The 53,939-nt window shown below is 60.7% G+C and carries 57 protein-coding genes (1 of these 57 running past the window's edge); 29 read left to right on the top strand and 28 right to left on the bottom strand.

Annotation, left to right across the window (positions count from 1 at the left end; genetic code table 11):
• Positions 1–417: 417 nt before the first annotated feature.
• The 3 genes from pgeF to lgt are packed head-to-tail and all read right to left on the bottom strand — an operon-like array spanning position 418 to position 3,124.
• Positions 418–1,176, bottom strand: coding sequence for a peptidoglycan editing factor PgeF (gene pgeF, locus ACR0NB_RS09165; RefSeq protein WP_170357144.1), 759 nt, complete (start codon positions 1,174–1,176; stop codon positions 418–420).
• Entirely contained in the window at positions 1,173–2,240 is a 1,068-nt protein-coding gene (locus ACR0NB_RS09160) for a class I SAM-dependent methyltransferase (protein ID WP_170581744.1), read from the bottom strand. Before ACR0NB_RS09160 ends, pgeF begins: the two co-directional genes overlap by 4 nt.
• Positions 2,237–3,124, bottom strand: a complete 888-nt coding sequence (gene lgt / locus ACR0NB_RS09155) for a prolipoprotein diacylglyceryl transferase (RefSeq protein WP_170581742.1) — start codon at positions 3,122–3,124, stop codon at positions 2,237–2,239. The genes ACR0NB_RS09160 and lgt overlap by 4 nt, the downstream gene beginning before the upstream one ends.
• A 97-nt stretch (positions 3,125–3,221) precedes the next feature.
• On the opposite strand from lgt, the gene ACR0NB_RS09150 reads away from it, so the two are divergent.
• From ACR0NB_RS09150 to ACR0NB_RS09130, 5 genes are all read left to right on the top strand, one after another.
• Complete coding sequence (locus ACR0NB_RS09150; RefSeq protein ID WP_170357147.1) at positions 3,222–3,470, top strand: accessory factor UbiK family protein; 249 nt, start codon at positions 3,222–3,224, stop codon at positions 3,468–3,470.
• A 322-nt stretch (positions 3,471–3,792) separates the two neighbouring features.
• Positions 3,793–4,293, top strand: coding sequence for a type III secretion system chaperone family protein (locus tag ACR0NB_RS09145; RefSeq protein ID WP_093964674.1), 501 nt, complete (start codon positions 3,793–3,795; stop codon positions 4,291–4,293).
• 39 nt (positions 4,294–4,332) lie between these two features.
• Positions 4,333–5,148, top strand: a complete 816-nt coding sequence (gene proC / locus ACR0NB_RS09140; protein WP_480775465.1) for a pyrroline-5-carboxylate reductase — start codon at positions 4,333–4,335, stop codon at positions 5,146–5,148.
• Positions 5,141–5,479: a tRNA-binding protein gene (locus ACR0NB_RS09135; RefSeq protein WP_170357149.1), complete on the top strand. Its 339-nt coding sequence runs from the start codon at positions 5,141–5,143 to the stop codon at positions 5,477–5,479. The genes proC and ACR0NB_RS09135 overlap by 8 nt, the downstream gene beginning before the upstream one ends.
• Entirely contained in the window at positions 5,479–6,429 is a 951-nt protein-coding gene (locus ACR0NB_RS09130; RefSeq protein ID WP_480775464.1) for a 2-hydroxyacid dehydrogenase, read from the top strand. Before ACR0NB_RS09135 ends, ACR0NB_RS09130 begins: the two co-directional genes overlap by 1 nt.
• On the opposite strand, the gene ACR0NB_RS09125 is transcribed toward ACR0NB_RS09130, so the two are convergent.
• Entirely contained in the window at positions 6,426–7,004 is a 579-nt protein-coding gene (locus ACR0NB_RS09125) for a thymidine kinase (protein WP_170357151.1), read from the bottom strand. The two genes, ACR0NB_RS09130 and ACR0NB_RS09125, sit on opposite strands and share 4 nt — an antisense overlap.
• Before the next feature lie 356 nt (positions 7,005–7,360).
• Here ACR0NB_RS09125 and ACR0NB_RS09120 point away from each other — a divergent pair, with 356 nt between their 5' ends.
• Complete coding sequence (locus ACR0NB_RS09120) at positions 7,361–7,822, top strand: hypothetical protein (protein WP_170340605.1); 462 nt, start codon at positions 7,361–7,363, stop codon at positions 7,820–7,822.
• A 91-nt stretch (positions 7,823–7,913) separates the two neighbouring features.
• On the opposite strand, the gene ACR0NB_RS09115 is transcribed toward ACR0NB_RS09120, so the two are convergent.
• Both ACR0NB_RS09115 and ACR0NB_RS09110 read right to left on the bottom strand, forming a co-directional pair.
• Complete coding sequence (locus tag ACR0NB_RS09115) at positions 7,914–8,642, bottom strand: hypothetical protein (protein WP_170441670.1); 729 nt, start codon at positions 8,640–8,642, stop codon at positions 7,914–7,916.
• Between the two features lie 192 nt (positions 8,643–8,834).
• Positions 8,835–9,959 (bottom strand): beta-ketoacyl-ACP synthase III, encoded by a 1,125-nt coding sequence (locus ACR0NB_RS09110; RefSeq protein WP_480775463.1) that lies wholly within the window; start codon positions 9,957–9,959, stop codon positions 8,835–8,837.
• Between the two features lie 166 nt (positions 9,960–10,125).
• Here ACR0NB_RS09110 and ACR0NB_RS09105 point away from each other — a divergent pair, with 166 nt between their 5' ends.
• From ACR0NB_RS09105 to ACR0NB_RS09095, 3 genes are read left to right on the top strand one after another with little or no spacing between them, the layout of a single operon-like run.
• Entirely contained in the window at positions 10,126–10,593 is a 468-nt protein-coding gene (locus ACR0NB_RS09105) for a MarR family winged helix-turn-helix transcriptional regulator (RefSeq protein WP_093964681.1), read from the top strand.
• Complete coding sequence (locus ACR0NB_RS09100) at positions 10,590–11,627, top strand: efflux RND transporter periplasmic adaptor subunit (protein WP_170404806.1); 1,038 nt, start codon at positions 10,590–10,592, stop codon at positions 11,625–11,627. Before ACR0NB_RS09105 ends, ACR0NB_RS09100 begins: the two co-directional genes overlap by 4 nt.
• 11 nt (positions 11,628–11,638) lie before the next feature.
• Positions 11,639–14,686, top strand: a complete 3,048-nt coding sequence (locus ACR0NB_RS09095) for an efflux RND transporter permease subunit (protein ID WP_480775462.1) — start codon at positions 11,639–11,641, stop codon at positions 14,684–14,686.
• Positions 14,687–14,742: 56 nt separating this feature from the next.
• On the opposite strand, the gene carB is transcribed toward ACR0NB_RS09095, so the two are convergent.
• Positions 14,743–18,096: a carbamoyl-phosphate synthase large subunit gene (gene carB, locus ACR0NB_RS09090; protein WP_480775461.1), complete on the bottom strand. Its 3,354-nt coding sequence runs from the start codon at positions 18,094–18,096 to the stop codon at positions 14,743–14,745.
• 172 nt (positions 18,097–18,268) lie between these two features.
• Between carB and ACR0NB_RS09085 the strand changes: the two genes are divergently transcribed.
• From ACR0NB_RS09085 to ACR0NB_RS09075, 3 genes are read left to right on the top strand one after another with little or no spacing between them, the layout of a single operon-like run.
• Positions 18,269–19,402: an aminodeoxychorismate synthase component I gene (locus ACR0NB_RS09085; protein WP_480775460.1), complete on the top strand. Its 1,134-nt coding sequence runs from the start codon at positions 18,269–18,271 to the stop codon at positions 19,400–19,402.
• Positions 19,357–20,004, top strand: a complete 648-nt coding sequence (locus ACR0NB_RS09080) for an aminotransferase class IV family protein (protein WP_480775459.1) — start codon at positions 19,357–19,359, stop codon at positions 20,002–20,004. Before ACR0NB_RS09085 ends, ACR0NB_RS09080 begins: the two co-directional genes overlap by 46 nt.
• Positions 20,001–20,672, top strand: coding sequence for a CPBP family intramembrane glutamic endopeptidase (locus ACR0NB_RS09075; RefSeq protein WP_170420286.1), 672 nt, complete (start codon positions 20,001–20,003; stop codon positions 20,670–20,672). The genes ACR0NB_RS09080 and ACR0NB_RS09075 overlap by 4 nt, the downstream gene beginning before the upstream one ends.
• A gap of 5 nt (positions 20,673–20,677) precedes the next feature.
• On the opposite strand, the gene ACR0NB_RS09070 is transcribed toward ACR0NB_RS09075, so the two are convergent.
• Positions 20,678–21,904: a class I SAM-dependent methyltransferase gene (locus ACR0NB_RS09070; RefSeq protein WP_480775458.1), complete on the bottom strand. Its 1,227-nt coding sequence runs from the start codon at positions 21,902–21,904 to the stop codon at positions 20,678–20,680.
• Between the two features lie 205 nt (positions 21,905–22,109).
• Here ACR0NB_RS09070 and aspS point away from each other — a divergent pair, with 205 nt between their 5' ends.
• On the top strand, positions 22,110–23,885 hold the full coding sequence (aspS, locus tag ACR0NB_RS09065) for an aspartate--tRNA ligase (RefSeq protein WP_480775457.1): 1,776 nt from the start codon (positions 22,110–22,112) through the stop codon (positions 23,883–23,885).
• Positions 23,886–24,148: 263 nt separating this feature from the next.
• On the opposite strand, the gene ACR0NB_RS09060 is transcribed toward aspS, so the two are convergent.
• On the bottom strand, positions 24,149–24,868 hold the full coding sequence (locus ACR0NB_RS09060) for a response regulator (protein WP_480636560.1): 720 nt from the start codon (positions 24,866–24,868) through the stop codon (positions 24,149–24,151).
• A gap of 134 nt (positions 24,869–25,002) precedes the next feature.
• Here ACR0NB_RS09060 and mce point away from each other — a divergent pair, with 134 nt between their 5' ends.
• Positions 25,003–25,407: a methylmalonyl-CoA epimerase gene (gene mce / locus ACR0NB_RS09055; protein ID WP_093964690.1), complete on the top strand. Its 405-nt coding sequence runs from the start codon at positions 25,003–25,005 to the stop codon at positions 25,405–25,407.
• A gap of 22 nt (positions 25,408–25,429) precedes the next feature.
• Positions 25,430–25,705 (top strand): DUF1467 family protein, encoded by a 276-nt coding sequence (locus tag ACR0NB_RS09050; protein ID WP_093964691.1) that lies wholly within the window; start codon positions 25,430–25,432, stop codon positions 25,703–25,705.
• On the opposite strand, the gene ACR0NB_RS09045 is transcribed toward ACR0NB_RS09050, so the two are convergent.
• Together ACR0NB_RS09045 and ACR0NB_RS09040 are read right to left on the bottom strand one after the other, a co-directional pair.
• Positions 25,706–26,407 (bottom strand): EI24 domain-containing protein, encoded by a 702-nt coding sequence (locus ACR0NB_RS09045; RefSeq protein ID WP_480775456.1) that lies wholly within the window; start codon positions 26,405–26,407, stop codon positions 25,706–25,708.
• A complete protein-coding gene (locus ACR0NB_RS09040) occupies positions 26,404–26,982 on the bottom strand; it encodes a nitroreductase family protein (RefSeq protein ID WP_480775455.1) in 579 nt (192 codons plus the stop codon). Before ACR0NB_RS09040 ends, ACR0NB_RS09045 begins: the two co-directional genes overlap by 4 nt.
• Before the next feature lie 123 nt (positions 26,983–27,105).
• On the opposite strand from ACR0NB_RS09040, the gene ACR0NB_RS09035 reads away from it, so the two are divergent.
• Entirely contained in the window at positions 27,106–27,381 is a 276-nt protein-coding gene (locus tag ACR0NB_RS09035) for a DUF167 domain-containing protein (RefSeq protein ID WP_170364767.1), read from the top strand.
• Here the strand turns inward: ACR0NB_RS09035 and ACR0NB_RS09030 are convergent.
• Positions 27,378–27,617: a hypothetical protein gene (locus ACR0NB_RS09030; protein WP_093964694.1), complete on the bottom strand. Its 240-nt coding sequence runs from the start codon at positions 27,615–27,617 to the stop codon at positions 27,378–27,380. The two genes, ACR0NB_RS09035 and ACR0NB_RS09030, sit on opposite strands and share 4 nt — an antisense overlap.
• Before the next feature lie 118 nt (positions 27,618–27,735).
• Here ACR0NB_RS09030 and ACR0NB_RS09025 point away from each other — a divergent pair, with 118 nt between their 5' ends.
• From ACR0NB_RS09025 to ACR0NB_RS09005, 5 genes are all read left to right on the top strand, one after another.
• A complete protein-coding gene (locus tag ACR0NB_RS09025) occupies positions 27,736–28,434 on the top strand; it encodes a M48 family metallopeptidase (RefSeq protein ID WP_480775454.1) in 699 nt (232 codons plus the stop codon).
• Entirely contained in the window at positions 28,431–28,799 is a 369-nt protein-coding gene (locus tag ACR0NB_RS09020; RefSeq protein WP_170365505.1) for a YigZ family protein, read from the top strand. Before ACR0NB_RS09025 ends, ACR0NB_RS09020 begins: the two co-directional genes overlap by 4 nt.
• Before the next feature lie 69 nt (positions 28,800–28,868).
• The gene (locus ACR0NB_RS09015) at positions 28,869–29,120 is read left to right on the top strand and encodes a DUF6455 family protein (protein WP_170365507.1); all 252 of its coding nucleotides are present in this window, start codon (positions 28,869–28,871) and stop codon (positions 29,118–29,120) included.
• 17 nt (positions 29,121–29,137) lie between these two features.
• Positions 29,138–29,410 (top strand): DUF6455 family protein, encoded by a 273-nt coding sequence (locus ACR0NB_RS09010; protein WP_280525634.1) that lies wholly within the window; start codon positions 29,138–29,140, stop codon positions 29,408–29,410.
• Positions 29,407–29,664, top strand: a complete 258-nt coding sequence (locus ACR0NB_RS09005) for a DUF6455 family protein (RefSeq protein WP_170357169.1) — start codon at positions 29,407–29,409, stop codon at positions 29,662–29,664. Before ACR0NB_RS09010 ends, ACR0NB_RS09005 begins: the two co-directional genes overlap by 4 nt.
• Positions 29,665–29,669: 5 nt before the next feature.
• Here the strand turns inward: ACR0NB_RS09005 and ACR0NB_RS09000 are convergent, their stop codons facing one another.
• Positions 29,670–29,912, bottom strand: a complete 243-nt coding sequence (locus ACR0NB_RS09000; protein WP_170340652.1) for a CDGSH iron-sulfur domain-containing protein — start codon at positions 29,910–29,912, stop codon at positions 29,670–29,672.
• A gap of 229 nt (positions 29,913–30,141) precedes the next feature.
• On the opposite strand from ACR0NB_RS09000, the gene ACR0NB_RS08995 reads away from it, so the two are divergent.
• The gene (locus tag ACR0NB_RS08995; protein ID WP_244952318.1) at positions 30,142–30,330 is read left to right on the top strand and encodes a hypothetical protein; all 189 of its coding nucleotides are present in this window, start codon (positions 30,142–30,144) and stop codon (positions 30,328–30,330) included.
• Between the two features lie 58 nt (positions 30,331–30,388).
• On the opposite strand, the gene rimO is transcribed toward ACR0NB_RS08995, so the two are convergent.
• Positions 30,389–31,780, bottom strand: a complete 1,392-nt coding sequence (rimO, locus tag ACR0NB_RS08990) for a 30S ribosomal protein S12 methylthiotransferase RimO (RefSeq protein ID WP_170365509.1) — start codon at positions 31,778–31,780, stop codon at positions 30,389–30,391.
• A gap of 98 nt (positions 31,781–31,878) precedes the next feature.
• On the opposite strand from rimO, the gene ACR0NB_RS08985 reads away from it, so the two are divergent.
• Positions 31,879–33,858, top strand: coding sequence for an AsmA family protein (locus ACR0NB_RS08985; RefSeq protein WP_480775453.1), 1,980 nt, complete (start codon positions 31,879–31,881; stop codon positions 33,856–33,858).
• A 31-nt stretch (positions 33,859–33,889) separates the two neighbouring features.
• On the opposite strand, the gene ACR0NB_RS08980 is transcribed toward ACR0NB_RS08985, so the two are convergent.
• Genes ACR0NB_RS08980 through ACR0NB_RS08965 form a run of 4 tightly spaced genes read right to left on the bottom strand, consistent with a single transcriptional unit; the run spans position 33,890 to position 38,452 of the window.
• Entirely contained in the window at positions 33,890–35,386 is a 1,497-nt protein-coding gene (locus tag ACR0NB_RS08980) for a phosphomannomutase/phosphoglucomutase (RefSeq protein ID WP_480775452.1), read from the bottom strand.
• 15 nt (positions 35,387–35,401) lie between these two features.
• Positions 35,402–36,235, bottom strand: a complete 834-nt coding sequence (kdsA, locus tag ACR0NB_RS08975) for a 3-deoxy-8-phosphooctulonate synthase (RefSeq protein ID WP_170340066.1) — start codon at positions 36,233–36,235, stop codon at positions 35,402–35,404.
• Between the two features lie 5 nt (positions 36,236–36,240).
• Positions 36,241–37,815 (bottom strand): KpsE/RkpR family capsule polysaccharide export protein, encoded by a 1,575-nt coding sequence (locus tag ACR0NB_RS08970; protein ID WP_480775451.1) that lies wholly within the window; start codon positions 37,813–37,815, stop codon positions 36,241–36,243.
• Complete coding sequence (locus tag ACR0NB_RS08965; protein ID WP_170371660.1) at positions 37,793–38,452, bottom strand: ABC transporter ATP-binding protein; 660 nt, start codon at positions 38,450–38,452, stop codon at positions 37,793–37,795. The genes ACR0NB_RS08970 and ACR0NB_RS08965 overlap by 23 nt, the downstream gene beginning before the upstream one ends.
• 234 nt (positions 38,453–38,686) lie before the next feature.
• Here ACR0NB_RS08965 and ACR0NB_RS08960 point away from each other — a divergent pair, with 234 nt between their 5' ends.
• Positions 38,687–39,274, top strand: a complete 588-nt coding sequence (locus ACR0NB_RS08960; RefSeq protein ID WP_170592972.1) for a uracil-DNA glycosylase family protein — start codon at positions 38,687–38,689, stop codon at positions 39,272–39,274.
• Entirely contained in the window at positions 39,267–40,055 is a 789-nt protein-coding gene (locus ACR0NB_RS08955) for an SseB family protein (RefSeq protein ID WP_480775450.1), read from the top strand. The genes ACR0NB_RS08960 and ACR0NB_RS08955 overlap by 8 nt, the downstream gene beginning before the upstream one ends.
• Before the next feature lie 52 nt (positions 40,056–40,107).
• Here ACR0NB_RS08955 and yghU read toward each other — a convergent pair whose 3' ends face one another.
• The gene (gene yghU, locus ACR0NB_RS08950) at positions 40,108–40,986 is read right to left on the bottom strand and encodes a glutathione-dependent disulfide-bond oxidoreductase (RefSeq protein WP_480775449.1); all 879 of its coding nucleotides are present in this window, start codon (positions 40,984–40,986) and stop codon (positions 40,108–40,110) included.
• Positions 40,987–41,227: 241 nt separating this feature from the next.
• Between yghU and ACR0NB_RS08945 the strand changes: the two genes are divergently transcribed.
• Entirely contained in the window at positions 41,228–41,746 is a 519-nt protein-coding gene (locus ACR0NB_RS08945) for a YHS domain-containing (seleno)protein (protein WP_093964711.1), read from the top strand.
• Between the two features lie 56 nt (positions 41,747–41,802).
• Here the strand turns inward: ACR0NB_RS08945 and ACR0NB_RS08940 are convergent, their stop codons facing one another.
• Entirely contained in the window at positions 41,803–42,456 is a 654-nt protein-coding gene (locus ACR0NB_RS08940) for a J domain-containing protein (RefSeq protein WP_480775448.1), read from the bottom strand.
• A 181-nt stretch (positions 42,457–42,637) separates the two neighbouring features.
• A complete protein-coding gene (metF, locus tag ACR0NB_RS08935; protein WP_170436534.1) occupies positions 42,638–43,504 on the bottom strand; it encodes a methylenetetrahydrofolate reductase [NAD(P)H] in 867 nt (288 codons plus the stop codon).
• A gap of 94 nt (positions 43,505–43,598) precedes the next feature.
• On the opposite strand from metF, the gene ACR0NB_RS08930 reads away from it, so the two are divergent.
• Positions 43,599–44,504: a LysR family transcriptional regulator gene (locus tag ACR0NB_RS08930; protein WP_480775447.1), complete on the top strand. Its 906-nt coding sequence runs from the start codon at positions 43,599–43,601 to the stop codon at positions 44,502–44,504.
• A 108-nt stretch (positions 44,505–44,612) separates the two neighbouring features.
• A complete protein-coding gene (locus tag ACR0NB_RS08925; protein WP_480775446.1) occupies positions 44,613–45,398 on the top strand; it encodes an inositol monophosphatase family protein in 786 nt (261 codons plus the stop codon).
• Positions 45,399–45,474: 76 nt separating this feature from the next.
• On the opposite strand, the gene bhcD is transcribed toward ACR0NB_RS08925, so the two are convergent.
• From bhcD to bhcA, 4 genes are read right to left on the bottom strand one after another with little or no spacing between them, the layout of a single operon-like run.
• Positions 45,475–46,461 carry an iminosuccinate reductase BhcD gene (gene bhcD, locus ACR0NB_RS08920; protein WP_480775445.1) on the bottom strand — a complete coding sequence of 329 codons (987 nt, stop codon included), beginning with the start codon at positions 46,459–46,461 and terminating at the stop codon, positions 45,475–45,477.
• 14 nt (positions 46,462–46,475) lie between these two features.
• Positions 46,476–47,639 carry a 3-hydroxy-D-aspartate aldolase BhcC gene (gene bhcC / locus ACR0NB_RS08915; RefSeq protein WP_480775444.1) on the bottom strand — a complete coding sequence of 388 codons (1,164 nt, stop codon included), beginning with the start codon at positions 47,637–47,639 and terminating at the stop codon, positions 46,476–46,478.
• Complete coding sequence (gene bhcB / locus ACR0NB_RS08910; protein WP_480775443.1) at positions 47,636–48,622, bottom strand: beta-hydroxyaspartate dehydratase BhcB; 987 nt, start codon at positions 48,620–48,622, stop codon at positions 47,636–47,638. The genes bhcC and bhcB overlap by 4 nt, the downstream gene beginning before the upstream one ends.
• Before the next feature lie 10 nt (positions 48,623–48,632).
• On the bottom strand, positions 48,633–49,823 hold the full coding sequence (gene bhcA, locus ACR0NB_RS08905; RefSeq protein WP_480775442.1) for an L-aspartate--glyoxylate aminotransferase BhcA: 1,191 nt from the start codon (positions 49,821–49,823) through the stop codon (positions 48,633–48,635).
• A 196-nt stretch (positions 49,824–50,019) separates the two neighbouring features.
• On the opposite strand from bhcA, the gene ACR0NB_RS08900 reads away from it, so the two are divergent.
• Positions 50,020–50,859, top strand: coding sequence for an IclR family transcriptional regulator (locus ACR0NB_RS08900; RefSeq protein WP_170357183.1), 840 nt, complete (start codon positions 50,020–50,022; stop codon positions 50,857–50,859).
• Here ACR0NB_RS08900 and ACR0NB_RS08895 read toward each other — a convergent pair.
• The 3 genes in view from ACR0NB_RS08895 to putA are tightly spaced (at most 41 nt apart) and all read right to left on the bottom strand, a layout consistent with a single transcriptional unit that may run on beyond the window.
• On the bottom strand, positions 50,835–51,206 hold the full coding sequence (locus ACR0NB_RS08895) for a GFA family protein (RefSeq protein ID WP_170450867.1): 372 nt from the start codon (positions 51,204–51,206) through the stop codon (positions 50,835–50,837). The genes ACR0NB_RS08900 and ACR0NB_RS08895 overlap by 25 nt on opposite strands.
• Positions 51,203–51,946 (bottom strand): rhomboid family intramembrane serine protease, encoded by a 744-nt coding sequence (locus tag ACR0NB_RS08890; protein ID WP_480775441.1) that lies wholly within the window; start codon positions 51,944–51,946, stop codon positions 51,203–51,205. The genes ACR0NB_RS08895 and ACR0NB_RS08890 overlap by 4 nt, the downstream gene beginning before the upstream one ends.
• 41 nt (positions 51,947–51,987) lie before the next feature.
• Positions 51,988–53,939: the 3' portion of a bifunctional proline dehydrogenase/L-glutamate gamma-semialdehyde dehydrogenase PutA gene (putA, locus tag ACR0NB_RS08885; protein ID WP_480775440.1), read on the bottom strand. It continues 1,447 nt past the right edge of the window; only the last 1,952 of its 3,399 coding nucleotides appear in the window; its start codon lies off the right edge, out of view; its stop codon occupies positions 51,988–51,990.

Here is a 53,939-nt window from a genome sequence, read left to right as displayed (position 1 = left end):
CCAGAGGGATTTCGTATCAGCGTCGCGCGGCCAACCGGCGCACGACCCTTGCAGAGTGACTGGAAACCCGCTTCCAGGGCATTTCCGGTTGTTGGTCCCTGGTGGCCGCGACAACGGCGCGAAGAAAGCGAGATTTCAACTTCATATTCATGTCCTGCTCGAAGTTCGGGCCTAAGCCCTTTTCCCTTTGTAAAGCCAATGTGACGCGTCTTTGCGGCAGCGATGTGGCTGTTCCGGGATCAATTTAGGACAATGATGAAGTCTTGCGGCACCCCCTGAGTTCGGATGCCAGAAATCAGACGTTCGGAGAACGGATAACCATCTGAGCACTGGCAAAAATTAACAACGATTCTGATGACAGATAGACACAATAAATGTGGCGGAAAAGTGGCGCTTTCGCCTTAATTCGGCCGATCTTTACAATCGTATGGCGGAAATCAGGCGGCCGTAATCCGCCTCGCCGGCGTGGGTCGCGCGCCGGTAGGAATAGAACTTGTCGGGATCCGAATAGGTGCAATGCCGCGTCCATTCTGCCTGCCCGACGCCGGCCTGACGCAGCTTGTGAAGGCCAAAGGCCGGCAGGTCGAAATGCATCCGGTCGCCTTGCCCATTTGCAAAGAAACGCGCGTTGTCCTGGCTTTCCAAAAGGAAGTCTTCCAGAAACTCCGGGCCAACCTCGTAGGCGCGCTGCGAGATCGTCGGGCCGATGACTGCGATGATGTTTTTGCGGTGCGCACCCAGCGCCTCCATGGCGTCCAGCGTCGCCTCAAGGACACCGTCCAGAGCACCGCGCCATCCCGCATGTGCCGCCCCGATCACTTTAGCTTGAGGATCCGCAAACAGTACCGGCTGGCAGTCTGCCGTCAGGATCGTCAGCGCGAGGCCCGGCGTTGCGGTAACGATTGCATCGGCCCTTGGCTTCTCGCCTGCAATCGGCTTGTCGACGGTGATCACGTGTGGGGAATGTACCTGATGCACGCCGACCAATGCATCCAGTTTGACGCCCATGGCCTCGGCCACTCTGCTTCGGTTCAGCGCGACCGCCTCGCTCAGGTCGGACGAGCCCGTGCCACAATTCAGCCCGCTGAAGATACCGGACGAGGCGCCGCCCTTGCGACTGAAGAACCCGTGTCGAATCGGTGACAGCAAATCCGAGGTCAGAATTTCCAGAGTCATGTCCCAAGTCCCGATGGTGGCATCGCAGTTTTCGGGTAGAGGCCCAGCACCTTGAACAGGTTTCCCATTTCCTCTGGGTGCGTCAACCGCCGATGTGCCCGAACCAGCGTTTCCAGTTTTGATCCGGTCAACGCGCCGGCCAGAGATTGTGCGCGTTGGGTGATGCCCAGACGCTCAAGAAACACACCCTGAGGCGTCAGCCGCGTATGGGCGCAGCCCGTCGCGCCCGCCGCCAATGCCAGCGTTTCGAAATCCACATGTGCAGTCAGGTCGGCCTGACCCGGTGTGGCGAGCGGGTCGACGTATTCGTGCCCCTTGACGGCCTGCAACGTGTCGCCCAGCGAACGCCAGTCGCCATAGTCGATGACGAGAGCCATACCACCGTGGCTACGGATGATGCGGGCCGTTTCGGTCACGATGGGAACCGCCGCCGCGCACAGCTCGACCAGATCACCGTCCCGTGTATCCTCGAGGCGCGTCGCCAAGGCCGCTTGCGTCGCCCTCGGGCCAAGGCCGAATGCCAGCTGATCGCCCTGCAGGCCCACAAGACGTTCGCACCAGCCGTCGCCGTCGCGCAGAAACTGGCGGATGGGCAAAGCGTCGAAAAATTCATTGGCCACAAGAAATAGCGGAAGCTCTGGGAGATCGCCCACCGAAACGATCCAGTTCGGTGCGTGCGCATCCAGGGCCTCGGCCTGAAGTCCGCGCAGAACGGGCGAGGCTTCGAGCAATACCACCTGCGCGGCGTCGTGGAACCCGGGCACGCCCCGGGTCGCCCGTAGAATGTCGGCCATGAGTGTTCCGCGCCCCGGGCCCAGCTCGACCAGCGCAAACCGGCCGGGTCTGCCTTGATCAATCCAGCCCTGCGCGAGGCAAAGACCAATCACTTCGCCGAACATCTGGCTGATTTCCGGAGCGGTGACAAAGTCTCCATGTGTGCCCAATGGGTCGCGGGTGGTGTAGTAGCCGTGGGTTGGATGCAGAAGACATTCGGCCATATAGTCCGCCACGCTCATCGGCCCGTCCTGCCGGATGCGGTCGGTCAGATGGCCAAGCAGGCTCATACCGCCCGCCGTGCCCGTAGGGCAAACCACAAGCCGACTGCGATCATCGGCACAGATAGAATCTGGCCCATCGTCAGGCCGTAGCCGCCCACATGCCACGCAAGTCCCAGCGGGTTTCCGGCCGAGACGAATTGCGCATCGGGTTGACGAAAGAACTCGACGATGAAGCGCGAAGCGCCATAGCCCGCCAGAAATACGCCCATGATGCGACCGGGCCAATGAAATGCGCCGCGCCGATAGACCAGCCACAACAATAGCAGGCCCAACAGCACGCCTTCCAGCGCAGCCTCGTACAACTGCGACGGGTGGCGGGCGCAAAGTCCAGCAGCGACATTGGCGCAGTCCTGAGCTGCTGCTCCGGGAAAGATCACCGCCCAGGGCAGTTCGCTGGGTCGGCCCCACAGCTCGGCATTGACGAAATTGGCCAAACGGCCAAGCAAAAGGCCGGGGGGAACAGTATGGGCGATCAAGTCGGCCAGCGAAAGCAAGGGGGCCGAATGGCGTCGCGCGAAGACCAGCGATGCTATCACCACACCCAGAAGGCCGCCGTGAAAAGACATGCCACCCTGCCAGACCTTCAGGATCTCAAGCGGGTGGGACAGGTAGTATTCGGGCTGATAGAACAGAACAAAGCCCAATCGGCCGCCGATGATGACCCCCAGGATGATCCAGGTGATCAGGTCCTCCAACTGGTCCGGTCTCAGAGGAGGGGATTGATCCGGCCACAAAGCGGGACGGCGCACCGCCATCACCGCCATGCGCCACGCGATCAGGATGCCCGCGATATAGGCCAGCGCATACCACCGCAGCGCGAACTCGATCCCGAAGGCGGAAATCGAGAACAGCTCGGGCGACAGATCGGGGAAATTCAAAACAGCTTGCATGTGCGTCTCATTGCCCGGGGTTGGCTGACCAAGTCAACCTTGAGACTGGGCTCTCTATCCCCCATATAGAAGGCATTCGCGATTCCGGAGTAGACACATGCAAACCCGCAACAAGTTTCTGGACGATATGTCCCAGTTGATGACCAACGCAATGGGCGTGGCGCAGGGTGCGCGAGAAGAGGCTGAAACGGCGATGAAGTCGTTGGTCGACCGCTGGCTAGCGGATCGCGACTTTGTCACGCGAGAAGAGTTCGATGCCGTCCGCGCGATGGCCCAGAAAGCGCGCGAAGAAAACGCGGCGCTGGAAGCGCGGATCGCCGCGCTTGAAACCAAGCTGGACAAATAAGCCCAGCCGTAGATCGGCATTTCAGAATTTTTGGCAAGACCCTACACCGCTCAACCCGCGCTGGGTTTCGCAGTGTGGGGAGTCTCGCCGCATTGTAAAAATAAATCAAGGCAAAGCTGCAGGGGGCGCCAATATTTTGGTGGCCGTTGCCAGCTGTCCACAACTTATTGCTGTTATCCCCAAGAATGGGGGTTGCCAGAGTCCCAGCCACAGCGCACCATATTTAGTACAGGCCTATGGGGGAAGCCCGGCTTGTAGAGCAGGCAACTAGCGCTGGGGCGCTGCCAGCCCCGAAATGCTAGGTATTAAGTGAGGTGGCACCATGGCACTTTCCGAGCAGTATTTCGAAGAAGACATTCATCCGATTGATATTGTCGAACATCTGGCTGAACACCACGATTGGGATTTCGACCGGATCGGAGACGACCAGATCGCCATGGCGGTCGAAGGACAGTGGCGCACCTACTCGATCACGCTGGCCTGGTCCAACTATGACGAGACTCTGCGGATGGTCTGCTCGTTCGAGATGGAGCCGCCCGAGGACCGGGTTTCTGATCTCTATGAACTGCTGAACCGCATGAACGACCAATGCTGGGCCGGCGCCTTCACCTACTGGGGCAATCAGAAGCTGATGGTCTACCGCTACGGCCTGGTGCTCAGCGGCGGGCAATCGGCCAGCCCCGAACAGATCGACACGATGATCACCGCCGCGGTCCTGAGCGCCGAGCGTTACTATCCTGCGATCCAGTTGGTAACCTGGGGCAACCGTACGCCCGAGGATGCGATGCAAGTCGCCATTGCAGAGGCTTACGGCCGCGCGTAAAGCTTTGCCCCAAACCGCAAAAGCAGGGGAGGGGCAATCATGGACATGTCACGCGTTGCGGGTCAGGGGCTGGTGCTTCTGGGATGCGGAAAGATGGGGTCGGCCATGTTGGCCGGCTGGCTGGAACATGGCCTGCCAGCCGCATCAGTATGGGTCATCGACCCCAACCCTTCCGACTGGCTCAGGGCGCAAGGGGTCAATATCAACACCCCACTTCCTGAAAAACCTGCCGTCGTGTTGGTTGCCGTCAAACCTCAGATGATGGGCGAGGCATTGCCGGCAATTCAGGCGTTGGGGGGCGGCGGAACCCTGTTCATCTCGGTCGCCGCCGGAACTTCCATCGCCACGTTCGAGCGTGTTCTGGGTGCTGGTACTCCGATCATTCGGGCCATGCCGAACACGCCTGCGGCGATCCGGCAGGGCATCACCGCGCTGATTGGAAATGCCAGCACGTCGGGCTCTGACATGACCCTGGCCGAAGATCTGCTTTCGGCCATCGGTGATACCGTGCGCCTGCAGGATGAGGCGCAGATGGACGCGGTCACCGGTCTCAGCGGCTCGGGCCCGGCCTATGTCTTTCATTTGATTGAGACGCTGGCCGCCGCCGGTGAGGCGCAAGGCCTTCCGCATGATTTGGCCATGCGCTTGGCCAAGGCGACCGTCGCCGGGGCAGGGGCTCTGGCCATGGCGTCCGAGGAAGATCCTTCGCAATTGCGCATCAATGTCACGTCACCCAACGGCACGACGCAGGCAGCACTGGAAGTCCTGATGCATGAACAGGATGGGTTTCCAAACCTGTTGCACCGTGCCGTAAAGGCGGCAACCGATCGATCCAAGGAGCTGTCCGGTGAGTGAAATTTCCTTCGACGACTTCCTCAAGGTCGACATTCGCGTAGGAGAGGTCATCCGGGCCGAACCCTATCCCGAGGCCCGCAAGCCCGCGATCAAAATGTGGATCGACTTCGGCGACGAGATCGGCGAGCGCAAGACCTCGGCGCAGGTTACCGCGCATTACACGCCCGAATCCCTTGTCGGCAAACATGTGCTGGCCGTGGTCAATTTCCCGCCGCGTCAGATCGGGCGGTTCATGTCCGAGGTTCTTGTTCTGGGTCTGCCGGACGAATCGGGCGAGATTGTTTTGATCGGTCCTGATGGCAAAGTTCCCGTGGGCGGGCGGATGCACTGATGAAGCTGTTGATCACCCGACCGATGACCCCCGCGGTCACGGCCCGCGCGCGGGATGAGTTCGACGTCGATATCCGAGATAGCAACGCACCGCTCAGCATTGATGAGATGGCGCGCGCATTGCGGGACTACGACGTGGTCGTTCCGACTTTGGGTGATGTCTTTTCGGCCGATGTCTTTGAAATGGTCACGGCTCCGCGGTGCAAACTGCTGGCCAATTTTGGGGTGGGTTTCAATCACATTGATGTGGCGGCAGCGCAGGCTGCTGGTGTTCGCGTGACCAACACACCGGGGGCGGTCACGGATGCAACGGCGGACATTGCCATGACTCTGCTGCTGGCAACGGCCCGCCGCGCGGGCGAGGGTGAACGGCTGGTCCGGTCCGGCAATTGGCAGGGCTGGCACCCGACCCAAATGCTGGGACAGCACGTCACCGGAAAATGGGTCGGAATCATCGGAATGGGACGGATCGGGCAAGCCATTGCCCGGCGCTGTCATTTCGGATTCGGGATGCAGGTCAGTTATCAATCCCGCACGCCCAAGGATCTGGATTTCCCTGCCGAGTTCGTTCCCGATTTGGCGGCCCTGGCTGCTGTGGCCGATTTTCTGGTCGTCGCCGTCCCCGGTGGTGTTGACACCTTCCACCTCATAGACGCTTCGGTTCTTTCAGCTATGCGGCCGTCGGCCATTCTGGTCAACATCGCTCGCGGAGAAGTCGTGGACGAAGCTGCACTGATCCATGCGCTGAATAACGGCCAGATCGCCGGGGCCGGGCTGGATGTCTACGAGTTTGAACCCGCCGTGCCGCAGGCGCTGCGCGAGATGGAGAATGTCACCCTGCTGCCGCATCTGGGCACTGCGACCGAGCAAGTGCGCACGGATATGGGGCACATGGCATTGGACAATGTGGCGGCTTTTGTCGCCGGGCAACCGCTGCCAAATCTGGTCTAACTGCCCACGGCCTCGCGCCAGTGTTTCCGGCAGAGTGAAACATAGGTCTCGTTTCCGCCGATCTGCACCTGCGCGCCTTGGGTGATGGTTTTTCCGTTTTCGTCCTGACGGATCACCATCGTGGCCTTTCGCCCGCATCTGCAGATGGTGCGGACCTCGCGCATTTCATCGGCCAGGGCCAGCAGAGCCGCTGATCCTGGGAACAGCTTGCCCTGAAAATCCACCCGCAACCCGTAGGCCAGAACCGGTACTTTCAGGTCATCCACCGCACGAGCCAATTGCCAGACCTGTTCTTCGGTCAGGAACTGCGCCTCGTCCACAAAAACACAGGCCACTTTCCCCTGATCAAGACGATCTTGGATCATCGCGAACACATTGTCGTGGGGATTGAACGTATCGGCCTGTTCCGAGATTCCGATCCGCGATGCGATGCGCCCCTGGCCCGCGCGCCCGTCAATGGCTGCGGTCATCAGATAGGTGTCCATGCCGCGCTCGCGATAGTTGTGCGACGCCTGAAGCAGCACCGTGGACTTGCCTGCGTTCATGGTTGAGTAGTTAAAGTACAGCTTGGCCATGGGCTGGGTCTAATCGGCTCACGCTGCGCGAGCAAGTCGTCAATGTCCTGAAAAAAATCGACGCCGCCATTGCAGTCGCAGAGGCCGAGCAGATGCTCTTGGGGATGGATAACCCCGCTTCCGCAACAGCGACACCGCCGGCCACGAAATGGCCGAAACAGCGCAGGGCCTGAAATACTGCCCCGCAAACACTCTTTACCGGCATTAACTGCCGCCACTCACTCACAAAACCCCCGCATATCTGAGGGATAGCCAACATATGACATTTCAATTATGACTCGAGTATGGGAAATTTCCCCTCCCTTTCCCCGGTGCGGACAGCCGGGCAAGAGGGCGCAGCGAACAAAGGTACAAAAATGGCAGATATCGGGGCCTATCTGAAAAAGCACACCGAAGCTTTGGTCAAGGACGTGGGGATCGAAGCAGCATGCGAGATCACAGGGAAATCCAAGGCCACATTGGGCCGGTATTACTCCGACAATCCCGAGCACAGTGACCGGTTCATGCCGGTGGATGCGGTAGCACGTCTGGAAAACGCGGCCAGCTACCCGCATGTGACTTCGGCCCTGGCGGACCTCAAGAACATCACCTTGTCCTATGATGAGCGCAATTCGACCCGTACGCGCACCGGGGGCGTCAATTCGGACGTGATCGCACTGAGCCAGCGGTTTGCGATGCTGATGACCGAATACCAGGCCGCGATCGAGGATGGCATCATTACCGTCAACGAAGCCAAGCGTCTGCTGAAAGAAACTTCGTTGCTGCAACAGGTTCTGATCGAGATGAAATTGCACCTCGAAGAGGAAAGCGTCAGCTGATCTAGTTTCCGAAAAGCCGCCATGGGGCGGTGAAAAAGGCGATGTGCGCATCGCCTTCCTCAAGCTGAGCTGAAGTAGCTCTTAACCTTAGTCAGTTTTCGTCGTTGTTGGCATTGTTCCCGCGTCCGGGGCTTGAGCCCTCGGGCCCATTTCCGCCCCCGTTGTTGCCTTTGCCGCCGCCATTGTTGCCCTTGCCGCCGCCTTTCCCGTCGCCGTTGTTTCCTTTACCGCCGCCGTGACTGCCACCCTTGCCGGGCTTGCCGTCACCATGGCCGGGCTTGCCGCCGCCCTTGCCGGGCTTGCCACCGCCATCACCAGGCTTGCCGCCGCCGTTGCCGGGATCATCATTCCCGCCGCCGTTGCCCGGATCGTCGGATCCGCCATCACCGGGGTCATCGTTCCCCCCGCCATTGCCGGGGCCGCTGTTTCCGCCGCCCGACCCGGATCCGCCGCCGGCGGATGGGCCGGTGCTCGATGCGGGTTGAAATCCGCTGGGGTCGTTTTCGCGGCCGTCAAAGCTGTTGGCGTTGGAAATCGATCCGGTCGGCAAATCGCTCAGCAGATTGGCCAGCCCCGGACATTGCTGCGAGGTATTGGCAAGAACCGACCCGAAATCTGCCCGTTGTTGCAGATGCGAGAGGAAACTGGGCGTAACCTGCGAACAGCCGCAAAGGGCCGCATAGTCACCATTGTTGGCTGCGATCCGTGCTGTGTTGGCGTTGCAAACCTGGGGCTCGGCCATGGCCGCGCTGGCTGCAGCAACCCCCAAAAACGGGGCGACAACCCAGGCCGCCATTCCTGACTTAGAACTCTTGAACATGGCGCACCTTTCTTAACCTAGCGTCACCTGACATGCGGAATTGCATGGCCTTCCAGATGGAGGCCGCGGGTTAAGTTGCGCTGTATCAATTCTGAAGAAGTTTTCAGGAATACAAAAACAGTCCGCCTGCGCGGGCGAAATATTCGAGGTTATCGCTTGTTGCACCGGACGTGGACCGGCGGCGCCGGCGTGTCAGGCGTGGCGTTTGACGATGACGGACCCCACCGAATATCCTGCACCGAACGAGCAGATCAGGCCGACATCGCCATCCTGAAGATCGTCTGAATATTTGGAAAAGGCGATGATCGACCCGGCTGACGATGTATTGGCATAGTCCTGCAGGATGTTGGGTTGTTCGCCCGGCTCGGGCTCACGCCCCAGAACCTTCTTGCCGATGAAATCATTCATCGTCTTGTTGGCCTGGTGCAGCCACAGCCGCTTGAGATCGCCGCTTTCGATCCCTTCGGAATCCATGTGGTCGCTGATGTGTTTGCTGACCATCGGCAGCACTTCCTTGAATACCTTGCGACCGTTCTGCATGAACTGCATGTCGCGGCGGTCGGTCAAACCATCTGGGCGCGTGCGCCGCAGAAAACCGTTGTTGTTGCGGATGTTGTTCGAAAACTCGGTCGCGCAGCGGGTCGACAGGATTTCGAAATGCGGGCCCTTTGCACCCTCGATCCGCTCGATCAGCGTGGCGGTGGCCACGTCACCGAAGATAAAGTGGCAATCCCGGTCGCGCCATTCCAGGTGTCCCGAGCAGATCTCGGGGTTGACCACCAGCGCCGCCCGTACGGACCCCGACCGGATCATGTCGGCCGCGGCCTGAATGCCGAACGTCGCCGAAGAACAGGCCACGTTCATATCGAACCCAAAACCAGCGATGCCCAACGCGTTCTGGATTTCGACCGCAATGGCGGGATAGGCGCGTTCATGGTTCGACGCGGCACAGATCACCAGATCGACATCCGCCGCCGTCCGACCTGCCTGAGCCAGCGCCTTTTTGCAGGCGTCCAGCGCCATCTCGGTCATAATGCCCGGCTCATCATCGCTGCGCTGGTGCAGCAGGGGATGCATCACGTCCGGGTCCAGCACACCGGTCTTGTCCATGACGTAGCGGTTCTCGATGCCCGAGGCCTTGACGATGAACTCTTCCGAGGAGTGCTGCATCGGCTCCATCTCGCCCGCGGCGATGGCATCGGCGTTGGCAGCATTCATCTTGTCGGCATAGGCGTTGAAGGCTTTGACCAGCTCGGCATTGGTGATGACGTTTTCGGGCGTGAAAACCCCGGTACCGGTGATTGCGGGCGTGTACATGTCGGGTCCTGAATGTTTCGGATTCGCCCAAAATGCAGTCACAGCGCCCTCAGATCAAGAGATGTTGACCCAAGGGAACGGCATAGGTTTGCGCAAATTCAACTTCACATCTTGAATAGTTCGGAATCCGAAGTATATCACCGCTCGACTCGTGCGGAGAGCATCCATGACCAAAGACATCAGTGAACGGCTGGCCCGACTGACCCCTGAGATCCAGGCGATGATGGGCGTCTATGCGCTGTACTGGAAACTGGAAGAGAGTTTCGGCTGCATCGATACCGATCTCAGCCATCAGGAATGCCATATGTTGATCAAGTTGGATCAGCCCAAGCGGATGGGAGTGTTGGCGGCCGACATGCTGACCGTGCCGTCGACCATTACGGCCACCGCCGATGCGCTTGAGGCGGCCGGTTATCTGACCCGTCAGCAGGATCCCGATGATCGCCGTGCGTGGTTGCTGGTGCTGACCGACAAAGGTGCCGAAGCCCGCAACATGCTGGTCACCACCGCCGGAGAGCTGTTTCACCGTGCCTCTGGGTTGGATGACGAGGAAACTGCTCAATTTGCCCGGCTTGCCCGCAAGATCCGGGACAACATTCTGAAAACGGGAATACCCGAGGGATTGACGAAATGAAGCTGCTGACTTCGCTGGGCCTCGCCCTTGCCGTACTGGCCGCACCGCTTGCGGCGCAAGACGACACCAAGCCTGTGAAACTTATGGTGGTGCATGAGACCGCTCCCGGATTCTCACGCCAGTTCTTCGGGCGCGTGGCCGCGCGGCAGACTGTCGATCTGGCGTTTCAGGTCGCCGGACAGATCGTGGAACTGCCCGTCAACGAAGGGTTCCAGGTGCCCAAGGGCAGCCTGATTGCAAAGCTGGACCAAGAGCCGTTCGAACTGGCACTGGAACGTGCGCGTCTTCAGAAGGATCAGGCTGACCGTACCGTGGCCCGCCTGTCGCGCCTGCGGGGGACGACTGCAAGTCAGGTCGCTGTCGATGACGCTGAAACCGCCGCCCAACTGGCCGCGATCGCGGTGCGTGACGCCGAGTACAACCTCGAGCACACGACCCTGACCGCGCCGTTCGATGCGCTGGTATCGCGGCGTGAGGTCGAGAACTTCACCACCGTGGCCGCAGGAACGCCGATCGTCCGGATCCACGATCTGTCCGAATTGAGGATCGAGGTCGATGTGCCCGAAATCCTGTTCCAGAGGACCAGCCAGGAAGATGGCATTTCGATCACGGCAAAATTCCCCGCAAGTGACGAGGTCTTCCCGTTGGAAATCCGCGAATTCGACGCCGAAACTTCGAGCGTCGGCCAGACGTTCCGAATTCAGTTCGGCCTCACGCCGCCGGAAAACTTGCGGGTGCTGCCCGGCTCGTCGGTAACCGTCAATGTTCAGGTCGACGACAAGCGTACTGGCATCATCGTTCCCCCAACCGCGATTGTCGCCGACGCCGAGGGCAATCTGGGCGTCATGGTCTTTTCGCCGGTCGGTGCAGATGTCGGCACCGTACGGCGTGTTCCCGTGACCATCGAACCAACCCAGACAGGTGACGTCCGGGTTCTGACCGGATTGTCGGACGGCGACGAAATCGTGGTGGCCGGCGGGTCCGTTCTGACCGATGGGCAGACCGTGCGCCGCTTTGCCGGCTTTGCGAACTAAAGGGGGCGAATATGAATATCGCACGCGCCTCGATCGACAGGCCGATCTATACGTGGCTGGTGATCCTGATCGCCTTGCTGGGTGGGATCTGGGGATTTTCGTCGCTCGGCCGGCTCGAAGATCCGGCCTTTACCATCAAGAACGCCGTAGTGTTGACCACGTATCCCGGTGCGACGGCTGAACAGGTGGCCGAGGAGGTCTCGGAACCTTTGGAATCTGCGATCCAGCAGATGGGCGAGGTCGATGTCATCACTTCGGTCAACCGTCCCGGTCAATCGCTGATCGAAGTCGAGATCAAGTCCACCTACGATGGCAGCGAATTGCCGGATATCTGGACCCGACTGCGCGCCAAGGTCCGGGATGCGGCCCGTGGATTGCCGTCCGGTGTCAGCCAGCCCTATGTGAATGACGGGTTCGGTGACGTGTTCGGTCTTTTCTATGCGGTCACCGCGGAAGGGTTCAGCGACGCCGAAAAGCACGAATTGTCGACCTTCTTGCGGCGCGAGTTGCTGACCGTTGAGGGCGTTGCGGACGTTGAAGTGCAGGGCTTGCCAGACGAAGCCATTTTCATCGAGCCGGACCTGGCCATTTCGGTCAACCAGAATGTGCCGTTGCAGTCGATCAATGAAGCGATTGCCAACGCCAATTCGGTCCAGTCCTCAGGGACGCTTCGGTCAGACGACGATCGCACCACGATCCTGACGGCGGACGGGTCGGACAGCGTGTCCGAGATCGCCGGGCTGTCGGTTGGCTCTCAGGGGCAAGTGATCAACCTCTTTGACATGGCCGATGTCTACCGGGCCCGCCAGACCGATCCTGACATCATAATCCGGTTCAACGGCGTCGAAGCTTTCACCCTGGGTATTGCCGGCCTGTCGACGGAAAACATCGTGGAAGTCGGAAAGCGCGTAGACGCCAAGCTGGCCGAGCTGGATGTGGAGATTCCCGCAGGCGTCGATGTATTGCCGATCTACCAGCAGCACGTCGTGGTCGAGCAGGCTTCGAACGATTTTCTAGTGAACCTGGCCATGTCGGTTGCCATCGTGGTGGCGGTGCTTGGAATATTCATGGGTTGGCGCGCGGCGGTCGTTGTGGGCTCGACCCTTTTGTTGACCGTTGTCGGGACCCTGCTGTTCATGGCGCTGTTTTCCATCGAGATGGAGCGCATTTCGCTGGGCGCGCTGATCATTGCGATGGGGATGCTGGTCGATAATGCCATCGTGGTGGCCGAGGGGATGCAGATCTCCATGCTCAAGGGAAAAAGCTCGCGCGATGCTGCCGACGAGGCCGCGTCCAAGACCCAGATCCCCCTTCTGGGGGCCACGGTCATCGGAATCATGGCCTTTGCTGGGATTGGGCTCAGCCCGGATGCGACGGGCGAATTCCTGTTCTCATTGTTTGCGGTGATCGCGATCTCGTTGCTGCTGAGCTGGGTGCTGGCCATCACAGCAACACCGTTGTTGGGGCATTATTTCTTCAAACAGGGCAAGGACGTGGATGTCGACGCTTATAGCGGCATCCTGTTCCGAACCTACGGGGCGATCCTGCGCTGGGCATTGCGGTTCCGTTGGCTGGTGGTGGCCGGTTTGGTTGGGGTTACCGTGATCTGCTATGCCGGCTTCGCGATGGTGAAACAGCAGTTTTTTCCGGACTCCAACACGCCGCTGTTCTTCGTCCATTACAAGCTGCCGCAGGGGACTCCGATCGCGCGGACGAGTACCGATATGCAAGTCTTCGAGGACTGGCTGGCCCAGCGGGATGATGTCGTCTCGGTCACCACCTTCGTGGGGCAGGGCGCGACGCGGTTCATGTTGACCTATTCGGCCGAGAAGCCCAACCCAAGCTATGGGCACATGATCATCCGGACCGAAACGCTCGAGGACATTCCCGTCTTGCGTGCTGATCTGGAGGCCTTTGGTGAAACCCAATTCCCTGAAGGCGAATTCCGGACCAAGCGTCTGGTCTTCGGCCCCGGCGGCGGTACCCCGATCGAGGCGCGGTTCTCGGGCAGCGATCCGGTCGTCCTGCGGCAACTGGCCGACGAGGCGGTGCGGCGCATGTCGGCGGCCTCGCCCAACGCGCTGGACGTGCATCACGACTGGCGTGAAATGGAATTGGCGGTCCAGCCGATCTATGCCACCGAGCGTGCGCAGACGGCCGGTGTAACCCGCGAAGACATCGCCGCCACCCTGCAGTTTTCGACGGACGGCATCACCGGCGGCGTGTTCCGCGAGAGGGACCGCCTGATCCCGATCATCCTGCGTCGACCGGCGGACGGGGAATACTCGATCGTGGATCAAGTGGTGTATTCGGACCAGTCACAGAAGTTCGTGCCGATCGAGCAGATGGTGGACGGGTTCCAGTACAAAGCGCTCAATACGCTGGTGCATCGACGAGATCGCGTTCTGACCGTCACGGTGGGCGCAGACATCCCGGCCGGCCTGACCGCGGCACAGGTTCATTCCGAGATTCGCGATGCGATCGAGGACATGGAACTGCCGCTGGGCTACAAGCTGGAATGGGGCGGCGAGTTCGAGGATTCCGGCAAAGCGCAAGCCAGCCTTGGCAAACAGTTGCCGCTGAGCCTTTTGATCATGGTTCTGATCTCGGTGCTGCTGTTCAACGCGATCCGGCAACCGGTCATCATCTGGCTGCTGGTGCCGATGTCGGTGAACGGCGTGGTGATCGGGCTGTTGGGCACGGGCCTGCCCTTTACCTTCACCGCGCTTCTCGGGCTTCTCAGCCTGTCGGGGATGCTGATCAAGAACGGTATTGTACTGGTCGAAGAGATCGACCTTGTCCGCGCCACGGGCAAGCCCCTGCGCGACGCGATCATCGAAGCCTCGGTCTCGCGTCTGCGCCCGGTCATGCTGGCGGCGATCACCACGATCCTGGGGATGGCGCCGCTGCTGACCGACGCGTTCTTCGTGTCGATGGCAGTGACGATCATGGGTGGTCTGGCTTTCGCGACGATCCTGACCATGGTCGCCGCGCCGGTGTTCTACATGCTGTTCTTCTCTCGGGAAGAACAGCGCAGGCTGGCGGCGCAGACTGCATGATCCCACAAAAAAGCCCCGGCGAATGGCCGGGGCTTTTTGCTTGTCCGCTGCGGGCTTCAACCCTGTAGCGATTTGACCTCCACATCCCCTTCTGCCTGCGCCTTGATGGCTAACGCGGCGGCATGGCTGGCCGCGGCCGTGGTGTAGTAGGGGATCTTGTCATACAGCGCGATCGAGCGGATGGCCTTGCTGTCCTCAACTGCCTGCGCGCCTTCGGTGGTGTTCATGACCAACTGGACCTGACCGTCCTTCAGCATGTCCACCACATCGGGGCGGCCCTCGTAGACCTTGTTGACCACGTCACAGGGCACGCCCTTGGACTCCAGCCATGTCTGTGTTCCGCGGGTGGCCACCAGCGAGAATCCCTGCTCGACCAGAACCTGCGCAGCCTCGATCATCGCCGGACCCTTGTCGGCATCCTTGATCGAGATGAAAGCCCGTCCCTTGGACGGCAGCACCATGCCCGCGCCCATCTGCGCCTTGAGGAAGGCGCGGGGGAAGTCGCGGTCCCAGCCCATGACCTCACCGGTCGAGCGCATCTCGGGGCCAAGGATGGTATCGACACCGGGGAAGCGGGCAAAGGGCAGCACCGCCTCTTTCACCGAGAACCAGGGCATGTCCGGGTCGGCCAGGGTCATCTGGTCGGCGATCTTGGTGTCCTGACCTTCCTTGTAGGGCGGGCGTTGCGGGAAGTTCGACAGCGGCTCGCCCGCCATCACCCGCGCGGCGATCGAAGCGATTGCGCTGTCGGTCGCCTTGGCCACGAAGGGCACGGTGCGGCTGGCGCGCGGGTTGACCTCGATCAGGTAGATCTCGTCATCCTTGATCGCGAACTGCACGTTCATCAGGCCCACGACGTTCAGCGCCTTGGCCAGCTTGTAGGTCTGGTCCTTGATTTCGGAGATGATCTCTTTCGACAGCGAATAGGGCGGCAGCGAACAGGCCGAGTCGCCCGAGTGCACACCGGCCTCTTCGATATGCTGCATGATGCCGGCCACATGGACATCCTTGCCGTCGCACAGCGCGTCCACGTCCAGTTCGACCGCGCCGGCCAAATAGCTGTCTAGCAGCACCGGGCTGTCGCCCGAGACCACCACGGCCTCGTTGATGTAGCGCTTCAGCTGATCCATGTCGCGCACGATCTCCATCGCGCGGCCGCCCAGCACGTAGGACGGGCGGATCACCAGCGGGAAGCCGATTTCCTCGGCGATTTCCAATGCCTGCGCGTCGGTCGAAGCGATGCCGTTCTTGGGTTGTTTCAGGCCCAGATCGTTGACCAGTGCCTGGAACCGTTCGCGGTCTTCGGCCAGGTCGATCGCGTCGGGCGTGGTGCCCAGGATCGGAATACCTTCGGCCTCGAGCGCATTGGCCAGCTTCAGCGGGGTCTGACCACCGAACTGCACGATCACGCCGTGCAGGGTACCGTTCTGCTGCTCGGTCCGCAGGATCTCCATCACATGCTCGAAGGTCAGCGGCTCGAAATACAGGCGGTCCGAAGTGTCGTAGTCGGTCGAAACCGTCTCGGGGTTGCAGTTGACCATGATGGTTTCATAGCCCGCGTCGGTCAGCGCGAAACAGGCGTGGCAGCAGCAATAGTCGAACTCGATCCCCTGGCCGATCCGGTTGGGGCCGCCGCCCAGAATGACGACCTTCTTGCGGTCGCTGGGGCGCGCCTCGCATTCGACCTCGCCCATCGTGGGGGCCTCGTAGGTCGAGTACATGTAGGGCGTCTGCGCCTCGAATTCGGCGGCGCATGTGTCGATCCGCTTGAACACGGCGATGACGCCCAGATTATGGCGCGCGCGGCGCACGTTGGCCTCGTCGCGGCCGGCCAGATTGCCCAGACGCGCGTCGGTAAAGCCCAGCATCTTGAGCCGGCGCAGGCCGTCCTCGGTCATCGGCAGGCCGTCCTTGCGAACGGTGCGTTCCGCGTCGATGATCTCGCGGATACGGGCCAGGAACCACGGGTCGAACTTGGTGACGGCAAAGATTTCGTCGTCGGTCAGACCGTGGCGCATCGCCTGCGCGATGGTGCGCAAACGGTCGGGTGTCTGCTGGCTGATGGCCTTGATGACATGTGCCTTGTCGTCGCTGCTTTCGACCGCATCCCATGGGCCGATGCTGAGGCCCGGAATTTCAACTTCGTCAAACCCTGTCAGGCCCGACTCCATCGAAGCCAGCGCCTTTTGCATCGATTCGTGGATGGTACGACCGATGGACATGGCTTCACCCACCGATTTCATCGCGGTGGTCAGGTAAGGCTCGGATCCGGGGAATTTCTCGAAAGCGAATTTCGGGATTTTGGTGACGACATAGTCGATGGTCGGTTCGAAAGACGCAGGCGTGACCTTGGTGATGTCATTGTCCAGCTCGTCCAGCGTGTAGCCCACCGCCAGCTTGGCGGCTATCTTGGCGATCGGGAAGCCTGTCGCCTTGGACGCCAGCGCTGACGAGCGCGACACACGCGGGTTCATCTCGATCACGACCATGCGGCCGTCTGCCGGGTTGATCGCCCATTGCACGTTCGATCCGCCCGTTTCGACGCCGATCTCGCGCAGAACGGCGATCGAGCCGTTGCGCATGATCTGGTATTCCTTGTCGGTCAGCGTCAGCGCAGGGGCCACGGTGATCGAGTCACCGGTATGCACGCCCATCGGATCGACGTTCTCGATCGAGCAGACGATGATCGCGTTGTCGGCAGTGTCGCGCACCACCTCCATTTCATATTCTTTCCAGCCCAGAAGGCTTTCGTCGACGAGGATCTGGTTCACCGGCGAGGCATCCATGCCCGAGCGGCAAAAGTGGATGTAATCCTCACGGTTGTAAGCCACACCGCCGCCGGTGCCACCCAAGGTAAAGGCCGGGCGGATGATCGCGGGCAAGCCGATGCTTTCCAGCTCGTCCAGTGCCATTTGCACGCCGGCATCCAGATCGGCAGAACCGTCGGCTTTTTTGGGGGCGGTGACGATGGTGGCCTTGGGGTTTTCAAGACCCAGGCGGTCCATCGCCTCACGGAACAGCTTGCGGTCTTCGGCCATTTCGATGGCCTCGCGCTTGGCGCCGATCATCTCGACGCCGAATTTTTCCAGCACGCCCATCTCCTCCAGCGCCAAGGAGGTGTTCAGGCCGGTCTGACCTCCCATCGTGGGCAGCAGGGCGTCAGGGCGTTCCTTTTCGATGATCTTGGCGACGACCTCGGGCGTGATCGGTTCGATGTAGGTGGCGTCGGCCAGTTCGGGGTCGGTCATGATCGTGGCGGGGTTCGAGTTCACCAGGATGACCCGATACCCTTCCTCGCGCAGGGCCTTGCAGGCCTGGGCGCCGGAATAGTCGAACTCGCAGGCTTGCCCGATGACAATGGGCCCCGCCCCGATGATCATGATCGACTGGATGTCGGTTCTCTTCGGCATGGCCTGGCCCCTTCGATTTTGCACGAGTCGCGGGCGCCGCCCATGCGCCCAAATTGTCGTGCGTTATAGGGACCCGGGCAAAAGGTGCAAGGGGGATCGGAAACGGAAGCGAAATTGCCGCTTTCCCCCCTTTCCCTTGGCACCGTATTCTCTATATGCCGCTGAACGGCAGATGAGGAAGCAATTGCGCATTCGTTTCGATCAGGGACCCGCCGGTCCGGGCACCGGTTTCGACCGGCCCGCCCAGGTGATCCGCGCCGACCGGGCGGAGCAGGTGCCCCAGGCATTGGCGGCGCTGGATGACGCGCGCGCGCAGGGCGGCTGGCTGGCCGGATATGCCAGCTACGAGCTTGGCTATGCGCTTGAGCCGAAGCTGGCCGCAAGGCTGCCCGCGAACCGTCGATTGCCGCTATTGTGCTTTGGGGTGTTCGATGGCCCGAGCGCGCAGGAGCTGCCGTCCGGTGCGGCCGGGCTGACTGCGTTCCGGCCGCGGTGGAGCGAGGCGCGTTATGCCGAAGCCTTCCGCACCGTACATGATGCGATCGGGGCCGGGGACATCTATCAGGCCAACCTGACCTTTCCCATCGACCTGGAAACCGAGGGCGACAGCGCCGCGCTCTATGCCGCGCTGACCGCCGGACAGCCGGTCGGCCATGGCGCACTGGTCCAGCAGGACGGGCTGCCCGACTTGCTCAGCCGTTCGCCCGAGCTGTTCTTCCGCACCGATGCCGACGGGATGATCGAGACCCGGCCGATGAAGGGCACCCAGCCGCGCAGCGCCGATCTGGCCGAGGACGCCCGGCGGCGCGATTTCCTGTCCTCGGACGAAAAGAACCGGGCCGAGAACCTGATGATCGTGGACCTGCTGCGCAATGACATCAGTCGCGTGGCGCTGCCGGGAACCGTGCAGGTGCCCGAGCTGTTCAAGGTCGAGACCTACGCCACCGTGCATCAGATGGTGTCGCTGGTGCAGGCGCGGCTGCAGGTGGGGGCCGGGCTGTCCGACATCCTGTCGGCGCTGTTTCCCTGTGGATCGATTACTGGGGCGCCCAAGATCCGTGCGATGGAGATCCTGTCGGATCTGGAGCCCTGGCCGCGTGACATCTACTGCGGCACCATCGGCTGGGCCGCCCCGGACGGGCGGTCGGAGTTCAACGTCGCAATCCGGACCCTGATGGTCGAGGGCAATCGGGCCACGTTGAACGTCGGCGGGGGCGTCGTCTGGGACAGCACCGCCGCGTCGGAATATGAGGAAGCGCTATGGAAAGCCCGGTTCGCACACCAACTGAGCCTGATTTCCGCCTGATCGAAACCTTTGCGTTTCGGCCTGGGCAGGGCTTTGTACGTGTGACCCGTCACCTGCGGCGCATGGCGCGGACTGCGGACTGGCTGGGTGTTCGGTTCGACGTGCGGCGCTTCGGCGAAGTGGTGGACGGTGTGTCCGGTGCTGATCCGCTGCGGTGTCGGCTGACGCTGGACTTGACCGGTGTACCCAAGGTCACCACGGGGTCTTTGGCAGACAACCCGCCGGGCTGGACGGTGGGTCTGGCGACAACAAGGCTTACGTCCTCGGACATCTGGCTGCGCCATAAGACCACCCGCCGCGCGATCTATGATCAGGCACGGGCGGAATTACCCGACGGCGTGGACGAGCTGTTGTTCCTGAACGAACGGGATGAACTGTGCGAGGGCACCATCACCAACCTGTTCGTCGAAACTGAAGACGGGCGCCTTCTGACACCTCCGGTTGCCGCGGGCCTGCTGCCGGGCATCCTGCGTGAGGAGTTGCTCGAAACCGGACGCGCGGCCGAGGCAGTCTTGACCCTGCATGACCTGGCAGCCGCGCACCGGGTCTGGATGGGCAATTCCTTGCGCGGTTTGATCCCGGCCGAGGTGAGGCTGCCATGAGCGACCGCAGCTCTGCGCGTGGATTGCAGGTATCGAACCTGCGCCTGAAGGCTGAATTCGTGGCGTTCTATGTCGCGGTCCCCTTGCTGATCGCGGTTCTGTTTCCACCCGACTGGATGTTTCCGGCCCTGTTCTTCTTCACCGCTGTCGGGATCGCCCTGCTGCACCGCACCCCGGGCTTTTCCTGGGCCGAGCTGCGCTATGGCTGGCGCAACTGGCGCTGGGTCGAGGTGATCGGGTTCTCTCTGGCAATGGCGGCAATTTGTTCGGCCCTGGTGATGGCTACGCGCCCCGATGCGGCCCTTTTTCTGCTTCTGAACCGGCCCGAATTTCTGGCCGTGATCTGGCTGGGCTATCCGCTGCTGTCGGCGCTGCCGCAAGAGCTGCTGTTCCGCACACTGTTCTATCGCCGCTATCACGCGATCCTGCCTAACGGCGCGGCCTTGCCGTTGCTGAACGCCGGGCTGTTCGCCTTTGCCCACCTGATGTATTGGAGCTGGATCGTCACCGTGATGACATTCGCGGGCGGGCTGCTGTTTTCTTGGGCCTACCGCAAGCGTGGGTCGTTCTTCTATGCGGTGCTGCTGCACGCGATTGCGGGCAACATCATCTTCGCCGCCGGGCTTGGCGTGTTCTTCTATTCCGGCAACGTGCAGCGCCCGTTCTAACGGCGCTACTCGGCGGCGTCGCGCATGTCCTGATCGGGCTGATACAAATAGTCCCGCGTCAACGGCGCCGCGTCGCGGCGATGACCCAGCTGCAGTTGGAACACGGTCTGGTCACGCTCCTCAAACACCAGGATGCAGGCGGTCAGATAGAACCTCCACATGCGGATGAACCGGTCATCATACATCGCGCGCACCTGGTCCAGATTGCTTTCGAACCGGTCGCGCCAGGCGCGCAGGGTCAGGGCATAATGCAGCCGCAGGCTTTCGACATCCAGAAACCACAAGCCGGTGCGCGCCACGGGCTTGACGATTTCTTCGAGCGACGGGACATAGCCGCCCGGGAAGATGTACTTGTTCAGCCAGGGCGACTGGCCGGTGGGCGGCCCGTTGCGGCCGATGGAATGGATCAACGCCACGCCGTCGGGCTTCAACAGGGCTGCGACCCGGTCGAAATAGGTGCGCAGCTGTGGCGCGCCCACATGCTCCAGCATCCCGACCGAGACGATCCGGTCGAACTGATCCTGCATCTGCCGGTAGTCCATCAGCCGAATTTCGATGCGGTCGGTCAGCCCGGCCTGCTGCACCCGCGCGGTCGCGGTGCGGTGCTGGTTCTGCGACAGGGTCAGCCCGGTCACCTGCACGCCGTGGTCACGCGCCAGCGTCAGGGCCAGCCCGCCCCAGCCACAGCCGATGTCCAGCACCCGCATGCCGGGCTCCAGGCACAGCTTGCGCGCGATATGCGCCTTTTTGGCGGCTTGCGCCTGTTCCAAAGTCATCCAAGGCTGCTGGAAATAGGCGCAGCTGTACTGCATGTCAGGGTCCAGAATCAGCCGGTAGAAGTCGTCTGACAGGTCATAGTGATGCGCCACGTTGCGCCGCGCTGAGCGGACCGAGTTGCGCTGCAGGATTGGTCGCAGCAGATACCCGGCCCAGTCCTGGATCTGCTGCAGCAGGGGCAACGACCCGCTGGCCGCGCATCGAATCGCGATCCGCATGGCGCTTTCCAGGCCGCCTTCGTCGACGGTCAGGGTACCGTCCATGTAGCCCTCGCCAAATGCCATCTCGGGGCTGTGCACCAGGCGCGCCATCAATGCGGGGTCATGCAGGGCGATATGCGCCTCGGGCTGCGTGGCGTCGCCATAGGTGCGCGCCGTCCCGTCAGGATAGGTGATCCGCAGAGTTCCGCGGGTGATGAAACCCCGCAATACGCGATCCAAAACAGCTTGCCACATCGGCCGAACATCTCCTTGCTCAAGGGGCCTGGCTCCCGCGTGCCGGGAAAACTATTCGAGTTCACCTGTCCAAAAGATAGCGATTTTTTCGAATTTGTCTGCATTCCGGGCTCCGATGGAGGCGCATCGTGCTCCAACCCTTGACTTCCCGACCCGATCGCGGTGTATCGGCGCGACGAATTCAGCGCCCGAAGGGATATCATCCATGCACGCCTATCGCAGCCACACCTGCGCCGATCTGACCGCCGCCAATGTCGGTGAAACCGTCCGCCTGTCGGGTTGGGTTCATCGGGTGCGAGATCACGGCGGCGTGCTGTTCATCGACCTGCGCGACCACTATGGCGTGACCCAGGTTCTGTGCGACGGCGACAGTGCTGCGTTCAGCGCGTTGGAGAAAGTGCGCTCGGAATGGTGCATCCGCATCGACGGCACGGTCAAGGCGCGCGATGCCGAGTTGGTGAACCCCAAGCTGCCCACCGGCGAGATCGAGGTCTATGTCCGCGAACTGGAAGTGCTGGGCGCGGCCGAGGAACTGCCGCTGATGGTGTTCGGCGATCAGGAATACCCCGAGGAAACCCGCCTGCGCTATCGCTACCTGGACCTGCGTCGCGAGGCGATGCAGCGCAACATGGCACTGCGCTCGGACGTGGTGGCCAGCATGCGCCGCCGCATGTGGGATCAGGGCTTCCGCGAATATCAGACGCCGATCATCACCGCGTCCAGCCCCGAGGGCGCACGCGACTTCCTGGTGCCCTCGCGCCTGCATCCGGGCAAGTTCTATGCGTTGCCGCAGGCGCCGCAGCAGTTCAAGCAGCTGATCATGGTGTCGGGCTTCGACAAGTATTTCCAGATCGCGCCCTGCTTCCGTGACGAGGACCCGCGCGCCGACCGGTCGCCCACGGACTTCTACCAGCTCGACCTCGAGATGTCCTTCGTAACCCAGCAGGACGTGTTCGACACGATCCAGCCAGTTCTGACGGGAATCTTCGAAGAATTCGGCGGTGGCCGGAAGGTTGATCAGGAATGGCCGCAGATTTCCTACAAAGACGCGGCGCTGTGGTATGGCTCCGACAAGCCCGATCTGCGCAACCCGATCAAGATGCAGGTGGTGTCGGAACACTTCCGCGGGTCCGGTTTCGCGATTTTCGCCAAGCTGCTGGAACAGGAAGGTACCGAGATCCGCGCGATCCCCGCGCCGGGTGGCGGCAGCCGCAAGTTCTGCGACCGCATGAACGCCTTTGCACAGAAAGAAGGTCTGCCCGGTATGGGCTATATCTTCTGGCGCGATCAGGGTGAGGGGATGGAAGCGGCCGGCCCGCTGGCCAAGAACATCGGCCCTGAACGCACCGAGGCAATTCGCCAGCAGCTGGGCCTTGGGGTCGGTGACGCGGCGTTCTTCCTGGGTGGTAAGCCCAAAGCCTTTGAAAAAGTCGCCGGCAAGGCGCGCGACGTTATCGGCGAAGAGCTGGGCCTGACCGACAAGGACCGGTTCGCCTTCGCCTGGATCGTGGATTTCCCGATCTACGAGAAGGACGAGGAAACCGGCGAGATCGATTTCGAACACAACCCGTTCTCGATGCCGCAGGGTGGCATGGAGGCGCTGCAGGGCGACCCGCTTGAGGTCAAGGGCTATCAGTACGACCTGGCCTGCAACGGTTACGAGCTGGTGTCGGGTGCGATCCGGAACCACAAGCCCGAAATCATGCTCAAGGCGTTCGAACTGGCCGGCTACGGCGAGGACGAGGTCAAAAGCCGCTTTGGCGCGCTGTTCAACGCGTTCCACTATGGAGCTCCGCCGCACGGGGGCTGCGCCGCCGGTATCGACCGGATCGTCATGCTGCTTGCGGACGAGGCCAACATCCGCGAGGTCATGATGTTCCCGATGAACCAGCGTGCCGAAGATCTGATGATGCAAGCGCCTTCGGACCCGACTTCGGATCAGCTGATGGAACTGGGCCTGCGGGTCATCCCTCAGGAATGAGCCAAGGACCGTACCCAGAGTGTGAAAAACCTTTGGGTGCGGTCAAAACTACTGCGGTGGCGCGAAGCGAACTTTCCGCCAAGTACTTCAGTGCTTATCGGTGCCCGCGTTTTCCAAGTGGCTAAAACCCCTTGAACTTGAATTCAGTCCAGCCAGTTCGGCTGTTTTTCGCGGTTGGCGCGAATGGTCCGTGCGGATCTGCGGGTGTGCCAATACCACCAAGCGCAGAGCATGGCTGTTGTCACGAAATAGGCCAGTGTCATTCAGATCGCCTTTCGTCTTTCAAGACGGCTTTGGACAAGACCGGCAACGCGCGCAGCCAAAGCTGTTACCGGAGCGCCCTTGGCGCGCGAGGATGCGAGGTCATGGGCTGCTTGTTCCAGAACCGTGTCCTCGGCATCTCGGGCAACACCGCGCAGGAATTGCGCGGCATAGTCCAGCGTGCGTGAATCCGCAGGCCCGGTCAGAACATCTGCGATATGCGCCATGTCATCCTGATAAGCCAGCGGATCGGGGCAGATCTGTTCGTCTTTGACGGATTGGAGCGAACCCGGACGGCGGTCTTCGGGGAGGTTCTCCAGGATGGCCCTTTGGAAGCTGATCAGCGAATTCAACGGTTTCGCCAGAAAACCATCGGCTCCGGCTTGCAAGGCAAGCGTTTCGGCGCAGTTGTCGCCGGACATACCAAGGATGACGCTGATACGTGGGGAAACCGCGTTCAGTTCCGCGATCAGGTCTGCGCCAGAGCCGTCCGGCAGACCCATATCAACCACGATCACCGACGGGCGATAGATCTGAAGGTGCCTGCGCGCCGACCTCAGGCAATCGGCCCGGCGGATGCGGGCGCCGCTGTGCAGGCACATCAGTCGCATTGCATCACAGGCATAACGACTGTCCTCGACAACCAGAATGGTCTGACCCAGCAAAGGCCGGGTGGCGCTGGGGGCGACGGTGGATGGGGCGAACGGCACCGAATCGTCCATGGCAGAACTCCTTTCAGCAGATGCCTCACGCTAGGAACTCCTGGCTAACACAGGGTTAACGCGCGTTTTGGCGCACTTGCCCTTTGACAGGGCAGCCCCCATAAACGCTGCAACGCAGAACAGAGGAGACCGCCATGATTGGCCGCCTAAACCATGTCGCCATCGCCGTGCCCGACCTCGAGGCCGCATCCGCCCAATACCGCAACGCGCTGGGCGCCAAGGTTGGTGAACCTCAGGATGAACCGGACCATGGCGTTACGGTGGTCTTCATCGAACTGCCCAATACCAAGATCGAGCTACTGTACCCGCTGGGCGACGACAGCCCGATCAACGGCTTCCTGGAAAAGAACCCGGCGGGTGGCATCCACCATGTCTGTTATGAGGTCGAAGACATCATCGCCGCACGGGATCACCTGAAGGCGACCGGTGCCCGCGTTCTCGGAACCGGAGAACCCAAAATCGGCGCGCACGGCAAGCCCGTGCTGTTTCTGCACCCCAAGGACTTCAACGGGTGCCTTGTGGAGCTGGAGCAAGTCTGAGCCGGGCTGAGGAGGCGCCGAAATGACAATCACTGCTGCGCTGGTATTGTTCGCCGTGATCTGGTTCATGACCTTGTTGGTCGTGCTGCCGGTCCGCATCAAGACGCAAGGCGATCTGGGCGACATCGTGCCGGGGACCCATGCGGGCGCTCCGGAAGTTCACCACATGAAGAAAAAGATCTGGATCACCACCGGTATTTCTATCGTGTTGTGGGCGGTGATCGCAGGGATCATTGTTTCTGGCGTAATTTCAGTTCGTGATTTCGACTGGTTGAACCAGATGGAACCGCGCGAGTAATCAGCGCTCAGCCTGTCGCGATAGTCCATGAAAGATATGCGTGAATGTTGCGGCTCCGATGATCGGAATGACAAGGTTTACCAGCGGGATCGACAGGGGGATGGCCATCAAGATTCCGGCGACCCAGATCGTCCCGGCATGGCGTGCCCGCAACGCCCGCGCACCGTCGCGCCCGATCCGGCGCATGGCCGCCAGCGTGAAATACTCCCGACCCAGCAAAAACCCGTTCATTCCCCAAAAGATGAACGGAGCGAGGGGTGTGAACAGCGCGTAAAGGACCAACGCCAATACGTTGGCCACAATCAACACGCCCAAGAATCCCAGCGAGTCCAACAGTGCGTCCCAGATCGGGACGGACGGAACAGGGGGTAGGTTTGGGTAATGCCGGTCTTCAACGGCCTGTGCGACCTCATCCAGAAACATCGATGTGATGGCTGAGGCCACCGGCACCATCAGAAAGACCGGCAGGATCAGAACCAGAAAGATCCCTGAATAGTTCAGAACGTCGTTCAGCCACGGGACGTCGCCGAAAAATGGCAGCGATATCTCCTGACCAGCAAGGGCGTTGATGCCCCAAATCGCAACCGCACAGGCAACAACAAGCAGCACAATCGTCAGGCCGACACCGCGTATTAGCACCGATCGGAATCGAGCATCTCCAAGCTGCCCCAAGGCAGCGAAGAACGCGTTGAGGATGATCATTCCGTCACCCACTCGGTCATCGCGGCCACGTCCGGGCGGGGCCTTTCGGGCGGCGTGGCCCCTTCGGTTGCGATGTGAATCAGTCCGGCAATGCGTTCATTGTCGGCCAGGCCCAAACCGCGTTCGCAGAATTCGCGGTCGTGCGACTGCCAACCTGAAAGCCAGTTGGCACCCCAACCCGCAGCAAGGGCTGCGTTGAGCAGTGCAAGGCAGACCGCCCCGGCCGAGTAGGTTTGTTCGATTCCAGGGATTTTCGGCGATGGTTTTTGCACTTCGATGACGGCAACAGCGAGATGCCCCATATCGAACTGACTACGGGCCTTGGCAATGTCTTCGGGGCTTTTCCCCAGCGCAACGCCTCGTTCCTCGGTCAGATCGGCCAATCGCGGCATTGCGCCTTTTTCGATGACGATGAACCGCCAAGGTTCCAACTTGCCATGATCGGGGCTGCGAGCGGCTGCGGTCAGCAACGGGATCAATTCGTCGCGGGTCGGCGCCGGGGCCATCAACGTCTTGGCGGGCCGTGACCTGCGCGACTGCAGGAACTCGAACGCAGCCGGGTTTTTCAGCGTCATATGTTAAATTCCTTTACATGGTTCTGTCGTATCTCGGGCAGACACGCGCCGGTTTCAAGGGCAAGATGCAAAACTGTTGCATATTGTGCCACCCGGCACCGTCCAAATGCGGAAGAGAACGTGATGGCAAAACCGAAACTGCGAAACCTGCCGGACCTTGCGCATCTGGCGCGACCCGGGCAATCGATTCCCGTGCGGGTGACTCCCAAAGCTGCGCAGGACCGGATTTCTTTCGGCGGGGCGACAGTGCACATCGCTGTCACCGCCGTGCCCGAGGATGGAAAGGCGAACCTGGCCGTGGTCAAGCTGCTGGCCCGGGCCATGGGTGCCTCACCGTCAGCTTTGACGCTGAAAAAAGGCCATACAGGGCGCGACAAGGTCTTTGTCTACGATCCCTAGGCTGGTGTCTCCCTGATCTGGTAGACCCCTTCGGGCAGATCCAGAGCGGCGGCAAGATCGCGCACCTGTTCGGGCGAAAGGGTGATTTTCTGCATCTGGTCCGTTCGGGGGTCCAACTGCTCGATTGTTACGCACTCGGCGAAACTGTTGATCACCACGTCTTCTTGCAAAGGCTCCGGGCCTTCGTCCACCAGGGTAATGACTGTCGAGTCGAATTCATGCTCAATCGAAAACATGTTCCCAGACTGCCCAGCCTGCGATCGCAATGCAACCCGCTGATTGGGTTTCGGGCTGTGGTCAGGGGGGCCACATCGCGCTAAGCTTTCCTGCCGGCACGAACAGAAAGGATCCGGAATGCACCGCCTCAGGTTTTTGCTGGTCTTGGTTGTGTCCGCATGCACTGCGGGCGGGTTCATTGCAGTTGATGATTGGTCACCGTCCTCGCCCGAACTGCGCGACTCGGCACTGACGTTTCAGCAGGTCAGCAGGTCGGTCGGGGCGGCGGCGCAAAAAGTCTGTCAGCGCGAGACACCGGGGCAGAACTGCGATTTCGGCATTCTGATCGACACGGATCCGTTTGCCGAGCCAAATGCGTTCCAGACGTTGGACAAGGATGGGCGCCCGTTCATTATTTTCACGCAGGAAATGGTCAAGTCGACGCAGAACGCTGACGAGATGGCGTTCGTGATGGGACACGAGGCGGCGCATCACATCCTGGGCCACATCGCCCGGCAGGTAAAAAACGCCAAGGAAGGGGCTCGAATTTTCGGAGAACTGGCTGAGGCGCAAGGCGAGGACGCGGCCGGAATTGAACGTGCTCAGAAGCTGGGTGCCGAGGTCGGAGTTCAGAGCTACACGAAAGAATTCGAGCTGGAAGCGGACCGGATGGGAACTTTGATCACCTATTCGGCTGGGTACAATCCGCTGGTCGGCATGGCCTATTTCGGCCGGATTCCAGATCCGGGTGACCGCTTTCTGGCGTCTCATCCGCCCAATGCCAAGCGCATCGAAGTTGTTCTGGAAACAGCCGGCCAGCTCGGCCTGACCCAATGACCCAGATCCAGCGGATGGGGGTTGTTCTGACGGATCGAGGCTCGAAATACGCGGTGAGCGGTGCTCCCGTCAGGTCGCGGGATGAGGTCGATGCGGTATTGCGCGACCTTAAATCGGACAAGGCATATGCCAAGGCGACCCATAACACGTGGGCCGCGATTTTGCCGACCGGCGCTCTCAAGGCAGATGATGGCGAAACCGGTGCGGGGATGGTCATATTGCGCATGTTGGAACGCGCCGGTGTGCAGGATCACGTGGTCATTGTGACCCGATGGTATGGCGGCAAAAAGCTGGGCGGAGATCGTTTCAGGCGGGTCCAGGACGCCACACGGGCCTACCTTGACCACCTGGGGGTTGTCTCTTGACCTGAATCAAGGGCACCGTGGGGTTATGGCGCTAGGGTTCTTTTCAGCGAGACAGCGAAAGGAACTCGGATGTCCAGACGCGAAGAATTGCGCCGCCACGCCGCTTTGGTGGATCGAATGGCCCAGAAACTGGGCGTTGACCTGCAGGAGGCCGCAATCGGCGGTTCGGTTTCCATCGACGAAATCACCGACGCGGTGCTGCGCTGTACAGGCTGTACAAACCCCTATCACTGCGACCGCGCGTTGGCGCTTCAAAACGGCGACGGACGGCCACCGGAGTATTGCCGAAACCAGGATTTGCTGGCCAGGCTTGCACCCTAGCGCGGACGGGCAGAACCATGAACGTCCTTGGCCAGACCATGAAGCATGTACGCCTTGTTCTGCGGATGGGGCAGGCGACCGGCGTTGACCTTGTAGATGCCCATCTCACGGGTCGGCTCAGTCCCGACGAATGGGCGCGCATGGTGGGACGGTGCCGGGGCTGCGAGTGGGCTTGCGACTGTAGCGACTGGCAGACGCACCGAGGTGACAGGGTTGAGGCCCCGGAGACATGTCCGAACAGGAACCGATTCGCCAAACTTAAGACGCTGCAGAATCAGGAAAAACAATGAAACTTGTGCGACTCGGAGACATAGAAAAACACTTCTGGCTGACGCGGTCGGTTGCGCGCTGCATGGAAATCTCGCTGTCCGAAGCCATCGCCGAAGGGCGGCTGACCGCGCAGGGATACAGCGAAATGGTGACCCGTTGTCGAGCCGCTGACTGCAGCGAAAGATGTGCCGTCTGGCTTGCGTGCCAACAGAGCCGGGCGACCGCCGCCCCGGAATTTTGCGCGAATGCCAAGGCTTTGAATGCGCTGACCTGATTGGCCTAAAGCTTGGAATGGCTTCCGTCGCACAGCGGCGGATTAGCGGTTTGCTTGCATCCGCAGAAGAAGACCTTCTTGCTTGATTCTGCTACATATTTTACCGGCTCGATCCCGGTTTCCTTGTGCGAACCGTCGCAGAATGGCTGACGTTTGGAGCGTCCGCAAGCGCACCAGAAGTAGCTTTTGCCTTCAGTCACCTCGATGGGGTAGGGCGATTTCTGGGCGATTTGAGATCCTTTTGGCATTCTGGCGCTCCGGCTGTTGAAAGGGACATCCGAGAGCTTAGCCCAACGCAGAGAAATGTGTAGTTCGCGCGTCCCGGTCCGGCGGTGGCACGTCGCGGTGCAAGCGTGGATTCGCCTCTGATCACACGGATGTGACCGTATCTGTTGCCAGAAAGCCGAACTGCCCGTATCCTTAGCCTGGCCCCGAAAAGTTGGGCAATATCAGAAAAGTATTAAAGGATTGATGGACATGAAACTGAAATTCGCTGCCGCCGGCGCCTTTGTTTTGATCCTGACTGCTTGCTCGCAGCAGGAAGAGCCCACCCCGGTTTACGTTCAGCCAAGCTATGACAAATATGGCTCGCCCAGCTGTTCGGCAGGCTATGAACTGGCCACCACCGAGGCCGGCCAGACCGTGTGTAACCCGGTCACTCAATAAGCTTTTTGCAGACGGTCCCGATTTGGGGGCCGTCTGCCTTCGTCCGCCGGATGGCGGTTCAGCGCACCAGCTTCCCCCACAGATCGTATTCACCAGCCTCGTCGACCTGAACAAGGACGATGTCACCGGGTTTCAGGTTTTCGTGACCGTCGTCGATGAATAGGTTGCCGTCGATCTCGGGCGCGTCTGACTTGGTGCGGCAGGTGGCGGCTTCGGCATCCACCTCATCCACGATCACTTGGATCCTCTGGCCCACTTTCGACGCCAGTTTTGCTTCGGAAATCGCCTGGGCCTTTTGCATGAAACGCTCCCAGCGCTCTTGCTTGATCTCATCCGGGACGTGATCCGGCAAGTCGTTCGAGCGGGCCCCTTCAACGTTTTCGTATTGGAAGCACCCGACGCGGTCCAACTGCGCCTCATCCATCCAATCCAGCAGGGTCTGGAACTCGGCCTCGGTCTCCCCGGGGTAGCCGACAATGAAGGTCGATCGCAGCGTGATGTCGGGGCATATCGCGCGCCAGGCGGCGATCTCGTCCAGTGTCTTGGCGCCGGCAGCGGGGCGCGCCATTCGTTTCAGAACGTCCGGATGCGCGTGTTGGAACGGGATGTCCAGGTAGGGCAAAAGGTTGCTGCCTGCATCCGCCATCAGCGGGATCAACTCGCGCACATGTGGATAGGGGTAGACGTAGTGCAGTCGTATCCACGCATCCAGTTGGCCCAGTTCACGGGCCAGATCGGTAATGTGGCTGCGCACCTCCCGGTCTTTCCAGGGGTTCACGTCGTATTTTCGATCCAGGCCAAAGGCCGAGGTGTCCTGGCTGATCACCAGTAATTCGCGCACACCGCTGTCGACCAGTTTTTCAGCCTCGCGCAGAACGGCGTGAGCCGGTCGGCTGGCCAGTTTTCCGCGCATATCCGGGATGATGCAGAATTTGCACTTGTGATTACAGCCCTCGGATATCTTGAGATAGCTGTAGTGGCGCGGGGTCAGCTTCACGCCCGAAGCCGGCAACAGATCCACATACGGATTGGGATCAGGCGGAACGGCGGCGTGAACGGCATCCAGCACCTGTTCATACTGGTGCGGCCCGGTCACGGCCAGGATACGGGGATGATGTTCGCGGATGTAGTCCGGCTCGGCACCCAGGCACCCGGTCACGATGACCTTGCCATTTTCCACCAGCGCCTCGCCGATTGCCTCGAGGCTTTCGGCCTTGGCGCTGTCCAGAAACCCGCAGGTGTTGACGATCACGGCATCCGCACCTGAATAGTCGGGCGAGATCCCGTATCCTTCGGCGCGCAGGCGCGTCAGGATGCGCTCGCTATCGACCAGTGCCTTGGGACACCCCAAGGACACCATTCCGATGGTGGGTTGGCCGCTGCGCGGTGCGTCGGTGATCCGGGCTGCGGGTGCCAGATCGGGGCGTAGGTTTGGCGGGTTGGTGCTCATTGCGCGGCATATAGTGGGGAAATCTTCCCCTTGCAAATCCTTCGCACGCGAGGAACATCGAAGCTGAGGCAAAAAGCCGGCAAGGCAGAGAGCAAATCATGAAGTGGCTGATACGCATTCTATTCATTCTGGTTGCGGTCGCGGGGCTGGTGATCGGGGCGTTGCTTTTGATGCCCGGCGACAAGCTGGGCAAAATCCTCGCTGAACAGGTCAAGGCGCAGACCGGACGTGAACTGACGTTGTCCGGTGATGTCCGCCTGTCCTTTTGGCCGGTTCTGGGAATGGAAACCGGGCCGGTTACGTTTGGGAACGCGCCTTGGGCCAGCTCTGAACCGATGCTGAGCGCGCAAAGCCTGGCAGTTGGCGTGGATGCCTCAGCGCTGTTGGCGGGGGATGTGCGTATCCGGCGCGTCGTGGCCGAAGATCCGGTCTTGCGGCTGGAGCTGTCACAAGGTCGGGGCAACTGGGAAATGTCGGCGCCGCAAACCGGAGCGTCAAACACGGGCTCTGGCAATGCAGATGCGCCCGCACCCAACTCTGCGGCACCGACCGAGACCGGAACCGTGACCCTTGACCAACTGGAGCTCAGCAACGCGCGTCTGGTTTATGTGGAAAACGGTGTCCCTCAGATGGATTTTTCCGGGGTCGATCTGAAGGCCAGTTGGCCCGATGTCACTGCGCCGATGAAGGTGAGTGCATCAATGCCGGTGCCCGGTGGCGCGGTTGAGGTTGATCTGGAAATTCCTGATTTACCTGCCTTCTCCAGTGGTGCGGTGACGCCATTGGTTCTTGGCCTGACAGCGCCGGGCGGAGAGATCAGCTTTGACGGGCGCGTCAACTTGGCCGGTGAAATGGACGGAAAAACTCATGTCCGGACCACAAACACCGACGCGATGCTGGCCGCTTTTGGTCAGGGTGGGGTGTCAGTCCCCATGGGACTTGGACGGGTCGCGGATGTGTCCGGCCATATGACCTACACCAAGGATGGGCGCATTTCCTTGCGGGATATGCGGGCCGTTCTGGATCAGAACAGTTTTGACGGTGCCGCCGATATCGTTATCGCAAGCCCACCAAAGATTACTGCGCGGCTGAGTACCGGTGACCTTGACCTGACGCAGGCAACAGCCGGCAGCGCGCCCAGCAGCGGCGGCGGCACGGGCGGAGGGAAACAGGCGTCCGAAGGCTGGTCCCAGGCGCCGATCGACGCGTCACCCCTGTCATTGGCAAATGGAACGATCCGGTTGAAAGCCAATTCGATCGCCATTCCGGATATGACCTTTGGCCCCAGCGATCTGAGCCTCAGCCTGGATCGGTCGCGTGCGGTTCTGAAAATGGAACCGGCCACGCTGTTTTCCGGAAAGCTGACCGGAGAAGTCGTGGCCAACAATAGAAACGGACTGTCGGTCGGGGGCAACCTGACCGCCACCGGTATCGACCTCAAGCAGGCTTTGACCACATTGGGCGGTGTCGAACGTCTGTCCGGTACTGCGTCCGGAACGTTGCAATTCCTGGGGGTGGGGCAAACCGAAGCGCAGATCATGCGCTCACTCAGCGGCAAGGGCAGCGTGGATGTTGGCAAGGGGGTGATCGCCGGGTTTGATCTGGATCGTTTGATGGGGCGCGGCGAAGGCAGTGGAGGGACCACCGTCTTCAACAGCCTGACTGCCACCTACACGATGCAGGACGGCAACCTGACGAACAACGATCTTCTGATGCAGCTTGACAATTTCCGTGCCGATGGCGCGGGCCGTGTCGGGCTGGGTGCGCGGGATATCGACTATGTGTTCACGCCGGTCGCGCTGCGGGCGAACGGCGGCAATGGCATTGCCGTGCCCGTGCGGATCAACGGGCCGTGGAGCGATCCGTCGATCAAGCCCGACCTGAGCAAGGTGATCGAAGCTGCGACAGAAGAGAAGCTCAAGGAACTGGAGCAGGACGCGAAGGACAAGGCGCTGAAAAAGGTCGGAGAGGAGTTGAATACAACCCTTTCCGACAGCGAACAGGTCGAAGACGCGCTAAAGCAGAAGCTTGAAGATGAGGCCAAGAAGGGCTTGCTGAAACTGCTCGGACGGGATTGAGAAAGGGACGCCTCAGCGCCCCTTTTTTTGCTCAGATGGTCTGGTCGTAGTCGCCCACACCCGGTTCGGTGCGGATCACGGCGTCAATATCGGCGAAAATTGCCCGCATCTCATCTTCGCTCTCGCTGCTTTCGCAGACCACCACCAGGTTGGGCGTGTTCGAAGATGCCCGAACCAGGCCCCAACTGCCATTGTCGAGGATGACGCGGGCACCATTGACGGTCACGACTTCCTTGATCGGCCGACCGGCCAGTGTTTCACCCGCCTCGGCCTTGGCAACGAGCTTGTCCACCAAGCGGGCGAGGATGTCATACTTTTCGGTATCAGAAGCATAGGGCGACATGGTCGGGGTCGACCATGTCTTGGGCAGGGCGCGACGCAGATCGGACATGCTCTTTCCCGGGTTTCGGTCCATCAGTTTGCAGATTTCCACCGCGACCCGCATTCCGCAGTCGTATCCACGCCCGATTGGCTCGGCCAGAAAGTAATGGCCCGACTTTTCGAACCCGGCCAACGCGCCGATTTCCTTCACGCGCCGTTTCATGTGGCTGTGGCCGGTTTTCCAGTAATCCGCCTTGACGCCATGGGCCTGCAGTTCGGGATCGCTTGCAAACAGGCCGGTCGATTTAACGTCGGCCACGAAGGTCGCGCCGGGATGCAGCTTGGCCAAATCGCGGGCCATGATGACACCGACCTTGTCGGCAAAGATCTCCTCGCCCTCGTCATCGACCACACCGCAGCGATCGCCGTCTCCGTCAAACCCAAGCGCGAGGTCCGCCCCGCTGGCTTTGACGGCGTCTGCCATGTCGTGCAACATCTCCATCGCTTCGGGGTTCGGGTTGTAGTTGGGGAAGGTGTAATCCAACCGGTTGTGGCTGGGTACGACCTCGACGCCGATCCGCTCAAAGATCTCGGGGGCAAAGGCAGATGCGGTGCCGTTCCCTGTCGCGCACACCACCTTGAGGGGGCGCGACATTTTGAAATCACCGACCAGATCGTCGATATAGGCCTCTTTCACGCCGTCCACGAATTCATAGGACCCGCCGGGGCGTGCCACGCCTTCGCCGTTCAGCACGATATCGCGCAGTTCGGCCATTTCGTCAGGGCCGTGGGTCAGAGGACGGTCAAAGCCCATCTTCACCCCGGTCCAGCCGTTGGGATTGTGGCTGGCCGTCACCATGGCGACCGCGGGAACATCCAGGTGGAATTGGGCGAAATACGCCATCGGGCTGAGCGCTGGGCCAATATCCTTGACTTGGATACCGGCCTGCATGAGGCCCAGAATCAACGCATTCTTGATCGCCAGAGAATAGTCGCGGTAGTCGTTGCCGACCGCGATCAGCGGCTCGATCCCACGCTTGTGCATCTGAGTGCCCAAACCAAGACCAAGAGCCGTCATCCCCGGCAGGTTGATCTCGTCCGGGTATTTCCAGCGGGCATCGTATTCACGAAACCCGGTGGGTTTGATCATCGCATCGCGCAGAAAGCTCCAGGTGTTCGGGGTCACCTCGGGGATTGGTTTGGTCATGGAAAATCTCGATCGTTAAATCTGAACTGGGTTGGCCTTGGCCAGGGCATCGAAACGCATCAATGTGTCAATCAGTTGGCCCATTTGGTCCAACGGGATCATATTCGGCCCATCAGACGGCGCCGTGTCCGGATCCTGATGCGTTTCAATGAATACGGCACCGACGCCCAGGGCCACGGCCGCGCGGGCCATTACCGGTGCAAATTCCCGCTGCCCGCCGGACGAGCCGCCTCGGCCACCGGGCTGTTGAACGGAATGGGTTGCATCCATGACAACCGGATACCCGGTTTGCGCCATTTGCGGCAGGGATCGCATGTCGGCGACAAGCGTATTGTAGCCAAACGAGGTTCCGCGCTCGGTCAGCAGGATGTTGTGGTTGCCCGTGCTTTCGATCTTTTCGACGATGTTCGGCATTTCCCAGGGGGCCAGGAACTGACCCTTCTTGACGTTGACGGCCTTGCCTGTTTCTCCGGCTGCCAGCAGCATGTCTGTCTGGCGGCACAGGAAGGCCGGGATTTGCAGAATATCCACTGCTTCGGCCGCTATGGCACATTGCGCTTCAGTGTGGACATCCGTCAGGACCGGAATACCCATCGTTTTGCGAATGTCATCCAGCACCTTCAGCCCGGCCTCGATCCCCATGCCGCGTTTCCCGGACAGGGACGTACGGTTGGCTTTGTCATATGAGGCCTTGAACACATACTGTGCCCCCGCGGCTTCACAGGCTTCTTTCATCCTTCCCGCGATCATCTGTGCGTGATCCGCCGTTTCAAGCTGGCAAGGGCCCGCGATGATGGTCAGCGGAAGGTCGTTGCCAACGGTGACGTTGGCTATTTTTACATGTTTCATGAGCTCTACGAGGATACCTGTTCACGAAGGACTGACGTAGTCAGCGAAATCATCAGGTAGATACCAGCAAACAACAGGAAAGCCAAAATCGTATTTTCGAACTTTCGCGGATAGGTGGGCTCCTGACTGGCGACCGGGTTCACGGAGACGGTGAGGTATCGAACCTTGCGGTTGGCCTCGGTCCGGGCGGTTTCCATTTGCTGCATGGCCGATTGCAGCATCATGTCCCGTGCGGCCAGATCGGCCTGTGCCATCTGGATCCGAACGCTCAACCGCGCCAGCGAGTTTTCGCCGGCGGAGGCGTCCAGCATCTCGGCATTGAGCTCTTCGAGCACGGCCTCAAGCCGGTTGATGTCGGCTTGGACGCCGTCGACCTTGGCTTTGTTCGGCCGAAGGTTGTCCAGCAACGCTGCCAGTTCCAATTCCTTGTCTTGAAGCTGTATCTCGATCTCGTTGATGCGGGCGCGCAGCCCGGCAATCACGTTTTCGGGGTCCAGAACGGCACCCTGCAACTGCAGTTCGATCAGCGCTTCCTGGGCTTTGCGCCGTTCTTCCTGAGCGTCCTCGAAGGACTGCAGAGCGTCCCGCATCTGATCTTCGCGCTTCAGTTCGGTGAGGCCGTTGATCTTTTCTTCGGCGTAGGAGATCAGCAGATTTGACAGGTCGACGGCAGTGTCCGGGTCGGGTGCCGCAACCTCCATCCGGATGATACCGTCGCTGGGATCATAGCCGATTGTGACCATTCGCTTGTACAGTTTGAACGCCTCTTCCAGCGTGGCGTCCTGAGGCAGTCTTTGAATCGGATCTATCCAGTCCTGCTTGAAAATCTCGGCAAAACCAGTGTCCCGTTCCAGACGGTTGAGCGCATCCTTGGATTCAAGGAACTCCTGGGTCGCGACCGAGTCCTGCGTGGTTGCATATTGCGTCCCGGCCAAAAGCCCGCCGATCTCACCAGCGCCACCATCTGCCTGTAGAATGGAAAACGCGGACTCGCTGGCGTACATCGGAGTGGCTACGCGATAGAAGTAATAGCCGACAATAATCGTGGGCAGCAGAACAAAGGCGAATAGACGGGCAAACAGACCAAACAGCTTTCGTCTGCGCCGACGGGCGATATCCTTCTGAATCTGGCCGATTTCGAATTCGCGCCGCTGTGCCGGGCTCCATTCGGGGCCGGGAAGGGTCTGTTGCTTTTCTTTTACCGTTTGCGGCAGCTGGATCGTGACCTTGTCTTTTGGCTGGTCTTCCGCATCCGCGGTATCGGAAGAACCCGCCGCAAAATCCAGAAGGTTGGAGCGCGGAAACGGATCGATCCCCTTCTTTCGTAGCAGACGGACGGAATCGTAGTCCGACGTCGCGGCCAGACCGTGTTTCTGCGCCATGCGTCGGGCTATGCGCAGCTGACGACCGGTCAATCCTTCTTTCTTGATGGCATCCAGCTCGGTTCCCGCCGGGGCTTCCTCGGCCGGTTGGGTTGCTTTTCGGATGCGCGAAATCGCCTCGGCACGCGCCTCTACCGTGCCTTCGGCCTGCGAGGCATGGTTCGGGTCGTATTTCTTAACCTTGGGTTTGGTAGTCATATAGCTGCATCGCCTCTTCCAAGGAGTCAAACATATGAAGCTGCCCATCCACAAGCACGGCGGCCTGGCGGGCGAATTTTTCGAGGGTTTTGGGATTATGTGACACAATCACCAAAGTCGTGGTTCGCAAGCGTTCCTGCAGGATTGAACCCGCTTTTTTGTTGAATTCGACATCGGTGGTGGCAGGCATACCTTCGTCGATCAGGTACATGTCGAAATCCAGGGCCAGCATCAACGAAAAGGTGAAACGGGCGCGCATGCCGGCTGAGTATGTCGCCAAGGGTTGGTTGAAATACTCGCCCAAGTCGCACATCCAGCTGCAGTAAGCCTCGACATAGTCGGGGTCCATTCCATAAATCTTGGCGATGTAACGGGCATTCTCGAGCGCGGACATCTTCTTGGAAACGCCGCCGGCAAAGCCCATGGGGAAAGACACCCGACACTCTCGGCGGATCACACCTTCATCGGGTTTTTCGAGCCCGGCCATCATGTTGATAAGCGTGGTTTTTCCGGTGCCGTTCGGGGCCAGAACGCCAAGTGATTTTCCCAGCTCGACCCGGAACGAAACCCTGTCCAGGATCACCTTGCGGCGAGTCCCGGTCCAGAAGGACTTGCTGACATTCTCGAACTCAAGCATTCACGGCCTGCTCATGTTTTTGCTTTGGGTGCGGCCACCGGTGGCTGGCTGACGGCCGGTTGTTCTACCGCTCCATGTTGGCCACATTATGTCGAAATATGAAACAAATGTTCAATGCGCGTTCGATACGCCTGGCCACAATTGTGACGCATAGAGCCGACAACTGGATCGGTTTGCGGGAACGACTATGATCCATCCTAGGATTGCAACAAGCGCCAAACGGCGGGAGATGAGGTGAAGCCACTTGTGGAAGAAATCAGATCGTGCAGGTTGTGTGCCGACCGCTTCGCTGCGACTGCGACCGCGCATCAGCCGCGCCCGGTGGTGTGGTTCCGCCGCGGTGCGCGCATCCTGATTGCAGGGCAAGCACCCGGGGCACGGGTCCATCAGAGCGGCCGACCGTTCACCGACCCCTCAGGCGACCGGCTGCGGGATTGGCTGGGGTTGGAGGAAGAGCAATTCTACGATCAGGCGCGGGTTTCGATCGTTCCGATGGCGTTTTGTTTTCCGGGGTACGATGCGCGAAAGGCGGACTTGCCGCCGCCGGCGATCTGTAAGAAGACTTGGCATCATAGGGTCATGAGCGAACTTGGCGATGTTCCGTTGACCATCCTTGTCGGTGGGCACGCGCATAAATTCCATCTGGGCGTACAAGCTTCGGTGACCGATACGGTGCAAAAATGGCAACAGAATGCGCCGCGGGTATTTGCCTTGCCTCATCCGTCATGGCGCAATACGGCATGGCTGAAGAAAAATCCCTGGTTCGAAACGGACCTGCTGCCGGTGCTGCGTGCCCGGGTCAAAGAGGTGATGGATGACTGACACGACCGCGCTGGACATTGCGCATGCCCAGATGGAGGCCGACCCTCAGAACGATGCCGCGCGTCTGAGGTTTTTCGAACGGCTCGCGGACAACGAACTGTTTCTGTTGCTGACCGAAGAGGCGCGAGACGAAAACATCTCGCCCGAGCTGTTTGACGTTGCTGATGGCCGTTTTGTGCTGGCCTTTGACCGCGAAGACCGACTGGCGCAGTTTGCGGGCCGTCCTGCCCCATATGCCGCTCTGTCCGGACGTGTTCTGGCGGGAATGCTTGCAGGGCAGGGCATTGGGTTGGGGCTAAACCTCGAGGTGGCGCCGTCGTCGATGCTCATCCCCGCCGAAGCGTTGGCCTGGCTTGCGGAAACCCTCAGCCATGCCCCGCAAGAAGTGCAATCCCGTGTGACGGAGTTCCTTCCGCCCGCGGGGTTGCCCGACATTCTGCTGACGGCGCTAGACACCAAACTGGCCACAGCTTCAGGTCTGGCCTCCGCCGCATATCTCGCCGGAACCCGCGCCGAGGGTGGCGGGCAGGGTCATCTTCTTGGTTTCGTTGACGCGGTCCCCGGTGCCCAGACGGCCTTGGCCAAGGCGGTGTCCGAAGCTCTGACATTTTCGGGGATTGAGGCTGGTGCCTTGGATGTCGGGTTTTTTGCGGCCAGCGATCCTGCCGCCGCAGCATTGGCGAAAGTGGGCCTGCGATTTGATATCCCCGAGCCAGTGCGCGCCTCCGGGTCCCGACCAGCGCCCGGAAGCGACCCGGACAGCCCCCCGATCTTGAAGTGAAGTCGAGGCTTCGGCGCAGGGATGGTTTGCTCCCCGCGCCAAATGAACAAAGTTATTCGGCTGCTGTTTCCAGCTTGTCCTGCGTACGGGTTTCGAAGTCGCTCGCATCATGCCGTTCGCGCAGTTGGGTGTGCAACTCTCCGAATGCGCGGTTGACCATGCGGCCTCGCTTCACGGCCGGCCGCGCGTCAATCTCTTGCGCCCATCGCATGACGTTCTTGTAGGACGCGACATCAAGGAATTCGGCCGCGTCGTACAAACGACCCAGAACCAGTTGCCCATACCACGGCCAGATCGCCATGTCGGCGATCGAGTAGTCCGAGCCAGCGATAAAAGCTTTGTCCGCAAGTTCGCGGTCCAGAACATCCAGCTGGCGTTTGGTTTCCATCGCAAAGCGGTTGATCGGGTATTCCCATTTCTCTGGCGCATAAGCGTAGAAATGCCCGAACCCACCACCCAGATAAGGCGCGCTGCCCATCTGCCAGAAAAGCCAGTTCATCACTTCGGTGCGCTCGGGACCGGATTCGGGCAGGAATGCACTGAATTTTTCGGCCAGATGTACAAGGATGGAACCGCTTTCGAACACCCGCATCGGTGTTTCACCCGAGCGGTCCATCAGAGCGGGGATTTTCGAGTTCGGGTTGATCGCGACAAAATCCGAGCCGAACTGATCGCCGTCACCAATATTGATCAGCCATGCATCATATTCCGCGCCTGCGTGACCCAAGGCCAAAAGCTCTTCCAGCATGACCGTCACTTTCACCCCGTTTGGCGTTGCAAGCGAATACAACTGCAAGGGATGTTTGCCGACGGGCAATTCCTTGTCATGGGTCGCACCGGCAATGGGGCGGTTGATGTTCGCGAAACGCCCTCCGCTTTCACTATCCCATGTCCAGACTTTCGGTGGGGTGTATGTGGTGGTGTCGCTCATCTTCTGCCTTTCGTCCCAGAGCCGAGCCGCGCCCGGCCCGACAAGAGTTAGTGTTGCAGAACAAGAACGCCAACCCCCGACGTGGCGGCTGTTCTGTAACAATTGCGGCAAGACTGCTCACGTTTGCTCGTCAATGGTCACAGCGGCGTTAACGGGTCTTCGCCGACGAAGGGAATTGCTTATTGTCTCTTCAGACAGCCATTCCGGCCCTGCAACCCGTCAAGACACGAGGACATGAAACATGAACAGATTTGCTCTGACCTTCGCTGCTGCAATGGCGTTGGCCGTGCCCGCCTTTGCCGGCCCGCAATATGTCGATGGGACCGGCTTCGCCGTGTCCGGATATGATGTGGTGGCCTACCGTGGGCTTGCACAATCGCCGATTGGACAAACCCAGCCCGAAGGCGTGCGCGGACGGTCGGACATCACTGCGGAATACAACGGGGCGACCTGGGCCTTTGCGACCGAAGAAAACCGCGCGAAGTTCCTTGAAAACCCCGCGTTCTATGCGCCGCAATATGATGGCCATTGCGCCTATGGTGTGTCCAAGGGTGGCAAGGTTCCCGGCAACCCCAACCTTTGGCGGATCGTTGACGACAAGTTGTACCTGAACATCACCGACGTCGTGGTCGGTTTCTGGGAAGAAGACGTCCCGGGCAACATCAACCTGGCTGAGGGGAACTGGCCGGGTCTCGAGGTTAATGACGCCTCGACCAACGTGATCCCGAAATTCACGTCCGAAGGCCCGATCTCAAACTGACGTGGCGCGCGTTGCAGGCCCGGCAGACCCGCCGGGCCTTTTTCAATGCTGGGTTTTCAACAAGCCTGCCAGAACTGATCCCGGGTGGCCTGATCCGCCTCGAACCTGATCCTGACGCTGCGCGCGCCGGGAAATTTGCGTTCTCGAATGGTATCGGGAACAACGACCTCGCCCGCTCCGCCATTCTTGGCCTGGAAGGACAGTATTTCGGTTTCGACCGTCCGAAAGCCGGCCAGAACGGATGTCGGCAGGGCAACGCGGTTTTCACCCTCGCAAACCGGCGTCGCAACGAAATAGGTCAGGTCGCGGCCATAGCATCCGATCGCCTCTGGTACATGGTCCGAATTACGCGCCGATTGCGGGCAGTCTTCCGCGCTGGCCTCGCCAAAGGATAGGGCGCGACTTGGGTCGAGCAGTTTCAGACAGGCGGAAATATCCTTCTCGTCCAGCTCGATGATACGCTTTCTGAGTTTCGGGCGTCGCGGTTGGGCCGGCCCGGCGCCTTTGCCTGCCAACCCGTTTTTGCGGAGATAGTCATAGGCCGACTTCGCCCGCGCGAACTGATTGCAGTCACCGCCTGTATGGTCGGGATGTGCATGAAAGGCGATGTCACGCCACGCATTCCGGATGTCCGATGCGGTGGCGGTCTGATCAAGGCCCAAGACGTGCAGTGCATCTACGCGAGCCTGAATTTTCTCGACTGGCTCCATACCAAAATCACTCGATAAAACAACTGGCTCCTATTTTCCGGAGCCTTGAGTTTCTGTCAAATTATCCAGTGAATTGGTAGGATTGGCGGGGACAGTGCGCCGTTGCAGGGGGAATTGTTCGCACCTTGCAAAGGGCCGCAGGTGGCAATCCCCCTTTGGCCAGTGCAAATGCAAGGAACAGTCAGGCGACGTTTTGTAGATCGGCTTTGGGCGTGATCCCAAGGGCAAAACACACATCGCGGGTCAGTTCGGGGCGGTTCAGCGTATAAAAATGCAGCTTGTCCACGCCTTCGTCGATCAGGTCCGAACACAGCTCGGTGCATAGCGCAGTGGCCAACAAGTCGTGCCGGTTGTCACGGATTGCTTTGTCAAAGGCCTGATCGACCCAGTCCGGCACCTGCGCGCCACAGCGTTTGGCAAATTTCTTGGCACCGGCCCAGTTCTCGATTGGCAGGATGCCAGGAACGATCGGCTTGTCGATCCCGGCCTTGGCGCAGGCATCGCGAAAGCGCAAAAAGGTTTCGGCCTCGAAGAAGAATTGCGTCAAAGCCTCGTCTGCGCCGGCGTCCAGCTTGGCTTTCAACCAGTCAATGTCAGCCTGTGCATGTGGCGCTTCGGGGTGAATGTCGGGATAGGCACCGACGCGGATGGTGAAACTGCCGGTTTCCGCCAGTGCTGCGATCAATTCGACCGAGTGGGCGAACCCATCGGGATGCGGGACGAACCGTTCCTGCCCCTTGGGTGGGTCGCCGCGCAACGCAACGATGTCAGTGACGCCGGCCGCGGCAAAGCTGTCGGCTATGGCCAAGGTCTCGCCGCGTGAGGCGTCGACACATGTAAGATGGGCCGCGACTTTCAATCCCGAGGATTTGTGCAACGTCGCCACCGCATCGCGGGTCAATTCACGGGTGGTGCCCCCCGCACCATATGTGACCGAGACAAAACGGGGTGCCAGTGGCGCCAGTGTCTGGACCGTATCCCACAGGCGAAACGACGCTTCGAGTGTCTGAGGAGGAAAGAATTCAAAGGAAATCTCGGGCTGGGTCATGGCAGTCTCGCAGGTTGTGTTGCGGCTCTTGTGCCATGGAGTTCTTTGTGAGACAAACTCATATTATTCAAGAACAACATGAGCGATGCGAAAGATGCATATTGAATTTCGACACCTGCGCACGATCAAAGCCATCCATGAATGTGGTGGGTTGGCCCGTGCGGCGGATCAACTGAACATCACGCAGTCGGCGCTCAGCCATCAGATCAAAGGGCTGGAGGATCAGGCCGGCGTTGAACTGTTCCTGCGCCGGTCGAAACCGATGAAATTGTCGGCCGCTGGGCTGCGCCTGTTGCGACTGGCCGAGCAGATCCTGCCACAGGTCGAAGCGATGCAGGAGGAGTTTTCTTCGCTACGCGACGGGCGCACGGGGCGGATGCACATCGCGATCGAATGCCACGCCTGTTTCGAATGGCTGTTTCCGGTGCTCGAGGCCTTCCGCAAGTCTTGGCCGGATGTGGATGTCGATATCCGGCCGGGCCTGGCCTTTGACGCGCTGCCCGCGCTGCAGAAGGAGGAGGTTGATCTGGTCGTCTCCTCGGACCCCGAAGACCTGCCGGGGGTCGAGTTCATCGAGCTGTTTGAATACAATCCTGTCTTTGTCGCCGCATCGACCCACCCTCTGGCCGAGAAACAGTATATCGAGGCCGAGGATTTTCGCGGTCAAACGCTCATCACCTATCCGGTCGAACGCACGAGGCTTGATATCTTCAGCCAGCTTCTCATCCCGGCCCGCGTTGAGCCTGCTGCGATCCGGCAAGTTGAGTTGACCGCCGTGATCCTGCTGCTTGTTGCGTCAAACCGTGGAATATCCGTTCTGCCCGACTGGGTGGTGCGCGAGGTCAAGTACAACTCGGACTATGTGACCCGCCCGCTGACCAAGGATGGCATCACGCGTCGGCTGTATGCCGCGGTGCGTATCGAGGACATGGAAAAACCCTTTGTGCAGGAATTGGTCAAGCTGGCCAGCCTAGAGGCGCGCAAGCTGCAGCAGCAATAAGGTTTTGGCCACGCGGGAAACGGCATGCTGCTATGCGCATCATTCCTCTTGGCAAGGGGGCGTTGCGCCAGTATACGCGCGGTTTGACCGGACAGGAGCCTCGGAACTATGGTTGGCAGTGCAAATCTCAACATCATGATCAAGGCCGCGCGCAAAGCGGGCCGATCGCTGGTAAAAGACTTTCGCGAAGTCGAGAACCTGCAGGTGTCGATGAAGGGCGCGGGCGATTTCGTCTCGAAGGCCGACATTGCAGCCGAGAACATTCTGAAAGAAGAACTGCTGGGCGCGCGACCCACCTACGGTTGGCTGGCTGAAGAAGGTGGTGTGATCGAGGGCGAAGACCCGACCCGGCGTTGGATCGTTGATCCTTTGGACGGGACGACCAATTTCCTGCACGGCCTGCCACATTGGGCGGTTTCGATCGCACTTGAACACAAGGGCAAGATCGTCGCGGGCGTCATCTACGATCCCGCGAAGGACGAAATGTTCTTTGCCGAAAAGGGCGAGGGTGCCTGGATGAACGACATGCGTATCCGCGTGTCGAGCCGCAGCCGGATGATCGAATCGATCTTCTCGACCGGTTTGCCGTTTGGTGGCCGCTCGGACCTGCCGGCCACGTTGCAGGACCTGGCCCGTCTGATGCCCGCCTGCGCGGGTGTGCGCCGCTGGGGTGCAGCTGCGCTGGATATGGCCTATGTTGCCGCTGGCCGCTACGAAGGCTTCTGGGAGCGTCGCCTGAATGCCTGGGATCTGGCCGCTGGCATCATCGTCGTGAAAGAGGCGGGTGGGTTCGTTCAACCGTTGAACCCCGAAGGCAGCATTCTGTCCGACGGGGAAGTCATCTGCGCCAACGAACCTATTTTCGACCAGTTCGCCAAGGTGATCCGCGGCTGATCCGTCAACACGGCGGCCGGAAACGACCAGAACCAATTTCTAAGATCGCGCGGCCGAATTGGCCGCGCGTTTAGTTTCAAAGCCGTACGGTGCCTGCCAGACCTGCCTCGGAGGCCAGCCGTGCGGCCACGGATGCCACGGCCAGGTCCTGCAACCCGACCCCGGTCCCATCGAACAGGGTGATCTGATCAACCTTTGTCCGGCCGGGATGATCGCCATTAATGACTGCTCCAATCGGCGTGATGGCGTCAGGATCCAGCGCGCCCGAAGCCACGGCGTGTTGCGCCTCACCTATGGTGACGGACTGGGCAACCTCGTCGGTGAAGACCTGAGCGGAAGCAACCAGTTCGGGGTCGACTTCCATCTTGCCCTTCGTGTCGGTGCCCATGCAGGCCAGATGCGTTCCGGGCTTGATCCAATCGCGCATCAACAACGGTTCGAACGCCGATGTGATCGTGATGATAACGTCGGCCTGTGCCCCCAGTTCCCGCTGCGAGACGGATTCGAAATACAGTCCGATGTCATGCGCGACGGCGGCCAGTTTCGGAAGCATTTCGGGATGGGGATTCCATGCCACCACCTTTTCGAATTCGCGTTGCTCGGCGGCGGCGCGCAACTGAAAGGCCGATTGATGGCCCGCGCCGACCATGCCAAGCACCTTGGCGTCCGTACGGGCCAGGTGCGCGATCGACACTGCCGAGGACGCAGCCGTGCGGATAGCCGTAAGATAGTTTCCATCGACCAACGCGGAAGGCTGTCCGGTATCGGGATCGAACAGGATGACGGTGGATTGGTGGTTGGTCAGTCCGCGATTGGTGTTTCCCGGCCAATAGCCACCAGATTTGACACCCAGAACCAAGCCTTCGGCGTCAAAGCCGGATTTGAACCCATATACGGCGCCGGCATGACCCAGCCCTTCGCGGATGACGGGGAAGTTGCGCGCTCCGCCGCGTGCCATCGCTGAGAACACGTCTTGGATTGCGTCAAACGCCAGCTTGCGGTTGACCAGCTGCTTGCATAGGTCTTCGCCAACGATCTGTATCAGATTGGTTTCAGCGTTCATCTCGTCCCTCATGATCAAAACGCCTTGCCGCGAGCAGAGACCGGCCACAGGGTCTCGACCCTTCCGTTGCGCACGCCAACATACCAGTCGTGCACGTTGCAGGTCGGATCGCAGTGCCCGGGGACCAGACGCAACTTGTCGTTCACCCGCAACACGCCGTTGGGGTCGCCGATCACACCGTGTTCGTCCGAACATTTCAGGTATTCGACATCGTCGCGACCAAATATCACCGGCAAACCGCTGTCGATCGACTGTGCCTTGAGCCCTGCGTCGCAGATCGCCTTGTCCGGTTTGGCGTGGCTCATGATGCTGGTGAGGATGAACAAGGCGTTTTCCCATTCGCCCCGATCGATCCTTTGGCCATTCCGGTCTAGAATCCGCCCATAGTCGGCATCCATGAACGCGTAGGACCCGCACTGCAATTCGTTGTAAACGCCCGAATTGCTTTCGAAATAATAGGATCCCGTCCCGCCGCCCGAGACCAGTTCGCACTCAATTCCGTCCGCCTTCAAGCCGTCGACGGCGTCACGCACCATGGCGATTGCTGCATCCAGTTTTTCCTTTCGCGCGTCATAGCTGTCGAGATGTTGCATTGCGCCCTGATAGGCTTGGAGGCCGGTGAACTTCAGGTTGGGCGCCGCCTCGACCGCGCGAGCAATGGTTATGACGTCAGCCGTACTGGTCACCCCACAGCGCCCCGCGCCGCAGTCGATCTCGACCAGGATCTCCAGCTGCGTTCCATGGGTCTGCGCCGCAGAGGACAGCTCGGGCACATTCTCGATGTCGTCAACGCAGACCAGCGTTCGCGCGCCCAGCTTCGGCAGCCGAGCCAAGCGGTCAATTTTTGCCGGATCGCGCACTTGGTTGGACACAAGGATATCCTTGATCCCGCCGCGCGCAAAAACCTCGGCCTCCGAGACCTTCTGACAGCACACGCCAACTGCGCCGCCCAGTTTTTCCTGCAGGCGCGCGACGTCCACAGACTTGTGCATCTTGCCATGCACCCGATGGCGCATGCCGTACGCTTTGGCGTAGTCGCCCATTTTGCGGATGTTCCGCTCCAGCGCGTCGAGGTCCAGTATCAGGCAAGGAGTCTGGATTTCGCTTTCATCCATGCCGATTGCTGCGGGGATGTCGAAGCCGACGTCCAATTGATCGATTTTCACGGGTTTGTTCATCCTTCTCTTCCTTGCCCGGCCAACCAGGGCAGCTTGTCCAAATCCACATTGCCGCCGGTCAGGATCACGCCGACGCGTTTGCCTCGAAAAACCTCGGGGTTGTTGAGAATGGTTGCCAACGGAACGGCCGAAGATGGCTCAATCACCAGCCGCAAGTGTTTCCAGGCCAGTTTCATGGCCGTCACGATTTCGTCTTCGGAGGCCGTGAAGATGTCGGCAACGTTCCGCGATACGAAGTGCCAGGTGTTTTCCTTGAGCGGAACCAGAAGGCCATCGGCCACCGTTTTGGGTGCGTCGTCGGCGATGATCCGACCGGCTTTGAAAGATCGGTATGCGTCATCAGCCTGCTGAGGTTCCGCGGCATAGATCGCGACATCAGGGGCCAGATTCGATACTGTCAGGCACGTGCCCGACACCATTCCGCCGCCGCCGATCGGAGCGATAACGGCATCAAGCCCACCTGTTTGTTCCAGCATCTCGGCCGAGCATGTGGCCTGTCCTGCAATGACACGCGGATCGTTGTAGGGGTGCACGAATTCGCCACCCGTTTTGGCCTGCACCTGGGCAAAGGTCGCTTCGCGCGATGTTGTCGAAGGCTCACATTCGGTGATCGTGCCACCAAACCTGCGGACCGCGTCCTTTTTGGCCTGAGGTGCGGTGCGTGGCATGACGACGTTGCAGGGAATGCCCCGCCGACCGGCAGCATATGACAGGGACAGTGCATGGTTCCCGCTGGAGTGGGTGCAGACGCCGTTGCCGGCGATCTCGTCGGGCAATCCGAATACCGCATTGCAGGCGCCGCGAACCTTGAAGGCTCCGGCCTCTTGCAGGTTCTCGCACTTGAAAAAGAGCCGTGCGCCGGTTTGTGCGTTCAGATACTCCGACGACAGGACGGGTGTACGCCGGATATGTGGTTTGATCCGTTCATGCGCTGCGCGCATGTCGTCGATCGTCAGATCTGCAGCCGAAAGCGTGTCCAACATACCGATCTCCTCAAGCCGCAGCGCGCGAGCGGTTGGTGCCGTTTGCACGGAAGTATTCCTGCGCTGCCGCCACGCCGCTGCCCAGTTGTATCGGGTAGTTCAGATCGGCCATCGCCATCTCGATCGTGGCGAGGCCGGACAGAACCATGACGTCCGTCAGGCTGCCCAGGTGACCGATGCGAAACGCCTTGCCGTTCAATTGGCCCAGGCCGATCCCGAAGGACACTCCATAGGTGTCATAGGTATGGTTAGTCAGGACATTGCTGTCGAATCCATCGGGTACATAGACTGCGCTGACAGTGTCCGAGTAGAGGTCCGGCGATTGAGCGACCAGGCTCAAACCCCAGGCGTCGACGGCCCGACGCACGCCTTCGGCCAGACGGAAGTGACGGGCGTAGACGTTGTCCAGGCCTTCTTCGAACAAAATGGACAGGCTTTCCTGCAGCCCGCAGATCAGTTGCAACGGCGGCGTGTATGGAAACCCGCCCGAGGCATTGGCGTCCAACATGTCCCGAAAGTCGAAATAGGTGCGGGGCAGCCGCGCACCAGCCATCGCTGCCAGCGCCTTGGGGCTGACGCACAGGATTGCCATTCCAGCGGCCAGCATGAACCCCTTTTGCGACCCCGAAACCGCAATATCGACGCCCCAGCCATCGAATTCGAACGGCATCGAGGCCAGTGAACTGACGCAATCGACCAGCAGCAGGGCAGGGTGCGCCGAGGCATCCATCGCCGATCGGACCGACAGGATATCCGATCGCACGCCGGTGGCCGTTTCATTGTGCGTCACCAGAATCGCCCGGATGTCGTGGTTCCGGTCGTCGGCGAGGATCGATTGAAACCGTTCGGCAGGTGCCCCGCTGCCCCAAGGGCAATCGATGACTTGCACATCCAGCCCATGCCGTTGGCAAAGGTCGATCCAGCGATGGCTGAATACGCCATGGCGGGCCACAAGAACCTTGTCGCCCGGGCTCAGTGTGTTGCTGATCGCAGCTTCCCACCCACCTGTGCCGCTGGATGGAAAGGTCACAATCTGACCCGTGGTCGACCGGAAGACCTGCTTGAGGCCCTCGAGTACCGGAGCAAAGGCCTGAACGAAATCCGGCGCGCGGTGGTCAATGGTCTGGACCTGCATCGCGCGCAAGAGGCGATCCGGGATATTCGTCGGGCCGGGAATAAAGACCGGGTTTTGGTTTGACATCATCATGTCCTCCGCTTTGCCCCAAGTCTGTCTCCGCGTCGGCGATGATGCAATTTTCTTGAAAAATATTTTCATTATTTCGAAAAAATTCGTAACCTGCCATAAACGCAGGATATTCACTTTCTCGTTTCGCTGAGTGTTTGTGATCAACTGAGAAAGCCAGACGGCCGTTCGGCCAAAATGAGGGAGAATCACAATGTCAGCCCAGAAGCGGCCGCGCGGACGGCCCAAGTCGTTGTTCAAGGAAAGCTCGGCCGGAACCATGCAGGCGTTGGACCGTGCGCTGGGGGTCCTGACCACGGTCGCACGGCTTGAACGCACCGCGCTCAGCGACCTCGCGCGTGAGATCGACGTGCCTACTGCAACCACGCATCGCATCCTGACGACCTTGCAAAAGCATGGGTTCGTCAGCTTCAGCGAAGAACGTCAGGAATGGATGATCGGAGTCGAAGCCTATCGCACAGGCGCTTCGTTTCTGCGGCACAACAGCGTTGTCGAGATCGGCCGGTCAGTTCTTAGACGCCTGATGCAGGACAGCGGAGAAACTGCGAACCTTGCAGTTCCCGACGGGTCGGAAGTTGTGTTTGTCGGGCAAGTCGAGACATCGAACCCGATCCGGGCGTTCTTTCCGCCGGGCGCTCGTACGCCGATGTATGCCTCGGGTACGGGCAAAGCGATCCTGGCGGCCATGACCGAGGCATCCCGGGCCAAGGTGTTGGCCGACACCCAGCTTGTGCCATATACGCCCAATACTTGCGCCACATTGGATACCTTGCGCGAGGATCTGACCGAAACGCGGCTGCGCGGATGGTCTTATGATCGAGAGGAGCGCCACTCGGGCATGTCCTGCATCGGAGCCGCAATCTTCAACGACAAGCAGGAGCCTTGTGCCGGAATCTCTGTCTCTGGGCCGACCGCGCGATTCAATCCGGACCGGGCACCTGAGCTTGCCGCCCACGTCGTTCAGGCTGCGCAAGAGATCACGCGGCTAAGCGGTGGTCAAACTCCGGATCAGTCAGACCGATCAGAGGGGTGATTGACCCCGTCATTCCAGGGAATCGGCCCGTGGGTTCTGGGGTTTGCGTCCTCGATGCAGCCAAGGTTGACGCCGCACTCTGCCGGATCCGAGCGTCTTTGGTGATAAACGTATATCCCGCAGGTCTTGCAGAAATAGTGTTTCGCCGTGTGCGTGCCCCATGTGTAGAGGCTCAGGTTCTCGGCGCCTTCAAGAATGCGCAGGCTCTCGGTTATGGCGGTCACGGCGGCGGCCCCGCGGCGGATGCAGAAGGAACAGTCGCATCGGGCAGCCGTGGACAGGCCACCGGGGAATTCGGCCTCGATCTTCACGGCGCCGCAATGGCAGGTGGCGGTCATTTGGCTCATCGGCGTGGCACTCTTGGTACGCGGGACTGGCTGAGCTTGTAGCGGTGTTCGGGATGTGGCGGGTGGCCGTGGGTGCGGTTCCAATAGGCCGGCCCGCCGCGTTTCAGCCACAGTGGGATGCACAGAACCAAACCGATCAAGAAACCGCCCGTATGCGCCCAATAGGCCACACCGCCTGCGTCAGGGTTGCTGGACACGCTGCCAAGGAACTGCATGCCCAGCCAGACGCCCAGCATCACGAAGGCCGGGATGGTGAAGACCCGGAAGTAGATGATCAGAATCAGCAGGATATCGACGCGCGCCCTGGGGAACATCAGCAGGTACCCACCCATCACTGCGGCAATTGCGCCGGACGCGCCGATGGTGGGAACCAACGACCCGGGAGCCGTGACGATATGGACCAGCCCGGCGCCGATACCCGCGATCATGTAGAACAGCAGAAAGGGCAGGTGGCCCATCTCGTCTTCCATGTTGTCACCGAAGATCCACAGGAACAGCATGTTGCCGATCAGGTGCATCCAGCCGCCATGCAGGAACATCGACGTCACCAACGTCTCGAGCGCTACGCCGTCGCTGATGCGGGCGGGGATGATCGCATAGTCGAAATAAAACCGGTTGATCAGCCGGGCGTCGTCCATGATTCCGACATAGCTGAGGAAAATCAGGACATTCGCCGCGATCAGCGCATAGACGACATAAGGCGTCCGCCCAGATGGGTTGTGGTCTCGAATTGGAAACATGGGGGGACGCTGGGCTTTTCCCGGCCCAGCGTCAAGTCAGCTTATGCCGCACCGCCCAGAAGTGCGGCGTTTCCTCCGGCGGCCGTGGTATCGACGCAGACATGGCGCTCAGCCATCACCCGCGACCGGTCGGGCAAGCCGGGGATCAGCGGCAGGATGGGGCCGTCTCGCCGAGCCAGATGGCGCTCGATCTGACGCGCGGTGTCCGCATCGCCCCACCACAGAACCCCCGATATTCCCGGCAGGTTCTCAAGCCGGTGCAGGTCAAGCGCGCCCTCGGTCTGAATCGCGGCGCCGCCAAGCCCGAGTATGGCATCCGCCTGCGCCTTGGCCGCCTCGGGGCCGGGGCCCAGGCACAGGAACGGCGCGCGGGGGAACTCGGTCAGCCGGTTCGACTCGCCGGTCGGTCCGGGCATCGAGCGGGTCGTCGGCGCGGCAGGCTGCCCGATCGGTGCGGGCAGGTCGGCTGGGGCGGACCATTCCGCGGCCACGACCTGTCGGTCCGGGGCGCAGAAACGGGCCAGATAGTTCGGGCCGCCCGCCTTGGGGCCGGTGCCGGACAGGCCTTCGCCGCCGAAAGGCTGCGAGCCGACGATCGCGCCGATCTGGTTACGGTTCACGTAAATATTACCGGCGTGGATCGCCTCGGTTACGTGCTGCACCCGGTCGTCGATGCGGGTGTGCAGGCCGAAGGTCAGGCCATAGCCGGTGGCGTTGATGTCGGCAATCACCTGGTCGATCTCGTGTGACTTGAAACGGGCGACGTGCAGGACGGGGCCGAAGATCTCGCGTTCCAGCGCATTGATGCCGGGGACCTCGATCAGCGTTGGCGCCACGAAGATCCCCTCGGGCGGCAGCGCCAGTTCCTTCAGAACACGACCCTCAGTGCGGGCCTTGGCGACGTGGTCTGCGATGCCCTGCCGGGCCTGTTCGTCGATCACCGGGCCGAAATCAGTCGAGAGCAGCCAAGGATCGCCCACCGAGAGGGCATCCATCGCGCCCTTGAGCATGGTCAGCACGTCATCGGCGATGTCGTCCTGCAGATACAGGCAGCGCAGGGCGGAACAGCGCTGGCCCGCCGACTGGAAGGCGCTTTCGATGATCGACTGCACGGCCTGTTCGGGCAGGGCGGTGCTGTCCACGATCATCGCGTTCAACCCGCCGGTTTCCGCGATCAGCGGCGTGCCGGGCCGCATGTGCTCGGCCATTGCAGCGCGGATTTTCAACGCCGTCGCGGTCGATCCGGTGAAGGCCACGCCTGAGACGCGCGCATCCGACGTCAGCGCGGCGCCCACCGACGGCCCGCCCGGCAGCAATTGCAGCGCATCGCGCGGCACGCCGGCCTGATGCAGCAGCTGCACGGCCCGGTGGGCGATCAGCGGCGTCTGCGGCGCGGGTTTGGCCAGAACCGCATTGCCCACGGCAAGCGCTGCCGAGATCTGCCCCGTGAAGATCGCCAGCGGGAAGTTCCACGGGCTGATGCAGGTGAAGGTCCCGGCCGGATCGGCGTCGGGGATGTTGGCGGCGTAGTAGCGCAGGAAATCCACCGCCTCGCGCAGCTCGGCTACCGCATCGGGCAGTGATTTGCCGGCCTCGCGCGCCAGCAGGGCGAAAAGCTCGCCATAATGCTCCTCGTAGAGGTCGGCGGCGGCATTCAGGATGCGGTGGCGCTCGGCCGCTGGGGCCTGCCAAGGAGCAGCTGCGGCCAGCGCCAGCTCCACATCCGCGGCGCTGGCCGGGGCGACCGCGCCTGGCCGGTCCTCGGGCAGGGCGGGGTTGATGACAGGTTCCTCGGCCTCGGGCGCCGCGTCACCGGCCAGCAGAGGCTGCGCGAACCAGTGATGCGCGCGAAAGGCGTCGCGGGCGGCATCGATCCGGTCCAATGTAGGCGTGTGATGCAGGTCGAACCCCTGCGAGTTTGGTCTTTCAGGTTGAAACAGTTCGGGTCCGGTTGGGATGTGGCGTGCAGGTTTCCGCACGGCCTCGAACGGAT

This window comes from Ruegeria sp. CG3, assembly GCF_056537205.1.
This window is presented reverse-complemented; position numbering and strand designations above follow the sequence as displayed.

Coding starts and splice junctions, on each gene's coding strand:
- pgeF (WP_170357144.1), bottom strand. CDS start 1,176: ATGACTCTGGAAATTCTGACCTCGGATTTGCTGTCACCGATTCGACAC.
- ACR0NB_RS09160 (WP_170581744.1), bottom strand. CDS start 2,240: ATGAGCCTGCTTGGCCATCTGACCGACCGCATCCGGCAGGACGGGCCG.
- lgt (WP_170581742.1), bottom strand. CDS start 3,124: ATGCAAGCTGTTTTGAATTTCCCCGATCTGTCGCCCGAGCTGTTCTCG.
- ACR0NB_RS09150 (WP_170357147.1), top strand. CDS start 3,222: ATGCAAACCCGCAACAAGTTTCTGGACGATATGTCCCAGTTGATGACC.
- ACR0NB_RS09145 (WP_093964674.1), top strand. CDS start 3,793: ATGGCACTTTCCGAGCAGTATTTCGAAGAAGACATTCATCCGATTGAT.
- proC (WP_480775465.1), top strand. CDS start 4,333: ATGGACATGTCACGCGTTGCGGGTCAGGGGCTGGTGCTTCTGGGATGC.
- ACR0NB_RS09130 (WP_480775464.1), top strand. CDS start 5,479: ATGAAGCTGTTGATCACCCGACCGATGACCCCCGCGGTCACGGCCCGC.
- ACR0NB_RS09125 (WP_170357151.1), bottom strand. CDS start 7,004: ATGGCCAAGCTGTACTTTAACTACTCAACCATGAACGCAGGCAAGTCC.
- ACR0NB_RS09120 (WP_170340605.1), top strand. CDS start 7,361: ATGGCAGATATCGGGGCCTATCTGAAAAAGCACACCGAAGCTTTGGTC.
- ACR0NB_RS09115 (WP_170441670.1), bottom strand. CDS start 8,642: ATGTTCAAGAGTTCTAAGTCAGGAATGGCGGCCTGGGTTGTCGCCCCG.
- ACR0NB_RS09110 (WP_480775463.1), bottom strand. CDS start 9,959: ATGTACACGCCCGCAATCACCGGTACCGGGGTTTTCACGCCCGAAAAC.
- ACR0NB_RS09105 (WP_093964681.1), top strand. CDS start 10,126: ATGACCAAAGACATCAGTGAACGGCTGGCCCGACTGACCCCTGAGATC.
- ACR0NB_RS09100 (WP_170404806.1), top strand. CDS start 10,590: ATGAAGCTGCTGACTTCGCTGGGCCTCGCCCTTGCCGTACTGGCCGCA.
- ACR0NB_RS09095 (WP_480775462.1), top strand. CDS start 11,639: ATGAATATCGCACGCGCCTCGATCGACAGGCCGATCTATACGTGGCTG.
- carB (WP_480775461.1), bottom strand. CDS start 18,096: ATGCCGAAGAGAACCGACATCCAGTCGATCATGATCATCGGGGCGGGG.
- ACR0NB_RS09085 (WP_480775460.1), top strand. CDS start 18,269: ATGAGGAAGCAATTGCGCATTCGTTTCGATCAGGGACCCGCCGGTCCG.
- ACR0NB_RS09080 (WP_480775459.1), top strand. CDS start 19,357: ATGGAAAGCCCGGTTCGCACACCAACTGAGCCTGATTTCCGCCTGATC.
- ACR0NB_RS09075 (WP_170420286.1), top strand. CDS start 20,001: ATGAGCGACCGCAGCTCTGCGCGTGGATTGCAGGTATCGAACCTGCGC.
- ACR0NB_RS09070 (WP_480775458.1), bottom strand. CDS start 21,904: ATGTGGCAAGCTGTTTTGGATCGCGTATTGCGGGGTTTCATCACCCGC.
- aspS (WP_480775457.1), top strand. CDS start 22,110: ATGCACGCCTATCGCAGCCACACCTGCGCCGATCTGACCGCCGCCAAT.
- ACR0NB_RS09060 (WP_480636560.1), bottom strand. CDS start 24,868: ATGGACGATTCGGTGCCGTTCGCCCCATCCACCGTCGCCCCCAGCGCC.
- mce (WP_093964690.1), top strand. CDS start 25,003: ATGATTGGCCGCCTAAACCATGTCGCCATCGCCGTGCCCGACCTCGAG.
- ACR0NB_RS09050 (WP_093964691.1), top strand. CDS start 25,430: ATGACAATCACTGCTGCGCTGGTATTGTTCGCCGTGATCTGGTTCATG.
- ACR0NB_RS09045 (WP_480775456.1), bottom strand. CDS start 26,407: ATGATCATCCTCAACGCGTTCTTCGCTGCCTTGGGGCAGCTTGGAGAT.
- ACR0NB_RS09040 (WP_480775455.1), bottom strand. CDS start 26,982: ATGACGCTGAAAAACCCGGCTGCGTTCGAGTTCCTGCAGTCGCGCAGG.
- ACR0NB_RS09035 (WP_170364767.1), top strand. CDS start 27,106: ATGGCAAAACCGAAACTGCGAAACCTGCCGGACCTTGCGCATCTGGCG.
- ACR0NB_RS09030 (WP_093964694.1), bottom strand. CDS start 27,617: ATGTTTTCGATTGAGCATGAATTCGACTCGACAGTCATTACCCTGGTG.
- ACR0NB_RS09025 (WP_480775454.1), top strand. CDS start 27,736: ATGCACCGCCTCAGGTTTTTGCTGGTCTTGGTTGTGTCCGCATGCACT.
- ACR0NB_RS09020 (WP_170365505.1), top strand. CDS start 28,431: ATGACCCAGATCCAGCGGATGGGGGTTGTTCTGACGGATCGAGGCTCG.
- ACR0NB_RS09015 (WP_170365507.1), top strand. CDS start 28,869: ATGTCCAGACGCGAAGAATTGCGCCGCCACGCCGCTTTGGTGGATCGA.
- ACR0NB_RS09010 (WP_280525634.1), top strand. CDS start 29,138: ATGAACGTCCTTGGCCAGACCATGAAGCATGTACGCCTTGTTCTGCGG.
- ACR0NB_RS09005 (WP_170357169.1), top strand. CDS start 29,407: ATGAAACTTGTGCGACTCGGAGACATAGAAAAACACTTCTGGCTGACG.
- ACR0NB_RS09000 (WP_170340652.1), bottom strand. CDS start 29,912: ATGCCAAAAGGATCTCAAATCGCCCAGAAATCGCCCTACCCCATCGAG.
- ACR0NB_RS08995 (WP_244952318.1), top strand. CDS start 30,142: ATGAAACTGAAATTCGCTGCCGCCGGCGCCTTTGTTTTGATCCTGACT.
- rimO (WP_170365509.1), bottom strand. CDS start 31,780: ATGAGCACCAACCCGCCAAACCTACGCCCCGATCTGGCACCCGCAGCC.
- ACR0NB_RS08985 (WP_480775453.1), top strand. CDS start 31,879: ATGAAGTGGCTGATACGCATTCTATTCATTCTGGTTGCGGTCGCGGGG.
- ACR0NB_RS08980 (WP_480775452.1), bottom strand. CDS start 35,386: ATGACCAAACCAATCCCCGAGGTGACCCCGAACACCTGGAGCTTTCTG.
- kdsA (WP_170340066.1), bottom strand. CDS start 36,235: ATGAAACATGTAAAAATAGCCAACGTCACCGTTGGCAACGACCTTCCG.
- ACR0NB_RS08970 (WP_480775451.1), bottom strand. CDS start 37,815: ATGACTACCAAACCCAAGGTTAAGAAATACGACCCGAACCATGCCTCG.
- ACR0NB_RS08965 (WP_170371660.1), bottom strand. CDS start 38,452: ATGCTTGAGTTCGAGAATGTCAGCAAGTCCTTCTGGACCGGGACTCGC.
- ACR0NB_RS08955 (WP_480775450.1), top strand. CDS start 39,267: ATGACTGACACGACCGCGCTGGACATTGCGCATGCCCAGATGGAGGCC.
- yghU (WP_480775449.1), bottom strand. CDS start 40,986: ATGAGCGACACCACCACATACACCCCACCGAAAGTCTGGACATGGGAT.
- ACR0NB_RS08945 (WP_093964711.1), top strand. CDS start 41,228: ATGAACAGATTTGCTCTGACCTTCGCTGCTGCAATGGCGTTGGCCGTG.
- ACR0NB_RS08940 (WP_480775448.1), bottom strand. CDS start 42,456: ATGGAGCCAGTCGAGAAAATTCAGGCTCGCGTAGATGCACTGCACGTC.
- metF (WP_170436534.1), bottom strand. CDS start 43,504: ATGACCCAGCCCGAGATTTCCTTTGAATTCTTTCCTCCTCAGACACTC.
- ACR0NB_RS08930 (WP_480775447.1), top strand. CDS start 43,599: ATGCATATTGAATTTCGACACCTGCGCACGATCAAAGCCATCCATGAA.
- ACR0NB_RS08925 (WP_480775446.1), top strand. CDS start 44,613: ATGGTTGGCAGTGCAAATCTCAACATCATGATCAAGGCCGCGCGCAAA.
- bhcD (WP_480775445.1), bottom strand. CDS start 46,461: ATGAACGCTGAAACCAATCTGATACAGATCGTTGGCGAAGACCTATGC.
- bhcC (WP_480775444.1), bottom strand. CDS start 47,639: ATGAACAAACCCGTGAAAATCGATCAATTGGACGTCGGCTTCGACATC.
- bhcB (WP_480775443.1), bottom strand. CDS start 48,622: ATGTTGGACACGCTTTCGGCTGCAGATCTGACGATCGACGACATGCGC.
- bhcA (WP_480775442.1), bottom strand. CDS start 49,823: ATGTCAAACCAAAACCCGGTCTTTATTCCCGGCCCGACGAATATCCCG.
- ACR0NB_RS08900 (WP_170357183.1), top strand. CDS start 50,020: ATGTCAGCCCAGAAGCGGCCGCGCGGACGGCCCAAGTCGTTGTTCAAG.
- ACR0NB_RS08895 (WP_170450867.1), bottom strand. CDS start 51,206: ATGAGCCAAATGACCGCCACCTGCCATTGCGGCGCCGTGAAGATCGAG.
- ACR0NB_RS08890 (WP_480775441.1), bottom strand. CDS start 51,946: ATGTTTCCAATTCGAGACCACAACCCATCTGGGCGGACGCCTTATGTC.